The sequence below is a fragment of the Xylanivirga thermophila genome, from assembly GCF_004138105.1.
In the GTDB taxonomy this organism is placed as follows: Bacteria; Bacillota; Clostridia; order Caldicoprobacterales; family Xylanivirgaceae; genus Xylanivirga; species Xylanivirga thermophila.
Genome location: NZ_RXHQ01000013.1, coordinates 1 through 57,671, shown reverse-complemented (window position 1 = coordinate 57,671; position 57,671 = coordinate 1). Strand labels below are relative to the sequence as shown.

Here is a 57,671-nt window from a genome sequence, read left to right as displayed (position 1 = left end):
CTTAAAGGAAATATCACCTTCATAAATACATAAAAGGAGTTTGCACCTAAATCCTGTGCCGCCTCTATTACATTTTTATCTATTTTCATTACCACAGTATAGATGGGTAGCACCATAAAAGGTAGAAAATTATATACCATACCTAGCACGACTGCTTGATCATTGTAGAGTATATTTAAAGCAGGTAGACCTAAGAATTTTAAAAATATATTTATAAAGCCACGTTTTTCAAGTAGGGTCAACCAGGCATAGGTACGGAGTAAAAAGTTCATCCACATAGGTATTACAAAAAGTAGAACTAATATATTTTTCTTATCTATATCTTTACCAGCCAGTATCATTGCCATGGGATACCCTAAAATTAAGCATACTAATGTGCTTATGAGCGCTAATAGTATGGAATGCCAAAGTACATCTAGGTATATGGGATCCATAAAGCGCTTGAAATTTTCTAGTGTAAACTGTATTCCATTATCTGTAGGTATTGTTATGCTATAGAATACAACCAAAAAGAGTGGAACTACTATGAACAATACCATCCAAACTAGATACGGATAAGCAACCCACGTCTTTTTCATTGTGCCATCACCTTTTTCATAATATGGATATCATTTGGGAGTATCTTTAGGCCTACATTTGTACCAGTAGGTTCCATAAGGGTGCTATGAACTTTCCAAGTAAATTCATTGCTATCTACCATCATTTCATAGTGTACTCCCTTGAAGGTTACTGATTTTACAGTTCCAACAAGCATACCCTGATCTTGAGGCACTATCTTTATATCCTCAGGCCTTATTACTACATCAACTAGCTCATCATTGGCAAAGCCCTTATCTACACATTGAAAATTCCGTTCTGAGAAACTTACCAGATAATCCTTATGCATTATCCCGTCTATTATATTGCTCTCCCCAATGAAATTTGCTACGAAAGTATTCTTAGGTTCATTATATATATCTTCTGGAGTACCTATCTGTTGTATCAGCCCATCCTTCATTACTACTATGGTATCTGACATTGTGAGGGCTTCCTCCTGATCATGGGTAACATATATAAAGGTTATGCCCAGAGTTTGCTGCATGTTTTTTAACTCTATCTGCATATCCTTCCTTAGCTTCAAATCAAGTGCAGCAAGGGGTTCATCTAGCAGTAAAACTTCAGGTTCGTTTACCAATGCCCTTGCGATTGCTACCCTCTGTTGTTGACCACCGCTTAGGGAGTCTATGGACCTTTTCCCAAACCCATCAAGATTTACAAGTTGTAGCATTTTTCCAACCTTTTGACGTATGGACTTTTTATCCATATGCTTTATAGTAAGACCAAAGGCGACATTATCAAATACATTCATATGGGGAAAAAGCGCATACCTTTGAAACACAGTATTTACTTTTCTTTTGTAAGGTGGAACGGATATAATACTTTTACCTTCAAATAAAACATCCCCAGAACTAGGCTGTTCAAAACCACCTATTATTCGAAGCATTGTTGTTTTGCCACATCCGCTTGGTCCCAGAAGGGTTAAAAACTCATTCTGCCTGATGTATAGGTTTATATTTTTTAATGCTTCGGCTCCATTAAAATCCTTTGATACGTTTACTAGTTCTATAATGCTTGAAGCCATGTTTCATCTCCTCCCATATATTGAAATATTTAAAAGTTAGGCGGAGTAGATATCCACAATACGCGCGATATACTCTTGCCTGCATTTGTAATATAGTGCGTACTAGAGGGTTTGAAATAAAAACTTTCCCCTCTCTTCGCTTTTAGTTTTTGACTACCAAGGTATATATATATACTGCCAGAGATTACATACCCGAATTCTTCGCCTTCATGGGGCTCATCTATCTCTGAAGAACCACCAGGTTCTAGATTCAAAATGATAGGCTCCATATGATTTTTTTGGGAATTTGGTATAAGCCATACCACTTCATGGCCTAACTCATTGTTAGTCTTTACAAAGACATCATCTTTGCCAAAGACAATCTTCTCATCCTCCATATCATCGAAGAATTCCTTTAGGTTTGTTCCCAGACATTCTAATATATCAACCAAGGTAGCTATAGAAGGTGACGTTAAATCCCTTTCAACTTGGGATATAAAACCTTTGGAAAGCTCAGTTCTGTCGGCTAATTCCTTTTGTGTAAGGTTATTTTTAATTCTCAACCTTCTTATCTTTTCACCAATATTCATTATTTCACCCATTCATAAATGATGGTATTTTTTGTTTAGTGTACCTAAACAAAAAGTTCATTCTTAATAAACTCAATAAATTATATACATAAAAATATCTCGTTGTCAATTATAAAAATAAAATTTTTTTGGTTTTTATCATGCATATCTTATACGTTTCCATAAATCCGTTTAAAAATTCGTTCATTATGGTTAGAATGGTATTTTAAACAGATATAATGGTATGATGATTCCACATGCCCTTCAGTTTTTATAGTATTTATATCGTGTTAGTTGTTAGAAATTTGAGTTGCATTATATTTAAAAGGAGGATATAATACAATATAACATATGAACATATATTCATATGTGAAATTATAAAGCTTGAAGAAGGTGAAATAGTATGAATGGGAAAAAGATCGATAAGACCATAGAAGTATGTGGTGTAACGGTAATACATCAGGATGCGGTGAATAAGGTTAAAGCGGATATGATAGAGGATGATACCTTTTTAAGTTTATCAGAATTTTTTAAGGTGTTTGGTGATGATACAAGGCTTAAAATTATATACGCCCTTTCAAAATGTGAGATGTGCGTGTGTGATATTGCAGCCCTTCTTGGGATGAGCCAGTCAGCTGTTTCCCATCAACTAAAGGTTTTAAGACAATCCCGTTTAGTTAAATACCGTAGAAATGGTAAGGTGGTTTATTATTCTTTAGACGATGAACATATAAGTGAGATATTTAAGAAAGGATTGGAGCATATAAACGAATTATAGAGGTGATAACTATGGATAAAAGAAATAAAAAAGAAATTTATCTAAAAGGGCTCAGTTGCGCAAATTGTGCAGTAAAGATAGAAGACGGAACAAATGGCATACCAGGGGTCGGAGAAGCAAGTATGAATTTTTCAACAAGGACATTGATGGTGGAAATTGATGAAGGGCATCATCCAGATGAAGTTATAAAGGATATAAAGACCTTAGTAAGGGATATAGAGCCGGATGTCCAAGTAATAGAAAAGAATGACATTTTGGATGAAGAAGACGAAGAAGAGCATGGAGATGTCCATATATGGGCTCTGGTCATAAGCGCTATTTTATTTATCATAGGACTAATATTTGATTTTTCACAATGGACTTCATTTTTTATATTTTTTATAAGCTATGTATTGGTGGGATTTCCTGTCTTATCAAAGGCAGCTGTGAATATTACAAAGGGAAATTTCTTTGATGAAAGCTTTTTGATGGGAATTGCCACTATAGGTGCTTTTGCCATAGGGCAGTTCCCAGAGGGTGCAGCAGTTATGCTGTTTTATCAAGTCGGTGAACTTTTTGAGGATATTGCAGTGGATCACTCAAGAAAATCCATAAAATCTTTAATGAATATAAGACCGGATGAGGCTAATATATACCTAGATGGAGATATAAAGAGGGTGCCAGCTCAAAATGTAAAGATCGGAGAGACCATAGTAGTAAAACCGGGGGAACGGGTGCCATTAGACGGTATAGTATTAGAAGGTGTATCAATGGCTGATACATCGGCTTTAACAGGCGAACCAGTGCCAGTGGAGATAAAGGCGGGAGATGAAATACTAGCTGGATTTATAAATCAGAGTAGCGTGCTGAAGATCGAGGTAAATAAAGAGTTTGGAGAATCTACCGTATCCAAGGTATTGGATATGGTGCAAAATGCTGGTAGTAAAAAGGCAAAGACCGAGCGCTTTATGGCTCAATTTGCAAGGTATTATACACCTTCTGTAGTAGGTATTGCAGCTGTATTGGCTTTTATACTACCAATATTTGCGGGGAACTTTTCCAATTGGCTGTATAGGGCACTTATATTTCTTGTCATATCCTGTCCATGTGCTCTAGTAATATCCATTCCCCTTACTGTATTTGCAGGGATTGGTGCAGCTTCTAAGAAGGGGATACTCATAAAGGGTGGTAATTATCTAGAGGCCTTGGATAATGTGTCGGTGGTGGTTATGGATAAAACAGGAACTATTACCCGAGGGGTATTTGAAGTAACAGAGATACAACCGGAAGCAGGTATTACAAAAGAAGAGCTTTTATATTACGCAGCCTATGGAGAAGGCTATTCTACCCATCCCATAGCAGAGTCCTTATTAAAGGCTTATGGGCAAGGGATAGACAAGGAGATAATAAAGGGATATAAAGAGAGACCTGGTAATGGGATAGAGGCAATTGTAGGGGAATTTAGGGTGCTTGTAGGTAATAAAAGGCTTATGGATTCTTATGGCATCGAAGTGGAAGAAGTAAATAGACCGGGGACCATAGTGTATATTGCTGCTGATGAAAAATATGTAGGTTATATACTCATATCTGATATAGTAAAAGATGATGCAAAAGAGGCAATTTGTGATCTTAAATCCATAGGGGTCAAAGATATAATCATGCTTACTGGTGATAATGATATTGCAGCACGTAGTATAGCACAGGAAATAGGAATAACGCAAGTGTATGCAAAATTGTTGCCGCACCAAAAAGTTGAAAGGCTAGAATCTATAATAGCTGATAAAGAGGGTGAAGGTGCAGTAATATTTGTAGGAGATGGTATAAATGATGCCCCGGTGCTTGCCAGGGCAGATATAGGAGTAGCCATGGGTGGTTTAGGCTCTGATGCGGCCATAGAAGCGGCGGATGTAGTGCTTATGACCGATCAGATATCAAAACTGGTCCAGGCAATGAAGATATCCAGGCGTACCAAGCGTATAATGATTCAAAATATAATATTTGCATTGGGTGTTAAACTAATAGTGTTGGTGCTTGGTGCATTTGGCGTAGCCACTATGTGGGAGGCAGTATTTGCCGATGTAGGTGTAACTATAATAGCCATATTAAATGCCATGCGGGTAATGGTGAGACAGGGCTAAGAGTAGTGGATATCCCAAGGCATAGCAGGAAATAAGTTCTCCTAAGGCTACCCAACCCATGGTTATAAAGAGGGGTAGTCCATATAGATAATTAAGTACAAAGCCTATCACAATACCATTTATTATTATAGGCGGTATGGGTACCATCCATTTCTTTGGCATCTTATATGATAAAAATGCGGCAAGCAAAGTAGCTAGACTGCCAAATATGATGTCTATGATACCACCGCCACCATATATATTTGCTAAAATGCAGCCTATAAACAATCCTGGTATTGCAGCTGGAGTAAGGGCAGGTAGTACGGTGAGTGCCTCTGATATTCTAACCTGTACTTGACCATAGCTTATTGGCGCAAATGCTATGGTTACAGCTGCATATATGGCTGCTATGATAGCTGCTTGAGCAATATAACGTGCTGTTGTCTTCATCCTATGTTCCTCCCTTATATTTTTATGCAGTACTTTATATTAGATCATTTTATATTCTATGACAAAATATTCTTGATTACAAGTTGTATGTAAAATTAAGTTTTTATGCTATAATCAATTAGTATAGGGACTGAACAAAGTTTGTAGATAGATATACTAACTTTTGATTTATTTTTATTTTAATATTAAAGAAGGGGATATAGATATGGATTTTGATAAGGTAGTAAATCGTAGAGGTACTTATGCGATAAAATGGGATTATAACAAAGAGTTTTTTGGCAGGGAAGATGTATTACCAATGTGGGTGGCCGATATGGACTTTCTATCTCCAAAACCTGTGATAGATGCCTTAAAAAATAGAGTGGGACATGGAGTGTTTGGCTATACAGAACGGCCAGAGTCATATTATAAGGCTATAATAGACTGGGAGGAGAAGCGCCATGGACTCAAAATACAGCCTGAATGGATATTAAATAGTCCTGGGGTGGTTACAAGTTTGGCTTTTGCAGTAGATAGTTGTACTGATCCAGGGGATAGGGTGCTAATACAGACCCCTGTATATCCACCGTTTTATAATGTAGTAAAAAATAATGGGCGGGAGCTGGTTACAAACCCATTAAAAATGGTAGAAGGCCACTATGAAATGGATTTTGATGATTTGGAAGAAAAGTTTAGATCTGGTGTTAAGATGATGATACTATGCAGTCCCCATAATCCTGTAGGCAGAGTATGGACATATGAAGAACTAAAAACTCTGGTTGATATGTGCTCGCGATATGATGTCTTTTTGGTGTGCGATGAAATACATTCAGACATAGTATATAAGGGTTATAGGCATACTTCTGTATTATCTATATCTGATTGGGCAGCACAAAATACTATAACGTGTATAGCCCCTAGCAAGACATTTAATATAGCAGGTCTAACAACTTCGGTTGCAATTATACCAAATGAGGTTGCTAGGAAAAAATTTAAAGCAGGTATGGATAGATTTCACATAGAAAATAATCTTCTTGGTATAACTGCATTGGAGGCTGCCTATAGATATGGTGGAGAATGGCTAGATGAACTTATTATGTATCTGGGTGATAATCTTAGGCTCTTATCCGATTGCATAGATAGCGAAGTACCTGGGGTGAAGCTAGTAGTACCAGAGGGGACGTATCTGGCATGGTTGGATTTTAGGGCATTGGGTATGGACGATGATGAATTAAAATCCTTTATTATACATAAGGCTGGTTTGGGACTTAATGATGGTCCAAGCTTTGGTATAGATGGCAGTGGATTTCAGCGTTTAAACTTTGCCTGTCCTAGGAGTATTTTAGAGGAAGGATTATCACGCCTTAGTAAGGCAATTAAATGCCTGTGAGGTCAAAGGCGGGAGTATAATCGGATTTAGCCGATGATATATCCTGAATATATCCATTTTCCAATCCTATTTTACAGAAATAATCTATTATGGCATCATAATGTCTTTTGCTTATGGCATGGCTTAAAATTTTATGTTCCTTAGCTTTATAAACTGGCGTATACTGGGCCATTAGGCTTATGTATACGCTTTTTGGCAATGACATGGCAATCCAATCTAATACCTTTTTAGAATCGTCCATAAGCCCTGGTAGCAGCAGATGACGTATTATAAGGCCTTTCTTTATGATACCTTCATCATCCATAATGGGGCTTCCAACCTGTCTATACATCTCCAATATAGCCGAAGTTGCATGGTCAAAATAGTGGGAAGCGTTTGAAAATTCGATGCTGTATTTGTCATTATAATATTTTAAATCAGGTAGATATACATCTATTAATCCATCTAATTGCCTAATCGCATCTATATTTTCATAGGCATTTGAATTATATACAATAGGTATGGATAACCCTTTTTCTTTTGCCTTAATGATGGCATCTTTTATAGCATGTATAAATGGAGTAGGAGATACAAGGTTGATATTATGCGCTCCCATTTTCTGAAAATTCAAAAAAATATCCACTAGTTTTTCTATGGAAATATCTTTGCCAAAATATTCTTGACTTATGTCGTAATTTTGGCAGTATATGCATTTTAAATTACAATGGGAAAAAAATACTGCTCCCGATCCTCTAGTACCACTTATACATGGCTCTTCCCAATAATGTAGGGCTGCCCGTGCTAATTTTGGATAATAGGGTGCTTTGCATATGCCAAATTTACCTTCTATTCTGTTTGCGTTACAATTATGTGGGCATAGATTACAATTATCCATTATTATATCTCTATCCTTTCTGTATATTAATTTTTAATATTCTTTCGCCAATTTGCTAAGTACGCTTATGCTATACTCCTATGTGTTCTTCGGTTTTATACCATTTATATCGCTATTTATTGTGAAATAACACAAATCTATGTTATCATTTTTAAAAACTTCATATTTTACTATAAATATATTATAATATTTTACCTTTAGTCGGTTATAATATCAATTGAAAATTTAATATAAAGAAGGTGATTTTGATGACTAGTTTCAGATATTACGATTCTGGAGTATACTGTAATCCTTCTAGTATTGAAAAAGGGAAAAAAGTAAAGATCACATATGAAGGAATATTAGCAAAGGATGGTGCCGATAAGGTATATGCCCACGTTGGTTTCGGTTCTGATGACAAATGGTCTGGCAATAGTCTATATGAAATGGATAAGGTAAGGGATAACAAATTTGAAACCGAAATATTGGTAACTAATAAAGGTGATTTAAATATTGCATTTAAAGATTCTGCTGATCACTGGGATAATAACAATAGTAAAAATTATACCTTTAAATGTAATGGTAAATAAAGAGCTATGTTTTTGGGATGCCAGGGCGGCATCCCTTATTTAATTATTTTTAGACTAGATCCTATTTGTTTGGTCAATAATACTATAAATGACATCATCTTTGGAGAAAATAAGGAGGATATGGATATTTGAATATGGAGGCTTTAAATAGAGGGTTTGTAAGTGATTATCAGCTATATCTATTTAATGAAGGGACTAACTATTATGCCTACAGGATGTTCGGAGCACATATAAAAAAGGAAGAAGATATAAAAGGTGTACAGTTTACTGTATGGTGTCCTAATGTAAAAAGGTTAAGTGTAGTAGGGGATTTTAATAATTGGGACGGACAGGCAAATATCATGCAAAGTTTAGGCGATTCAGGGGTGTGGTCTACTTTTATACCTGACTTAGGAGAATATGTACTCTATAAATATGAAATAGAAACTTTTGATGGGAGAGTTTTTTTAAAAGCTGATCCATATGCCTTTTATAGCGAATTGAGGCCGGGCACTGCATCCATAGTATATGACATATATGATTATAGATGGCATGATGATGTATGGCAGATTCAAAAGAGAACTACACCGTTATATAATAAACCTATGCTCATATATGAGGTACATTTAGGCTCATGGAGGAGAAAAACCGGAGATAATATCATGGGATATAGGGAACTTGCAGATGAACTAATACCATATGTTCAGGAAATGGGATATACACATATACAAATAATGGGTATATCTGAATATCCTTTTGATGGCTCTTGGGGCTACCAAGTTACGGGCTATTATGCAGCTACCAGTAGATATGGAGCGCCACATGATCTTATGTATCTTATAGACCAGTGTCATAATGCTGGTATTGGAGTCATAATAGATTGGGTGCCAGCGCATTTTCCAAGGGATGCCCATGGATTGGCTCGATTCAATGGTAATCCATTATATGAATATACAGATTCTAGGAAAGGGGAACATCCCCATTGGGGTACGTTGGTATTTGACTATGCACGCAAGGAAGTACTCAGCTTCCTCATATCTAATGCCATATTTTGGCTGGATGTTTATCATATAGATGGTCTAAGGGTAGATGCAGTTGCGTCTATGCTCTATCTTGACTATGGAAAGCGTAGAGGTGAATGGTTGCCCAATAAATACGGGGGTAAGGAAAATCTTGAAGCTATATATTTTATGCGCAAGATGAATGAGATAGTATTTAGAGATTTTCCAAATACGCTCATGATTGCTGAAGAATCGACTGCCTGGCCTTTGGTTACTAGGCCGACATATGTGGGAGGATTAGGATATAACTATAAATGGAACATGGGATGGATGAATGATATATTGAAGTATATGTCGATGGATCCCATACATCGAAAATGGCATCATAATTTACTTACTTTTTCCATGACATATGCCTTTTCAGAAAACTTTATTTTACCCATATCACACGATGAGGTAGTACATGGTAAAGGCTCTCTTATTGAAAAGATGCCTGGGGATTATGTATCTAAATTTGCTAATTTAAGGGCTTTTTATGGATATATGATGGCGCATCCTGGTAAAAAACTTATCTTCATGGGAGGGGAATTTGGCCAATTTATAGAATGGAATTATAAAAAAAGTCTTGATTGGCATCTTTTAGATTATGATATGCATTACAGATTGAAGAATTATGTAAAGGAGCTGAACCATTTTTATCTAGAAAACAGGGCTTTTTGGGAGGTAGATTATGATTGGGAAGGATTTGAGTGGATAGATGCCAACAACTATAATCAAAGCATCTTATCTTTTATTCGATATTCACGTAATAGAAAGGATTTTGTTATAGTGGTATGCAATTTTACCCCCGTGACCTACGAGAATTATAGAATAGGCGTACCATATGATGGTAAATATATAGAGGTATTTAATAGTGATAATGAATGCTTTGGAGGCACGGGAATAAAGAACTTGGAGTTTATACAATATGAAAAGAAAAATTGGCATAATATGCCTTATTCAATAAATATATGTATTCCCCCATTGGCGACTATTTTTTTAAGAATGGCATCTATCTTTTTAGATAGGGAAGAACATAAAATTACAGATGCAAAAGGAGGCGAGTAGTTAAGGTGAATATATTATTTGTAGCATCAGAGGCAGCACCGTTTGCCAAGACAGGGGGCTTGGGGGAGGTGATAGGTTCACTACCTAAAGCCTTAAGGGAACAGGGAATAGATGCTAGGGTAATAATACCAAAATACAGATCAATACCACAGGAGCTAAGGAGTAATATATCATATAAAAAGCATATTTTTGTTAAGCTAGGTTGGAGACATCAATATTGCGGTTTGGAGGAAACTATATACCAGGGGGTACCTATATATTTCATTGATAATGAATATTATTTTGGCAGGGATATGATGTATGGATACGAAGACGATGAGCCGGAGAGATATACATTTTTCTGTCGCTCTGTTTTGGAAGTTATCCCCTATTTGGGGTTTATACCGGATATTATTCATTGTCATGATTGGCAAACGGGAATAATACCCGTATTGCTAGAGGCCCATTATAGGCATCTAAATCCCTATTGGGATATACGTACTGTATTTACTATACACAATCTTAGGTATCAAGGCATATTTTCCAAAAACGTGCTGACCGATCTTTTGGATCTAGGGTTTGAATATTTTTCTCCAGATAAACTTGAATTTTATGGTGATGTAAATTTCATGAAGGCTGGTCTTACCTACGCTAATTTAATAAGTACCGTTAGCCCTAGCTATGCAACGGAGATACAAACACCGTATTTTGGTATGAGATTAGATGGACTTTTAAGGGCAAGGCATGCACAACTGTTTGGTATTTTAAATGGTATTGATTCCGAAGCATATAATCCATCTATAGATCACTTGATATTTGAAAACTACGATTATAAAAATTTAAAGGGTAAGATGATAAATAAAAAGCAGCTACAAAAAACACTAAACTTACCTGTAAAACCTGATACACCAATAATAGCTGTGATATCAAGATTGGTATCGCAAAAGGGAATAGATCTTATAGCTTGTGTGTTAGAAGAGATACTATCATTAGACTTACAGCTTGTAGTATTGGGGAATGGTGAATGGCAGTATGAAAATCTCTTTAGGGATGCAGCAAACAGACATAAAGATAAGGTATCAGCAAATATATACTATGACAATACTATGGCTCATAGGATATATGCAGGTGCAGATATGTTTTTAATGCCATCCATGTTTGAACCCTGCGGTCTTTCGCAATTATTCAGTATGAGATATGGCACAATTCCAATTGTTAGAGAGACGGGAGGATTAAGGGATACTGTAATACCATATAATGAATTTACTCGAGAAGGAAATGGATTTAGTTTTACCAATTACAATGCACACGATATGTTATATACCATACGAAGGGCTCTAAATTTTTATTATGACAAGAAAGCATGGGATAAATTGGTAATAAAGGCTATGAATAGGGATTACAGCTGGAGTAGATCTGCAAAGAAATATATAGAATTGTATTCATTGCTGGTATAGCAGAGTTGGACTATAAGACTTAAAAAAGAATGGAAGTGACAAACATGGACAAGGATAGCATAAAGGAATCCATAAAATATGAATTGCTATATACATTTGCAAAAGATATTGGGCAGGCAACAACAGAGGAACTATATATGGCATTTGCATTAACGGTAAGAAATGAAATAATGAAAAAATGGGCAAATACTAAAAAAATAATGGAATCTGGAGAATATAAAACCCTATACTATCTTTCTATAGAATTTCTTACAGGCAAATTTTGGGGTAACAATATCATAAATATTGATGATATTGAAATATATAAACAGGTATGTAATGAGCTAGGTATACCGTTTTCTCAATTGGAAGAGTATGAAAATGAACCTGGTATTGGGAATGGTGGTTTAGGACGCTTGGCAGCAGCGTTTATGGAATCTCTTACTACATTGAATCTCCCTGCGTATGGATGTGGTATAAGATATGAATATGGACTGTTTAATCAAAAGATAATAAACGGATATCAGATAGAACATGCCGATAACTGGCTTTCCGATAGAAATGTTTGGGAGGTAGAATGTAAAGACGAGATAGTTGAAGTAAAATTTGGTGGAAATATCATTGAAACATGGGAAGATGGAAGACTTAAGATAGATTATAGAAATTATTATTCAATATATGCAATTCCATATGATATACCCGTAGTAGGTTATGATTCGGATATAGTAAATACATTGAGGCTATGGAGTGCAAAATCATATAATGATATCAATATGGACTGGTTTAACAGGGGGAACTATCTTAAAGCAAGCGAAGAAAAGGTACTAGCTGAATCTATTTCAAAGGTACTGTATCCGGAGGATAATAATCCAGATGGAAAAAGATTGAGGTTAAAACAGCAGTATTTCTTTGTATCGGCTACTATTCAAAACATTATAAAGAAGAGCAAAGGTAAATTTCCACTTTGGGCACTGTCAGATAATGTTGTTATACACATAAACGATACCCATCCTGCTTTGGCCATACCTGAACTTATGCGCATCCTTATGGATGAAGAGGGTATGGGATGGGATGAGGCATGGAATATAACGACTAAAACATGTGCATATACTAATCATACAATAATGGGTGAAGCCTTAGAAAAATGGCCTATAGATTTGTTCAAGGAAGTGCTGCCTAGGATATACATGATAATAAAAGAAATAAATGATAGGCAACTGCACAGATTAAACAGGGAAGGTACAAATGATTGGGAAAAAATAGATAAGATGACTATTATCGCATATGACCAAATTAGAATGGCAAATTTATGCCTTGAAGGATGTTATTCCATAAACGGTGTATCAAAACTCCATACGGATATACTAAAAAAAGAAGTATTCAGTGATTTTTACGCTATATTTCCCCATAAGTTCCATAGCGTTACAAATGGTATAACATACAGGAGATGGCTAATGCATGCAAATCCTGGACTATCAGATTTAATAACCGATGCGATAGGCACCAGATGGAAGTATGACTCTCATGAACTGGAGGGGTTACACAAATTTTCAGAAGATAGTGCATTTAGGGATAGCTTTTCAGATGTCAAGAGATATAATAAACAAAAATTGGCTAAATATATATCTGATAAGACTGGTATACATGTGGATCCTGAATCTATATTTGATGTTCAGATAAAAAGAATACATGAATATAAAAGACAATTTCTAAATGTGTTAAATATATTATATATGTATGATTTGTTATTAGAAAATCCTAGTAGGGATATTCATCCCAGGACTTTTATTTTTGCCGGTAAGGCTGCTCCAGGATATTATAGGGCAAAACTCATAATAAAGCTTATAAATTCCATTGCCAATAGGATCAATGGCGATATAAGATTAAATAATAAGTTAAAGGTAGTATTTTTGGAAAATTATAATGTGACGCTGGCAGAGAAGATTATACCAGCAGCAGAGATAAGTGAACAGATATCAACAGCAGGTATGGAAGCTTCAGGAACCGGTAATATGAAACTAATGTTAAATGGAGCATTGACATTAGGAACGCTCGATGGAGCCAATGTCGAGATAAAGGAAGCAGTTGGTGATCAAAATATATTTATCTTTGGACTAACTGCTGATCAGGTAGAAAATTACCACAAGTACGGGGGATATAATTCAAAGGCGATCTATGATAATGATGCTAATGTAAAAAAAGTTGTAAATCAACTTGTGAATGGATTTTTATCCCCTGAAAATAGTATGATGTTTAGGAGCCTATATAATTATCTGCTGTATGAAGAAGGCGGAATAACAGATAGGTATATGATTCTCAAAGATTTTGATAGCTATAGGCATGTTCATAGTATAGTTGATGATCAATATAAGATGCCTGATATATGGTGGAAAAAGGCAATATTGAATGTGGCGGGAGCAGGAAGATTTTCTAGTGACGAGAGCATAAAAAATTATAATAGTGATATATGGCATCTATCAAAAATGGGGGACTGATATTCTATGGTTTTATCCATAAAGAATAAACATATTCATAAGATGGATATGTTTATTCTTTATATATGTTTATTCTTTCCTGGCAGTTTCTGCTTCTTTTGCTATATAGGCTTGTATAACTTTTTCAAAAGATTTTTTATCTATTTCATTTTTATCATATTCCTTATCTTCATATATAAAATCCTGAAGTATTTTAGAATTTTGTTCTTTATCCATTAGCCATACCCAACCCTTTTTCTTATTTATTGTTTTACCTACACTAAGTTCTGCTGTAGGTATTTGAATTTGTTCTGGATTAAAATTGCCAATCTTATATACGGTATAGGCATAGCTTGCTATATCTCCTGCATTCATATCTGTCTTCATATATGGTAGAAACTTTGTTATTACCATTGGATATTTTATAACAGGTGTATCTTTTAACCTACCAATTACTATGGATATTACTTCCCTCTGTCTTTTTGATCTATCAATATCCCCATTTCCTACATGTCTTACTCTAGAATATGCAAGTGCCTGTAAGCCATTTAGATGCTGCATACCAGGCTGTTCTAACAGTTTAAAATCTTTCTTAAACTCTGGCATTTGTTTTATAGTTCCATAGATTACATCATTTATTGGGCTTATTTCATTTTCTTTTACTTCCACATCTATTCCACCCAATGAATCTACTAAATCTTTAAAACCAAAGAAATTTATAATTGCGTAGTGATCTATATCTATTTTAAAATTGTTCTCTACAGTTTTCATCAAAAGTTCTGGTCCACCATAAAAAAATGCATGATTTATTTTTTGTTCTCCATGTTCTGGTATGTCTACATAGCTGTCACGCATTATTGAAGTTAGCTTTAATTTTTTGTGGACACTGTCTACGGATAATATCATTATACTGTCGGAACGGGATTTTTCATCAAGTGTTCTAGCATCAGTTCCTATAAGAAGTATATTTCTTATCCCTTCTACCTGGGGATATTCTGGTTCTTTTTCTTCTACAACTTCCCCTTTTTCTTTCTCCTCTTCCTTTTTTTGTTCTTCTTCTATAGGTTCAGATTCTTTTTTTGCTTCTTCATCTATAGTGTTTATTGCTTCAGCTTCTTTTTGGCGTTTTTCTTTCTCCATAGTTAAGCCTACGTTTACCCCCCAAATACACAAAACCAGTACCAGTGTTATTAATATTATATTTAATATTTTATGTTGTCCTCTTTTGCTTCTACGTTTTGCCATGCGTCCTATCTCCCCTCGACAAGTTTTTTATCTCCCTTTAATTATATTATACTACTTCTGATGCAATGGTTACATAAACTTTACATTAAAGTTACGCAATTATATAAAAACCGATAAAACTCGATATTTTTTTCTGTAACTTGAATGTAACCAATCTTTATAATTTTGTTATTTAATTATACAAAAAAACTGTTATAATCATTACAGATAATATTATTATAGATGTAAGTTATATAAAAGAGCAAATTTCATTATTTTGTCACTTCTCATAATGGGGGATTAAAAGATATAATAGATGAAGTGATATTTATATATAATGGTTTTATTTTTAAGGGGGTAAATTTTTCATGTTGAGGATTGAGCAGGTACGTAGTAAAAGACGTTCTAAAATTCTAATAACATCTATTTCTATAATATTGATCTTTGCAGCAGCCGTAATGTTGCATATGGCGAATAACCATCAGGGTATAATGCGTAAAAATGATAAGGATACGTTGGCGTCGGCAGAAGATAATAAGCTAGTGGTTACTAGCGATAAAAAGGATGATTCGAGTGATAAAGATTCACAAAACAAACCTGAATCTAAAGATGAAGTAAAACCGGATAATAAAATTTCCGATGATAAAAAAGAAGGAGATAATTCAAAAAATAGTGGGGAAAAGGCCGAGCAGCCTGAAAATAATAGTCAGGATAAGGATACAAAAGTCGAGGAAGCTCCAATAGATTTAAGACAAGAAAACTTAAGGGGTGTTAAAAAATGGACAGAGGGAGATGGTAAGGTAGCCTATTTGACATTTGATGATGGTCCTAGTAAGAATACGCCTCAGATATTGGATATATTAAAGCAACAGGATGTTAAGGCAACTTTCTTTGTAATAGGAAATTTGGCAGAGCAAAAGCCTGATATTATAAAAAGGGAGGTAGCAGAAGGGCATGCAATAGGTAATCATACCTATTCCCACGACTACAAAAGTATATATCAAAATCCTGATGCACTACTTCAGGATATGCATAAGACTGAAGATGTATTAAAGTCAATACTTGGTTCAGAATATGAATGTAAACTTTTTAGATTTCCCGGTGGCTCGTTTGGAGAAAAGTTAAAGCCTTATAAGGATAAGTTGGACGAGTTAGGGTATAATTATGCTGACTGGAATGCTTTAAATGGAGACGCTGAAGGTCGTAATATACCTGTTGAAACGCTTATATCAAAGGTAAAGAAAACTACAAACAATAAAAATCGTGTTATAATTCTTATGCATGATGCAGGTGCAAAGAAAACCACTGTTCAGGCCTTACCAGCCATAATAGAATATTTAAAGGGACAGGGATACGAATTTAAGACTTTAAATGATTGATATATGGTATACTATAATTGGCTGATTTGTAGGCAATACAAGTGCGTTCATAGGAGTGTATATCATGATGGAAAAAAAGATACTTATAATAGAAGATGAAGATGCCATAAGGGGTTTTGTAAAGATTAATTTTGAGCGTAATAAATATATTGTTTTAGAAGCTGCTAGTGGTGAAGATGGCATAGAAGTGGTCAAGCAGGAAAAACCTGATGTAGTTATATTGGATATTATGTTACCAGGAATAGATGGATTTAAGGTATGTGAAATATTAAGACAAGGCTTTCCACATATAGGTATAATTATGCTTACTGCCAGAAATTTAGAAATGGATAGAATAATGGGTTTAGAATTTGGTGCAGACGACTATGTGGTAAAGCCCTTTAATCCAATGGAACTGGTGCTTAGGGTTGAAGCTCTTTTGAGAAGGATGGAAACAAAGACTGATAAGGTTAGAAATGCTATTATATATAGTGGCTCATTCAAACTGGATCCCTATTCACAGCGTGCTTATAAGGATGGTAATGAGCTTGATATAACGCCTAAAGAGTATTTATTGCTTAAGCTTTTCATGGAAAATCCGGGGAGGGCTTTTACTAGGGATGAGCTTTTGGATCTAGTATGGGGCTATAATTTTATAGGGGATTCAAAGATTATAGATGTCAATATACGAAGGCTACGGACCAAGATTGAAGATTCTCCGTCAAGGCCGGTTTATATAGAAACTATTTGGGGGACTGGTTACAGATGGAAAAAAATGTAGTGCATATGGGATGGTCTATATGAAGAGTATAAAGAAAAGGTTAATAGCAAATTTTGTATGTATCATACTTATAAGTGTTATAATATTGGAATTATTGCTTATCTATTTAGTTAAGCAATATTATTATGCAAACGCAGAAGAGGTTTTATCGAATCAGATAAGGCTATCTTCTGATTTTTATACAAGGTATTTTTCCAACACACCCCTTTCTGATAATATATTGGACAATGTAGATGTTTTTTGGAAGCAAACTAGTGCTGAGGTGCAAATAATAGATACATCTGGGCAGATGATTATGGATTCAATAGGATTTATGCCGGAAGGCCGTATGGAAACAAGTGATATAAAAAAGGCCCTATCTGGCTCAAAAGGAGTATGGATTGGAAACGTGCCATATGACAGTGTAAAGGTAATGGCAGTATCCTATCCGCTGATATCGGAGAGAAGAATTGTAGGTGCCATAAGGTTTGTAACATCATTGCGGGAGGTGCATAAGGAGATACAAATTGCTGTCATGGCGTTTGTAATCATAGGTATTATAGTAGCTATAATATCTATAATTGTCAGTATGTTTTTGGCAAACAGTATAGCAGAACCATTAAAAGAAGTTACCTATGCGGCTCACAAAATGGCATCGGGAGATTTTGAAGTTAGGAGTCAAAAGGTATTTGATGATGAAGTAGGGCAATTGTCGGATACACTAAACTATATGGCTGATGAAATTGTAAAAAAGGATAATCTAAAAAATGAATTTTTATCCTCTGTGTCCCATGAGCTTAGAACACCCCTTACATCTATAAAGGGATGGGCCATGACTTTAAATTCAGGTCAGCAACCCATAGATGAAAAACTTTTGGGAGAAGGACTTAAAATAATAGAAAATGAAAGTGACAGATTGACTAGTATGGTTGAGGAATTGTTGGATTTTTCCAGACTTGCTTCACGTAAAATGACTTTAAAAAAGAAGATTTCAGAAATAACAATTGTAATAGAATATATAAAAAATCATATGACTCCATTGGCTGCAAGAAACAATATAGATTTTATAGTAGAGTATCCAGACAACCTGCCGCTTGTAGAAATTGATGAGGATAGAATAAAACAGGTATTTATAAACGTATTGGATAATGCATTTAAGTTTACTCAGCAAGGTGGACAGGTGATATTTAAAGCAGAATATGACAATGGATATATCGATATATCCATTAGTGATAATGGGTGCGGCATAAGTCCAGATGATCTACCAAGGGTGAAAGAAAAATTTTTTAAGGGTAAGAACAGCAAATCAAAAAACGGTATAGGGCTATCAATATGTAATGAGATAATAAATCTTCACAAAGGCAGTTTGAAGATACAGAGTGAATTAGAAAAGGGCACAACGGTATTTATCAAACTCCCTGTAAAAGATCAGAAATCTTGAGGTGCTTTTTATATGAAAAAGAGATATTTGCATTTACTGTTTTGTACTGTGATAATAATTTCTATATTATTTATGCAGGGGTGCAATGTTGACCCAAATTTAAAAGGAGAGAAGATAGTAGCTCCTGAAAATAATATTACACCATTAAAAGGAGTATGGTCTATAAATCAATGTGTAGAGGCGGAGAATATTGCAGATACATCATGTAACCGGCAGATGCTTGATAAAAAAGTCATATTTGATAAGCATATAGTTATGCTTGCAAATGAAAAATGTAATAATCCCAAATACAAGATAAAGCGAGTAGATACCAAAGAATATTTTTTGTATCATTATAGGCTAAAAGCGGAACAACTTGGTGTGGATGCAGAGTATATTGATGTGATATCCGTTAGCAGTGATGATAAGCCTTTTTATGATTTTATAAGAATAGATCAAAACAAAACAATTGTATACATTAATGGTATATTCTATTATATGGATAAAGTTTCAGATGATACGGAAGAATTTATGCGTACTTTTGAGAATAATAAAGAAAAAGAGTATATAGATAATGATGCTCTTGAAAAGGAGCCAGATCTATTACGATCAGGAGTGCTTTTAGGATTATACGATGAGGCTAAGGAGCAATATCGTACAATTTGGATATCATCGCGAAATAGGATATTGAAGCCGGTATTGGAAGTATCAAATCTTTTTGTGCCTAGAAAAACGGGGTTTTGGCGAATAGGTGTAGAAACTAAAAAAAATGATGAGTCTTTTCAAGATGAGCTGTTTGCATATCCGGTAGATGGAGGCAGCAAGCAGATAAGCAATCTTATAATTGAGTCTCAGATTAATATGCCGGAACAAGACAGTCAAACAGGTAATATTAAACAGCATATAAGATTTGTAGGTAATGATTACATGGCTATTGAATATATTGAAGAATTTAAAGATGAAAAAGATCATTCTGCTATGCAGCTTAAGGTAATACCTATAGATAATATACGAACTAATAAAGGTATAAGGATATCGGATATTGCAGGAGAACCGGGAAAAAAGGCGCTTATGAATTCAGCAGAATCGTTGCGCCTATCCCAGTCTAAAGAGATAATATCTAGGTTAGAACCGATGGCAGACGAACGCAATTTCACAGTTGTTCGAAGAAATGGCCATTGGATATTAAGGGGAAGACTGAATTATAAAGTACCTAAGGATCTAAATGATTATTTAGAGTTTAATATAAATACCATACCTCCGGATAAGTTGATAAACTATGATGAATTGCATGTGGGGTGGAATTATATAAAATCTGTATTGCCTGAAGCTGTTGATGCCTATACTTCTCCAAACAAAGAACTTCTTATAGCCATAGGCCAAAATAATATATATGTATATACTATAAAAGATAATATAATAGATAATAAACCGTTAAAAAAAATTCCAATAGGGGATGGAGAATCGGTGGTAATGGCTCAATGGGCTACAGGTCAATATATCAATAAATGGGAACAGAGTTTGAGTTATTTAAGCCCCAGGGTAATAAAAAATTGATATTTGAGCTATGATTGACACATAAAATATCCTTTGATACAATGCTTGATGTTAATATTTTTATTCAATGAATTGCGGGGGTAAAGATGACTAAAAAGAATATATTGATTGCACAATCAGGAGGCCCTACAGCTGTTATAAATTCAAGTGTGGTAGGGGCTTTTTACAGATCTTTGGAAAGTAATAAAATAGACAGGATATACGGAGCAGCAAATGGCATACTAGGGGTTTTGAAGGAAGAGATTATAGATCTTACCAATCAAAATAGGAAGATAATAGATGGTATGGTCTATACTCCCTCTTCTGCATTAGGCTCATGCCGTTATAGATTAAATACTGATATTGGGCATGGAGACTACAAACGTATTTTTGAAGTACTAGAAGCCCATAATATAGGCTATTTTTTGTATAATGGCGGGAACGATTCTATGGATACTGCATCAAAATTAGATTATTATGCTAAAAAAATGGGTATAGATATAAAGATAATGGGTATTCCAAAGACGGTAGACAATGATTTAAAAGGTACTGATCATTCGCCGGGGTATGGAAGCGCAGCTAAGTATTTAAATATAGCTGCAATTGAGTCGGCTTTTGACTGTAACACCTATACGGCTGATACAGTGGTAATAATGGAAGTGATGGGTAGGCATGCAGGTTGGCTTGCTGCTAGTACTGCATTGTCGGTATACGAAGGAAAGCCCGTGCCAGACCTTATATATTTGCCTGAGGTGCCGTTTGATATGGAAAGATTTTTGTCTGATGTGGACAGGCTACATAGAAAGCAGCATATAGTATTTGCAGTAGTATCTGAAGGCATAAAGGATGAAAAGGGTCAATTAATAGGTGCACAGGAAGATAATATAGATAAGTTCGGCCATAAGCAGCTAGGTGGCGTTTCATTAATATTACAGCGGATAGTGGAAGATAATATAACGAGACGTGTAAAAGTAATAAATCCTAGTATATTACAGAGATGCGCCATGCATTGTGTATCCAAAACCGATTTAGATGAGGCATACTGGATGGGGTATATGGCAACAGATTATGCGATAAATGAATATTCCGGATATATGGCAGGCATAAAAAGGATAAGCAATAAACCATATCAATGGCAGCCAATAATGGTACCTTTGGGAGATGTAGCCAATGCAGAACAATTGTTTCCTACTAAGTGGGTGATACCAGAAGGAAATTTTGTAACTAATGATGCCATTGAGTATATGCAGCCCCTTATTGATGGTGAAGTGCCTATTCCTACTAAAAAAGGATTGCCCCAATATACCGTTATAGAGAAGACATTTATTGATAAAAAGTTACCCAAATGGGATGGCGTAGTTAGGTAATTTATAAAACTAGTTACGAAATGGAAGGAGCATAGTTATATGTATGATCTAATAGTCCTTGGTGGAGGACCTGCAGGTTATATTGCTGCCGAGCGGGCAGGAGATGGAGGGTTAAGTGTGGCCCTTATAGAAAAACAGTTTCTTGGGGGTGTATGTTTAAATGAAGGCTGTATACCGTCCAAGACCCTTTTAAATTCTGCAAAGATCTACGATTATGCAAAATTTAGTGAAAAGTATGGGGTTACTACAAAAGATGCTATATTAGATCATGGTGCCGTAATATCAAGGAAGAATAAAGTCGTAAAAATGCTTACAGCAGGGGTAAAGGCTGCCCTAAAAAAGAGCAATGTTGATATTATAGATGGCATAGGCATGATAATGGAGAAATCAGAGGATGGCTATATAATAAGTGTTGGAGATACAGAGTATAAAGGGAAAAAACTGCTCATTGCGACAGGCTCATCTCCCGCCATTCCCCCAATACCTGGCATAGAAGAGGGGTTAAAGTCGGGATTTGTATTGACAAATAGGGAAATACTCAATCTCAAGGCTATTCCAAAATCACTTGTAATAATAGGCGGCGGCGTTGTCGGAATTGAGATGGCTTCGTATTTTAATTCTGCAGGCAGCAAGGTTACAGTAATTGAGATGCTTGATCATATAGGTGGAGAAATAGACAGGGATATAAGCAATATATTGTTTAGAAATTATAAGAAGAAGGGTATAGATTTTAAATTAGGATCTAAGCTTTTAGAACTTAAGGGTAATACACTATTATATGACCAAGATGGTAAAACTTCCGAAATGACTGCTGATGAGGTATTGATAAGCGTAGGGCGTAGGCCTGTTACTGAAGGCCTTGGACTTAAAAATATAGGCATAGAACTAGAACGGGGGGCCATAAAAACGGATGATAGGGGCAGGACAAATGTTTTAGGTGTATATGCGGCAGGGGATGTAAATGGTAAATATATGCTGGCCCATGCAGCCTATAGGGAGGCAGAGGTATCGGTAAACGATATGCTTGGGATAGAAGACAGGTTAGATTATAGTGTCATACCATCGGTTATATATACTAGTCCGGAGGTGGCGGGAGTAGGATATACCGAGGCGGGAGCAAAGAGTGCAGGTATAGATTATGATATGGTTAACATCCCTATGCAGTATAGCGGAAGATATATGGCCGAGAACGAACGTGGGGATGGGATATGTAAGGTATTAGTAGACAAAAGCACTAAAAAACTTATAGGTGTTCATATGATAGGGAGTTATACGTCTGAGATCATATATGGGGCAGGTATCATGATACAAAATGGCATGAATATAGATGATATCAAAAAAACAGTATTTCCCCATCCTACCGTATCAGAAATTATTCGTGAGGCAATATTCCAGTTATAGATATAAAAGATATGCAGCAGAAAAGCTTTTGATAAAAGCTATTTTGCGGCATATCTTTATATAATTTACTCTAGAAAAACAAATTTAGTATTTCATCTAGCGTTATATTAGCAAAAAAATCTTGTATATTAAAAGAAACGAGTACGCTTTTTATATCTATAAAGCTATGTTTTACTCCCGCCAAAGCAGCTTCCAGTTCTTTTATATCTTTTTTTCCAAAAAAATCTCCATAAATTTTTATATCCTGTATTATACCCTTTTCTACATTTAGATGTATTTCTATGCTACCACCTTTAAATCTGCCGTGCTTCCTAAAATTATACTTTGGAGAGTGTCCGAAGTTCCATTCCCATGTGCCATATTTTTCATTCACAAGTCCTTCTATATTGCTAATATCTTCATGGGATAGATTATATGGAGTGGCATCATAATTAGCCAAGATATGCTCCAGTATCATATCTTTAAATTCCTGTATATCCATAGGATCTTTAATATGTTCAGATATATTGGTCACTCTGCTGGATACTGATTTTACTCCCTTATCTTTAAATTTTGAAGGTTCTACCTTAAGGGCACTTGATAATTTAGATACATTTGTTTTAAATAGGAGTGTACCATGATGTAGTATCTTGTCCTTATATATATACTGGGCATTTCCAGAGAATTTTCTGCCATCGATTGTTAAATCATTGCGTCCAGATAATTGTGCATCTATGGAGAGATTTTTTAATACCTCTATTATGGGTTTGGTAAATTTACCGAAGTTTACAAAACTATCTTTGCTATTATCCGATATAAATGTAAAATTTAAATTACCCAGATCATGAAATACCGCACCTCCCCCTGAAAGTCTGCGTACTACAGGTATATTATGCTCTTTTACGTATTCAAGATTGATTTGGGCAAGGGTATTTTGGTTTTTGCCAACTATTATGGCAGGTTCATTAATCCATAGCATAAAGGCATCGGTGTTTACTTTTTTAAGTATATATTCTTCAAAAGCTAAATTAAAATAGGGGTTTGTACTTTTGTTGTCTATTACTAACATCTAAATTCTCCTTTATATACCTCGTTCAGCCATTAAAATTTCAATTTCTTGTTCATTAATTCCTACCATGGCTTCTCCGAGGTCTTCAGATAATTCAGCAATCAGCTTTGGATTATTATAATTCTTGACGGTTTCTACAATTGCTTTAGCACGTTTTTGGGGGTTACCTGATTTAAAAATGCCGGAGCCAACGAATACCCCTTCAGCTCCCAGCTGCATTACTAGGGCAGCATCGGCTGGAGTTGCTACTCCACCAGCGGCAAAATTTACTACCGGTAATTTACCATTAGCATGTACATAGTTTGCTAATTCATACGGAACCTGTAGTTCCTTAGCTGCCTCAAAGAGTTCATCTTCTCTCATACTTTGAAGTTTCCTAATTTGCTGCATAATCAGTCTCAGATGACGCACTGCCTGTATAATATCTCCGGTACCTGCTTCTCCCTTTGTGCGAATCATTGAAGCCCCTTCATTGATTCTTCTTAGGGCTTCTCCTAAATTTCTTGCTCCACATACAAAAGGAACATCAAATTTTGTTTTATCAATATGGAACGTATCGTCTGCCGGTGATAGTACTTCACTTTCATCTATAAAATCTATTCCTATAGCTTGAAGAATCTGTGCTTCTACAAAATGGCCAATACGAACCTTTGCCATTACAGGTATTGATACTGCCCGTTGGATCTCCTTAATAATTTTAGGATCGCTCATCCGTGATACTCCACCAGCCCTTCGGATATCGGCCGGAACCCTTTCTAAGGCCATAACGGCACATGCTCCCGCCTCTTCCGCAATCTTTGCCTGCTCAGGAGTTGTAACATCCATTATAACTCCGCCTTTTAACTTTTGAGCTAAATCCTTATCCGGTTTATATTGATTATTCAAATTACTCCACTCCTTTAAACTATAATATAAATTAAAATGTCCATCTCTTATTTAATTCATGTACTTATATGTACATTTTAATCAATCTGTCAACTTGACATTTTCAAATGTTTATTCTATTATGGTACAAATCTGATATGGTTACAAGTACCAGAAACACTAGATTTAATGGTACCAGTTTAGAAGGAGGGCCTATATATGGATGTTTTAACCTATTCGTTGGATTATGAAAGTAAAGTACCGCTTTATCATCAGCTTTATTCCTTTATTAAGGCGGATATACAATCGGGGAGTATGCCATTTAGTACGAAGCTTCCTTCAAAACGCAAACTCTCATCTTATTTAAGAATAAGTCAAAATACAGTACAGTCAGCCTATAACCAATTAATAGAGGAAGGTTATATAATTTCTAAGGAACGTAAGGGTTATTATGTCAATAAAATAGATCATCTGCAAAATATATACATGCAGCCAGACACCAGCGAAGATTATAATAAAAGGAGCAAAATGGAGGCCAAATTTGATTTTTCCTACCACGGTGTAGACAAGACTACATTTCCCTATGCTGTTTGGCGTAAATTGATGAAAGAGACTATAAATGAGTGCGATCCTGAGTTATTGCAGCTTGGGGATTCATTAGGATATTATCGGCTAAGGACGGTTATAGCTCAGTATCTTCATCAGTCTAGAGGAGTTAATTGTAATGAAAATCAGATAATAATCAGTTCCGGTACAGAAGTACTTTATCAAACTCTAATACAGCTATTTGATGAAGATACTATATTCGGAATTGAAAATCCAGGATATGAAAAATTGAATCAATTATTCATTAGTAATCGTGCAAATTTTAAATCAATCAATATTGACCGTAACGGTATGATACCGGAAGAGGTATATAAGAGCAATGCCAATATTTTATGCATTACCCCTTCTCATCAGTTTCCATCTGGGGAGATTATGCCTATCAATCGGCGTCTTCAAATATTAAACTGGGCGAACAAAGAGGGCGGGAGATATCTTATAGAAGATGATTATGATAGTGAGTTTAAATATAGTACAAGGCCTATTCCTTCATTGCAGAGTTTGGATAACAATGAGAAAGTTATATATATGGGATCATTTTCAAAATCCCTTTCACCCACAATTAGGATAAGTTATATGGTCTTGCCCCCGCATTTGATGAGGCGATATAACAAAAATCTTTCCTATATTTTATGCCCTGTCCCAATCTTTGAGCAAAAGGTTCTTTACCGTTTTATCCAGGATGGATATTTTGAAAGACATCTAAATAAGATGAGAAATATTTATAAGAAGAAGCGAGAAGTACTAGTAAAAGCTATAACAGAATTAAACTGTGGTATTCAAATACTTGGTGCTGATGCTGGGTTGCACCTTTTAATTAGAATACCGAATAACATGTCAGAAGAACAATTAATTCATTCTGCATTACGGCAGGGAGTGAGGGTTTATGGAATATCAGGCTACTATTTTGATAAGGAAAATATCGGAGTAATACCTACTATTATGCTTGGATATGCTGAAATATCGGAGGAGGAGATTGTAAAGGCTGTAAAATTACTTCATAAAGCATGGTTTGAATGAGATGGTAGCACCACTAGGAAATATCCTTAGAATCGCTAATAAAAGATAAAAAAGTTCAGGTTATCTGATATCATATTATTGTAAATTTAATTATTCAATAACTTAGATGAGTATGGTATAATATTTATAAAAACAGGCGACTTTTATGGCAAATACGATGTTAAAATTTCTAAAAAAATATAAAAATAAAATAATATCTATTATGAAAAAAGAAAAGGATTTGTCTGGAAATATTGAATATATTGATTTTGCTAGTAATAAAAAATTATTGGTCGATACATATAGAGTAAATAAATCCTATAAGGATTAAAGGGTATTGGTTTGTGCATATTTTATAAGACTGAGCTAAATACATAGATATTTTTAAATCGATATTAATTGGGCTTTGTTGTTGTATCCACAAACATCGTAAAGTATTAGAGTAGAATAATTATATTAAAATGGATGAGCGATGATACATATATGTATAATTATGATATCATGAGGTATAATGCACGCAATTGTCATAAAGAATTATATCAAAATCCCTGATAAAAGATTAAATATGTGATATATAATTGACATATATTGTTAACATAATTTATTATACTATATTATACTTATTTTAATAATATAAAAGTGAGTTGATGGAATGTATGAATAGGAGTAAACTTCGTTTTTATAAGGTGTTTACTAAATTTATAAAATATTATCTTCTGATACTTATTATTCCTGTGATTTTTTTTACTAAAACATATCTTAATACGTCTACTTTGATAAAGAATAATTGTATAGAAAAGAATATTTCAGGTCTTAATAAGGTAATAGATAATATTGATGAACAAATAAAATATGTAAATCAAATAGTAAAAAGATTGCAATGTAATCCCAAGATTAGAAAGTTTATGTATGTGAATAATCCTTTTGAGGGTTCAAATACATATAAGCTTTTAGTTACGAAGAAGGAATTATATGATTATACCATGATAAATAATTTTATATTTGATTATTATATATTCTTTAAAAATAGTAATATAGTTTTATCGCCAACTCACATCTATAAAATAGATAGCTTCTATAAAAATTACTTTTGTTTTAATGATATGCCATACTATAAATGGTATGATACACTTTTTGATCAATACAGTTATCAATATTTTCTGCCTCAGAATATCGTTAATATAAATAATAAAAAATACAATGTAGTTACTTATTTGCAGTCTTTGGGTTATCCTACAGATCCTGATGCTGTTATAGCAGTTCTTATAAAAAATGAGCAAATGCAAAGTGTGCTAAAAAATTTGGATATAGATAATGGGGGATGGGCTTATATAACTGATAATGAAGGTCGGGTACTAAGTTATGTATCATCAAATGATGGTCACATAGATATAATAGAAGATATAGACTTTGCTAATGAATATGGATCATTTGAGAAGGATATAAATGGAGAAAAGATGATAATAACATATGAAAAGTCATCATTTAACGCTTGGCGTTATGTACTTGTACAACCATATAATACAGTAATGGCACAGTTAATGTATATAGAAAAAGTTAGCCTTATTCATATGATAATAGCTATTATAATAGGACTGGTTTGTGCATCAGTTATGGCTTATATGACAAGTAAACCGGTAGTAAGTATAGTTAATACAATAAATAGCAAATCGAAAAACGATCAATATATGAACCAAGATGCGTTTAACTACATATCAGACGCTGTGTCTACTTTAATAAATGATAAGGATAAGTTAGAAGATGCTATAGGGATACAAAATGATTTTATAACTAATACTTTTTTTGAAAGACTGTTAAGAGGAGGTTTTGGATGGGAACCAGAGATAGATACATTAATGGAACATATAGGTATACAGATTGGCAACGGGTATTATTGTGTTGCGGTTATATTAATTTGCGGATATGGTATAAGTGAGATAAAAGATAGAGAGATACTAAAAGAATTAAATTTTAAGATGATAATTGTTAATGAAGTTTTTGGGAAAATACTACAAGATGGTTGTTATATATATAATATAAAAGAAAATATGATTGCGTCTATATTTTCATCTAATATTGATGATGAGGCTGTGATAAAAGACATGGTTTCCAACTCTATTGAAAAAGGAGTATCCATGCTGGCTGATACCTATAAAATAGAAACTAAAGTATCAATAGGTAATATATATAATAATAAGTTGGATATTTATCGATCCTTTTCTGAGGCCATGCAGGGTATATATTTTGCTGTAGAAAAAAGATGTAATTATATAGTATATAGCAAGGATATTCCTGGTGATGACAGCTATTATTATCCAAAAGAAATAAGTAATAAGTTAATAAATTCCACAAAATCAGGAAATCAAGAGGAGGTGGAAAAGACTCTGCTAGATATTTACAAACAAAACAGGATAAAGAGATGGATACCCAATGATATGTTGAAATTGCTTGCTATGGAGATGTATGTAACATTACTTAATATAAAAAAGGATCTTAGTATAAATTATAAAATGATTTCGAATGATATTATTAATATGTTAAATGATATAGAATGTGTAGAAACATTTGAGACATTTTATCAATATTTAATAGATGAATATATTTCTATTTGTGAAATAGTAAATGAATCTAAAAAGAGCTATAATACTCAATTAATAAACTCTATAATTAATTTTATTAAAGTTAACTATTATAATAATGATTTGAGTCTTATTATGGTTGCAGATAATTTTAATCTATCGGAAGTATATCTTTCACAATTTTTTAAGGAGCAAACTTCATATAATTTTTCGGTGTATGTTGAAAATATAAGAATGAACCATGCAAGAGCGCTGTTGAAAAATGAAAATATTTCTGTAAGTGATGTGGCCAAAAAAGTTGGATACAATTCAAGTAGTGCTTTTAAGAGAATGCATGGTATAACTCCTAGAGAATATAGATTTATGAAACCAAAAGGTTGATATTTCTTAATAAATATTAACCTTTTTTAATATCTTAACTAATGTCAAGATTAAAAAGGAATGTTTATTTACAAAATATCTTTATTGGTTTTATACTGAAACTAAGCAGAACTATTTTATTACACAATAACATCAAAATTGTTTTACCTTTATAGATATAATAAATGCAAGGAGGGAGTTTTTTTGGTGGCTAAAACAGTTCAATCAATTAATAGAAGATCTAGAAAAGGAGGATTAGATGTTAAACGATTTAGGAAAAATTGGCAGCTTTATATAATGTTTTTATTACCGCTTATATACATCATTATATTTAAATATTATCCTATGTATGGAGCGCAAATAGCTTTTCGTGATTATAATATAGCTAAGGATATTGAGGATAGCCAATGGGTAGGCTTTAAGCATTTTAAGAGATTTTTTAGGTCGTATGAATTTAAACGTCTTATAAAAAACACACTTGGAATAAGTCTGTATAGCCTATCGGCTAGTTTCCCTTTTCCAATCATATTAGCCCTTTGTCTTCATTATGCAAATAATGAAAAATTCAAAAAAACTGTTCAAATGGTCACTTATGCACCATATTTTATATCATCAGTTGTAATGGTAAGTATGATACTTCAATTTTTAGCACCGAGAACAGGTATAATAAATAACATTCGTGTGCTTCTTGGTAAATCTAGGGTTGATTTTATGGGTAAACCTGAACTTTTTAAAACTATATATGTATGGTCTGGCATATGGCAAGGGACCGGATACAGTGCAATAATTTACATTGCATCATTAACTAATATAGACCAAGTATTACATGAAGCTGCTATAATAGATGGTGCATCTAAATGGCAAAGAATGTGGTATATAGATCTTCGTGGTATACTTCCTACTGCAGTTACTATTCTCATATTAAACTGTGGTCAAATATTAAATGTTGGATTTGAGAAGATACTTCTTATGCAGAATTCTCTTAATCTAAGGACTTCAGAGGTAATTGACACATATGTATATAAAGTTGGGCTAGCATCAAATACAGTAAATTTTGCATATCCAACAGCAATTGGATTATTTAAGTCGATAGTTGGGCTTTTTCTAATAGTAATAGTAAATGAGATCGCAAAGAAAGTTGGTGAGAATAGTTTATGGTAAGGCAAAATGATAAAAACGTTATAAAGCAGACTGCCAGTGATAGAATCTTTACATTTATAAATATTCTGGTACTCTTCATATCATTTATAATAGTAATATATCCTCTTATTTATGTGTTAAGCTCTTCTTTTAGTTCATCTCATGCAGTGGTCTCAGGTAAGGTATGGTTATTACCTATAGAGCCAAATTTAGAGAGTTATAAGGTAGTTTTCAAACATAAATCTATAATGACTGGATTTTATAATTCTTTTTTCTATATGATAGTGGGAACATTGATAAACGTTATTATGACCATTATGGCAGCATATCCATTATCTCGAAAAGATTTCTATGGGAAAAATATCTTTACTTTTTTATTTGTTTTTACTATGCTATTTAGCGGTGGATTAATTCCTACTTATTTACTTATTAGAGATTTGGGTATGTTGGATACTCGTTGGGCACTGCTTATACCGGAGGCGTTGAGTGTATGGAATGTAATAATAACAAGAACTTTTTTTCAATCAACTATACCAGATGAATTACTAGAGGCTTCTCAATTAGATGGATGTAGTGATTTTAGATTCTTAATGAGTATAGTAATTCCATTATCGGGGGCTATTATAGCAGTAAATGCACTTTTTTATGCAGTATGGCATTGGAACTCATATTTTTCTGCTCTTATATATCTGCAATCGCCAAAGCGTTTTCCACTACAGATTATACTCAGAAATATATTAATACAAAATGAAATAGATGAATCTAAATTATCAATGTATGACATAAGAGATGCCATGAACCGAGAGGCTTTAAAAGTACGTTTGAAGTATTCTCTTATAGTCGTTGCCAGTATGCCCATGCTTATTATATATCCTTTTGTACAAAGGTATTTCGTGCAAGGTATTATGATAGGCTCTATAAAAGGCTAGATAAAATGTTCCTATGTTATGCATAGGATAAAAAAAGAAGGAGGTTTTTTTATGAAAAGGCTTATTTGTTTTGCGTTGGCTATTGTATTGATATTAAGTCTGGTTATAACAGGATGTGGCAATAAAGAAGATAGCCAGGCAAATAAAGACAGTTCAAAATCAGCTGATAGTCAAGGAGGAAATGCTAACGAATCAAAGAAAAATGAAATTGGTGGGGAAAAGGTAAAAGTTACAAAACCAGGTACTTTCCCTATAGTTGAGGAATCAACTACTCTAAATATAATGGTAACTGATAACGTAAGTGTAGAAGATTTTGCTACAAATGAATTTACAAAATGGTATGAAGAAAAAACCAAAGTGCATATTGATTGGAGCATTCTTCCTGCAAATGGTGCAGATGAGAAATTAAATCTTGTATTAGCAGGGCAGGATTACCCGGATGTATTTATGGATTGCCCCATAGATACTACACAGGTTATGAATTATGGAAAACAAGGTATATTTATCCCGTTAAATGATTATATTGAGAAATATGGTGTAGAGGTAAAAAAATTATTTAATGATATGGAATATGTAAAGAATTTGCTTACATTTCCCGATGGGAAAATATATTCCATGCCATATGTAAATCAATGTTATCATTGTAGCATGGCTCAAAAAATGTGGATTTACAAGCCATGGCTAGAAAAATTGAATTTAGATATGCCTACTACTACAGATGATTTTTATGAAGTACTAAAGGTATTTCACGACAAGGACCCAAATGGGAATGGCAAAAAAGATGAAGTGCCTTTGGCAGGTGCAAATAATGGATGGTTTTCTGAAATAGATGGATTTTTGATGTGCCCATTTGTATATAATGATGGAAGAAATAGAATGATCATAAAAGATGGTAATTTAGATGTAACATTTAATAAGCCTGGATGGAAAGAAGGACTAAAATACATGCATAAGCTGTATAAAGAAGGGTTAATGGCACCTGAAAGTTTCACCCAGGATGCCGATCAATTAAAGCAGATGGGTGAAAACCCGGATACAGTTGTGCTTGGAACAGCGCCTGGTGGACATACGGGAGTGTTTACTCAATTTTATGGAGAAAGTGGGAGATGGTTAGAGTATGAGGCAATACCTCCATTAAAAGGTCCAAATGGCTATAGCTCATGCTATTATAATCCATTTGGTGTAGGCGTTACTTCATTTATAGTAACTAAAAAATGCGAGATACCCGAAGTAGCAGTTAGGTGGGCAGATGGAATGTATGATCGAGAAACTACTCTTCGTTCAGTCTTTGGAAGATTAGACGAAGAATGGGGTTGGGCAGGGGATGAGGAAATTGGAATAAATGGCAAGAAAGCTATATATAAAACTCTTAAACCTTGGACAGAAGGTGTTCAGAATGTATGTTGGATGCAATCAGGTCCTAGTCTTCGTACAAATGAGTTAAGATTAGGAGAGGTAGCAAATCCTGATGAACCACTAGAAACAATACTATATAAAGAAACGAATGAAAAATATGATCCACATAAGCCTAATATAAATTCAATCGTACCACCTCTTGCTTTTACTGAAGAGCAGGCAAATGAAATTGCCGATTTTAAGAAAACAATAAATGACTATGTAAATGAAATGCTTGCTAGATTTGTTACAGGTGATGCAGATATCGATAAGGATTGGGATTCATATCTAAAAGAATTGGAGAATATGAATCTTAAAAGATATATTGACTTGTCCCAGGAAGCTTATGATGCTAAATATAAAAAATAATTATATTCTAATCAATGTATTTCTTTTTTTACCTTTCTTATTCCAGTATCTTTGATAGAATTGGTTTGGATAGTGTTTTTGATGGAAAAGGATTTTGTGATAGTGCCCTGTGGATTCTATGATGATGAACGGCCTTGAAACAAAGTCCTTTTCTACTCTTTTAATAGTTCAACGGTTCTTTTAAAGTTAGCATTGGAATTATGCCAATTTTCACGGGAGCAATTACTTAATGGTGAAATAATGGACATCTCAATAAAGAATTTATCCACACAGCAATAAGTTTAAAATCTCTAGAGATACCTTTCTATGTAAGCAAAAACATTGCATGTTACATAAGTAATCAGCTAAAATATGTAGACTTATGGTAAGGATCTTATAAGGGAGTATCTTGATGCCTTCAGGGAGGAAGGATTGAAAGTGGGAATTTATTATTCACTTTTAGATTGGTATCACGATGATTATCCTTCATATGGGGATAAACATCATTCTATTCGGGACAATGTAGAGAATAAGGATGAAACTAGAGATTTTTCAAGATATATAGAGTGTATGCATGATCAGATTAGAGAATTACTTACAAACTATGGGAAAATAGATGTGGTGTGGTTTGATTTTTCATATGATGATATGAGTGGTGAAACATGGGGGAGCACCGAGTTAGTGGAGATGTGTTATGAGCTGCAACCTGATATTATAATAGGCAATAGATTGGGTGGTAATATAAAAGCATCTTAGCCGGAGATATATGCTGGAAATTTTGCATCTCCTGAACAGATAATACCGCCGTGTGGTATATGTAATGAAAAAGGTCAGCCTATTTCTTGGGAGGCATGTATAACATTAAACAATCATTGGGGCTATTGTTCAAAATATAAGGATTATAAATCAGCTAAACAGATTGTAATGGCATTGGTGAATGTGTAAGCAAAAATGCAATCTTCTTTTGAACGTAGGGCCTAATGCAAAAGGCATAATTCCTGAAGAATCGGTGGAGATACTTAAAAAAGTGGGAAAATGGATGAGTAAAAATGGTGATAGCATATATGGTTGTGGTAGGGCTTATCTTCCAAAGCCTGAGAGGTTAGCATAAGATAAATTGCCTGTTAAATTATACATTTGGTAATAAGATGAAGTTATAAAGTAAAGTGAGAGGAGAAAATTATATGCCAAATCTATGTTTTAACAGCAAGAAATTCATAATATCATTTAGTTTGTGTATTATTGTCATTATTATAATTTTATCAATTTATATACATACAAATAATAAATCCATTCAAACAGTAGATGTAACCTATTTTTATAATAATCCTTGTGAAGCATGTGATGAAGAAGGTAAATTTATAACGGTTTTTAATGAGGCATTAGGTTCGGATAAGGACAGGATAAAGCCAAACTTAAGGATGTACAACACATTTAAAAAAGATAATCATATTTATATTAATAGATATTTTGATGCCTATGAGGTACCAAAAAATAAGAGAAATACCCCTATAGTCTTTATAGGAAAAACTTATATTTCAGGCCAAACTGCTATTTATGAGCGCCTAAGAGATGCTACTTTAGATCAACGGGGCAATAAGAATCTTGAGATAGGTAGTGAAATTTCATCTAAAGAGAAACAGGGATATAATATAATAAAAGATCATAATAGCCCTACTTTAATATATTTTTATACATCCTCCTGTTCATCATGCTGTAATGTAAGAAGCTTATTAAAAGGTTTGCCGTCGAATGTAGTTATAAAACAATATGATATATCGACAGATAATAATGTAGATATGGCAAAAGAATATTTTGAATTATATAAGGTGCCTAAAAAACGTCAGATGGTTCCCATTGTATTTATAGATGATACATATCTTGCTGGATTTAAAGATATACGAGATAATATATATGATCTTCTACCTAGTTCTTTCAATACCCTGGAGATATGTCAGAATAATGATGAGTTAATGCATAAAGGTGATACAAAGGATTATAGTCTTTGGAGCGCCTTTGCTACTGGATTGCTAAATGGAATTAATCCATGCTCACTATCCATGCTGTTATTCTTTTTATCCATATTAATAAATGCTGACCAAAATGTGATGCAATTAGGAATCTTATATTGTACTGGTAAGTTTATAATGTATCTTTTTTTGGGTATATGTCTTTATGAAGCGTTGTCATATATAGACATTTCTACAGTTGAAAAAGTAGTTAAAATATTGATGATAACAATCATTTTTATTATGGCTGGAGGCAATATAATGGATTATGTTGCAGCAAAACATCAAAAATATGATAAAATAAAGATGCAATTGCCTAAGCATTTTAGGAAATGGAATCATAATCTATTAAAAAAAGTAATGAGCCCAAAAAACACTAAAATGCTAGGAATCATAGCATTTACCATGGGTGCATTGATTTCTATAGGTGAGTTTTTATGTACTGGACAAATATATCTTGCATCTATAGTCTATATGATAAATGGAGCTCAAGGGATCATTAATATAAAAATTTTATGCTGTTTTATAGTTTATTGTATAGCTTTTGTTGCACCGCTTTTGCTGTTAACATATGCAATATATAAAGGTAAAGAGATATTTGAAGTATCAGAGTTTGTAAGAGCTAAACTACCTGCAATAAAATTAGTAAATGCTATCTTTTTTATATTATTCGGGATATGGATAATATTATAATTTTGGTAGGAGGGATACATATGTTTTCTATGCAATTTACATTCTTTGATAAAAATGGCGAAAAGTTGATGGATAAAAAGTTTACATCGTTGCCTTTAAAAGAAGAGTTCATCATTCAAAAAAGTATAGAGTGGTTCGATGATCCAGAGCCATGTATGATACATCGTTCAGCTGTAATGAATAAAATATATACTCGTATAGGAGAGTATATAAAAGAACAAAAAGTGAATGAACTATTATGGAACGATTTACCTGAATCTATTAGAAGCGCATTTGATATAAATGGTCAAGTGTATAAGGTTATAGTTAAATGCTGTTGAAATATTGATATATTTTTTGTTATGTAGGATGTTTTTTTATCTATAATATTGGTGTATATTTAAAACCACAAACATCTTGACTCTTAGAATTATGCAAAAATATATCCTGTTGTATAATATTCATTAGTAATATATAATAAAAGCACTACAGGATAGCTAATGCTTGGGGAGATGACTATGGGGATTAAATTTATACATATGGGAGATGTACATCTAGATACGCCTTTTCAGAGTACTGATGAAGAAATGCGTATTATGCTAAAAAGATCTTTGTATGATACCTTTCAGATTGTGATTAATATGGCAATACAAAGGGATGTAGATGCCATATTGATAGCAGGGGATCTTTTTGATAGTGAGAATCTAAGCTTTTTTAGTCAAAAATTTCTCCTATCCATGTTTAAATTATTAAAAGATAGGAATATACAGGTATATTATACTCCTGGCAATCATGATCCAATAGGCTATAATATATTGAATATACCATGGCCTGATAATGTACATATATTTAGTTCAGCAGAACCTACTACACTTCCTGTTAAAGATAAATATGGAAACAATATAGCTTTTATAACTGGTGTGGGACATGAAAATGCAACTGAAGGTAGAAATTTGGCAGCGGTATTTCCAGATGCTAAGGAATGTTTGCCAAACATAGCCCTTCTTCATTGTATGGTGTTAGATGGTGGGAACCCGGGACTGCATGATAGATATGCCCCATGCACATTATCTGATATAGAGAATAAGGGGTATGTGTATTGGGCGTTAGGTCATATACATAAAAGGCGGGAGATATGCAAAAGTCCTGTTGTGGTATATCCTGGAAATATTATGGGACGTAATCCCAAGGAAGAGGGCTTAAAAGGGGTGTACTATGTTGAGATAGAAAATGGCCTAGTGAACACCAAGTTCTATCCAGTAGCACCTGTATGCTGGCTTACGATAGAAGTAGATGGTTTGGAGGATATAGGAAATCTTTATGAGTTGGAAAATAGATTAAAACAGCTTGTTGAAAATAGGATAAATAGCATAAATGCTCATAATATAAAATTTGTAATACGTATAATATTAAAAGGTCCGTGCCCACTTTATCATCAGCTTCTAAACAAAGAGGATATTATGGCCATAGAGGACAGTTTGCGTATTTCTTTAGGAGCCCTATTTATAGAGATATTAGTTAGTCAGATAACTATTCCCATAGACATAGATGATTATAAGGGGAAGCCCCATATATTAGGGACTGTCCTTGATATGATAGACAATATAAAAGAAGATGATGAGCTGCTTTTAAAAATGAAGCCGGAGATATTAGCTGGTTATGGACAAGCAGATGAACAAGAAAGTGAAACAGACTATTTAAAGAAACTTCTAGATGGTTTGGATTATGAAGCCTGTGTACGTCTTATTGGAGAGATAAAAAATGAAGATTGATTATATATATGCTAAACGATTTGGGTGTTTTAAGAATTGGGAAAGCCCAGAACTAGAAAAAGGGTTGATAATAATATATGGCAAGAACGAATCGGGAAAGAGCACTCTTTTTAATATGATATCCACCATCCTTTATGGATATCACCCTGCTTCAAGGGAATTAAATCCTCATGTTCCATGGGAAGCTGATGAGGCTGAGTGCAGCTGCAGATTAACTTTAGATGATGGGCAGCACATAGAAGTAACAAGAAAATTGAGGTATAGACCTGAAGGGACAATGATTAGATCTAATAAGATAATCAATCTAGGAAATGGGCCTGTTCCATATATTGCATCATTACCATGGGAAATATTTGATGAGATCTATGCCCTAACCATAGAGGATCTTTGCTTTCCGGACGGTAGGCTATGGGAAAAAATACAGGATCAGTTATTAGGGGGACAGTATGCATCGTTTTTAAAACCTGTAAGCCAGGTAGTAAAGGAGATTGACAATGAGGCAAATAGCCTGTGGCGTGATGATAATAGGGGCAAGCCTCAAACAAAGTTAGTTGCTAAAAGACTTTTAGAACTTGAACATCGGCTAAAGGATGCATATAAAAATGAGCAGGAACTGCGTAAGATAGAGCGGGATTTAAATGAAAAAAATGATTATCTAAACAACCTCGTTTTGGAAAAAGGGCAGCTGCTTGATCGTATGGATTGGTATAATACAGTATATCCTATAAAAAAGACATATAAGCGTATAGAAGAGTTGTTTAGGGAGGCGGGAGAGGGTGCGCCTTTTGATGATCTGCCTAGCGACATAGAAAAAACTTTGGATGTGCTTTATAAACGAAGGGCTGAGCTTAAAGAGGAGTATAGTCGTCTTAATATAAGATGTAATCAGATAGAAAATGTATTGAGTAGGATAACAGATAGGGATAGATTAATATATGAAAAGAAAGATGCTATAAGTGCCATATCAAAGTCTTATGAGCAAGCTGAGATGGACAATATAGGTTATATACAGATGGAACAAAAATTACATAGATTGAGTGATAATTTAAATGAAGAGTCTAGCCAGATTTTATCTGGGGGATGGAGAGCAGATTTTTCAGATAAAATACAAAATATTGATATGGCTGCCTTACGTTCTAATATATATGCCTATAAAAAATTAGATAATGATTATAAAGAGGCGTTGAGCATACTGCATTCATTTGATTCCAAAGTTTTGGGCGGGAGATTTACTTCTTCACTTATATATGTATCCTCTTCTTTTTTGATAATGGGTGTTTTAGGCATTGCATTTTTAGGGAATAGTCCAATGGGATTTGCCTCAGCTTTTTTAGGAGTATTAGGTTTAGGAGGTATTGGTTATTGGTGTGTACAAAAGGGTGGAGTCAGTAAAGCTGTTAAAAAGACAGATGATATACAAAAACAAATATCATATATTCAAGAAAAAAAATCTAATATAATAGAAACCATACGGATTATACTCAAAAATATTCCAATACATGAAGATAGAATAAATTTTCCTGATGAGACTCTTATTTTGGATATGAACAAATTAAAAGATATAACAACGAATATAAGTGATGTTTTGATGGAACTCGATCAAATCAGCAGCAGAATTTTAAAAAGGGAGAGTTATGTGGCAGAAATACTGGACTATTGCAAGATTGAAAACACAGGAGATGTGCTAAAAAATATTACTATTTTAGAAAATGCCCTCGATAAATCGCAGCAAAAGCTTATACAGGAACATGAGCTTTTGTCTGAGATGGGAGATAAAAAAAGGGCGATTAGTGATGTGAACAGTTCGTTACTAAACATAAATAATCAAATTGACGACATAATAAAAAGGCTGGAATTTTTCGAAGGGCAGGATATGAGAGAAAAAATAAGGAATATAAAAAACAAGAGACAATGCTATTATATGGCCTGTAATATGGAACAAGAATTAAGACAACGGTATCCAGATTTAGATGAAATTATATCGGATAAAGAAAATAGTTTTTTAGATTGTGAAAAAGAGGGTATAGATAATGGGAAAATGCAAGCAAGACTGAGCCAACTTGAGGATAGAATAAATGTTGTTACTGGAGAAATGGGGGCATTAAAGAAAGAATTGGAATACAGACAAAGTGCAGATACTATAGATAATATAAAAGGGGAAATGGAAGCACTAAAAATTAAAAGAAATGATATAGCTATTGCACGGGATAAACTGATTTTGATTAAAAATATCATTCTAGAATCGGATAAATGCTTTCGAGAAACACATCAGCCTGATGTGCTAAAGAGAGCGGCCAGGTATTTAAACATTATCACGGCTGGAAAATATAATAAAGTTTTTGCCATGCAATATGACAAACCAGGAATTGGAATAATGGGGGATCATTTAGCTCATCCTTTACCAGTAGATGAACACTTAAGTACAGGTACTCAGGAACAGTTGTATCTATCACTCAGATTGGCTCTTATGGAGCATATGGATGTGCAGAATAATATATTACCTCTCTTTATGGATGAAGTGTTGGTCAATTGGGATGGTACTCGTATAAAAAACGGAATAGATATATTGGCTGAATTATCCAAAAAGAGGCAGATATTCCTATTTAGCTGTCATGACTGGTTAGTAGATATGGTTAAATCGCATATGCATGCTCAGATAGTTGAATTGAACTAAAATATAAAAAAGTTAAACGGATATGTATTAGGCATATAAGGCAAATAATACAACAAAAGTTTGAATTAATAATGGGCAATACTATAGTAGAGTAAACTATCTAAACGCCGATGCATATAATGTAGCAACATTTGGAAAAGACAGACGATGGAAGGGAGTGGTAAAATGCAATGTTTTTCCATCGGGATTGAAGAACAGAACATAAATGATATAGTGTTTGAGATGATACAAAAACAAAATCTCGATGATATAAAAATAGAAAAGAATGAGCAGCCTGCTATGGCTTTTATAGACTGTTATCCTGTGTGTCATCTGTCGAATCATGATCTTTGTGTACGTCTATCTAATGCAGTAGTTGACGCTATAATCGATGATATACAATGGCAAATAGCAGAAAGAATAGTTGAAAAAGAATATTTCTATTTTGATAGAAATGACCGAAATCGAATTTTAGAAGATACAAAAAGTAAATGGACACCATCAGGTGCGCATTGGAAAGGGATAATCTGGGGGCGGGTATATGATCATTTAAGTCATAATACAAATTTAATAATCGATGGTTTTATAAGGTTTAGATTAAAAGATTTCCTAAAGGAATTGGAGAACACCATTGACAGGGCTGTAGATGATTTGCTCATAGAAAAGGAATATAATGAATTTATAAAGTTGTTAAGATATTTTGTGGAAATTCAGGAACCAAAGGTAGAAGAGGTCCATGTACTCTTGGGAGGAGATAAAAAGTACACATTGTTGGATTCGGGATATAGGGAGATAAACAATGATATACTGGAAGATATGGCAAAGGAGATATCCGATAAGGATATAAGCTATGATGATCTGCTTATAAGTTCCCTTATAACAATAGCGCCAAATAAGATTGTCATCCATGACTCCAATAAAATAAAAAATACTGAACTGTTAAACACCATAAACAATGTTTTCTCGGGCAAGGTAGAAATGAAAAATTGATTTAAAGTATAAAAAGCTATTGGCATTTTATAAACTGCTAATAGCTTTTTTTTACGGATAAAATGGTGTACAATAGATAAGAAATGCAAAAAAAACGCAAGATGGAGGAATAGAAGTGGCTGCAGTAATAAGAATAGTTATAATGTCGGTAGTTGCCGCACTAATAGGTTGGGTTACAAATCTTTTAGCTATAAAGATGATATTTAGACCTTTAAATCCCGTAAAAATTCCAGTGCTTGGGATTGAATTTCAAGGCCTTATTCCAAAAAGAAAAAAAGATATAGCAGTTAGCATAGGGCGCACTGTAGAAGAACAATTGATATCAATAGATGATGTATTGGATACTTTTACTACTCGGGAAAATAAAGACCGTATATTACATGAGCTTAAAGAAAAAGTTATAAAAGTAGTAGATGAAAAGATGCCAAGATTTGTGCCTGGATTTATAAAAGGAAATATAATTAACTATATTGAAGATATGATAGATGGGCAAGGAGAACAGTTTATGGAGTCTTTTATAGAAGATTCAATAAATAAGGCTGCTAAAAGTATTAGTGTGGCACAGATGGTAGAAGATAAGATAAACAGCTTTGATTTGCTTACACTGGAGAACATGGTAATAGGCATTGCCAATAAAGAACTCAAACATATAGAGGTGTTAGGAGGGGTTTTGGGATTTTTCATAGGTCTTGTGCAGGGCCTAATATTACAGGTCATACCATTTAAGTAAAGAATAAGGAGAGCAATATAATGGATTTTTCAGATATACCTATTATATACGAGGATAACCATCTGTTGGTTGTTGAAAAATTAGTAAATGTGCCTAGTCAGGCAGATGCATCTCATGATATGGATATGCTAACAATGTTAAAAGAATATATAAAGGTTAAATACCAAAAACCAGGCAACGTATACCTGGGTCTAGTACACAGATTGGATCGGCCTGTAGGAGGGGTTATGGTATTTGCCAAAACATCAAAGGCGGCTTCTAGATTATCTAAACAAATTCAGGATGGTCAGTTTAAAAAGGTTTATTTAGCTATAGTACATGGTGTGCCATCAAAAACCCATGCATCCCTTAGGCATTATTTGATCAAAGATACCAAGCGTAACATGGTAAAAGCAGTAGAGAAAGGTACTAATGGGGCAAAGCTGGCAGTATTGGATTATGAGGTGATAGGCTATCAGAGTAATTTTAGTCTAATAAGAATCAATCTTCATACTGGACGTCCTCATCAAATAAGGGTGCAGATGGCTCAAATAGGGTATCCTTTGTATGGAGATCAAAAATATGGACTTGATGTCAATAAGCCAGGACAGCAGATAGCTTTATGGTCTCAAAGTCTTTTCATTAGCCATCCTACATTAAAAAAGAATATGAAATTTAATAGTACCCCTCCATCGGTTTATCCATGGAATTTGTTTTCCTATAGATAATGTAAAGAAATATATAATAAAAAAACCCGCAAATATTTGCGGGTTTTTTTATTATACGGAATATTTTGTGTCTAATCGAATGATATAATATCCCTATAAGAATAAATACATCTTATGTATAGGTTACACCAATAGAATAATATAGAAAAATATTTAAATTTCAATACATCCTATGTGCAGGTTTATACTACAATAATAACGTAAATTTTTTATAAAATCAACAAAAAGCACTTTACAAAATTGGAATGAGGTGCTAATATAATATTAAAGACTTGTTAATATAGAAAAATGTTTAATGAAGTAAGGAGGTGAAAGGATTGCAATATTTTGAATTAGTGGTTTCTGTTATTCTCAAAAAAGATATCCCATTTGCATCTAGCTATGAATTTATCTCTAATCTAATTTCTAGGGCTATGTTTGATGATCCAAGATTTAAGGAGTTGCATAAGGAAAATACATTTAAGTTTTATACGTTTTGTTCATTCTATCCGCTAGAAAAAAGCAAAGTTTACCAAAAAGGAAGGGTTTATATTACTAATATCCGTTCATTGTCAGCTGATTTCATATTATCGCTGAAAAGATTGTTGTCTTATACATCATACCCAATAAAAATTGTATCTATAGAGATGAAAATGCATGAGTATCATCCCATTTCAGAGCTTATTACATTAACTCCCGCCATTGCCACAGTGTCTGATAAGTGCTGGACAAAGGATGATGGTATAATCCTTCTACGAGATAGGGTACATGTTAATGCCTTAAAAAAATATCGTACCTATTTCGGCGAAATGGTTGAACCAGAAGATAATTTTATAGAATATATAAGACAGACCAATCAAAAGCCAATAAAGATACCATATAAGAACACATCACTAGTTGGGAACAAACTGGTTTTAGGAGTAAAACCTGATGAAGTCAGTCAAAAACTTGCTTTTACAGCATTAGGGACAGGTATACTAGAGAAAAACTCCTTAGGAATGGGCTATTGCTATGCAAAATAGGAGGTGAAACAAAAAGATGATTTATGACCTATTAGATACTTATAGGCAAAACGGGCAAGGGGATTCTATGGTTCTTGATAACTATATTCCGAAAGAGGGATTGTACTTTAGATTATATAACGATGGTAGGGATGTCGACGAATTGCTGATTAATAAAGATACACCAGCGACTGGAGAATTTTATAAATGGTTTAAGACAGTAGATTTTTATAGTAGGCTTGTAGATATGAATAAGCCTGTAGATCCTAAAAAGAAAATCCATAGTAATAACATGTATTCTGTATTCTTTAAAAAGTACGGGGGTAAATACGATTCTTTTATATCAAAAGAAGAAGAACTATCTCCAAAATTTAAGGAAAATGTAATACGATATTTTGATGCCCTCGAAAACCCCAAAAAAGAGAATGAAAAATTATTGTCGGCTTATGAAATACCTGATATTGATGTGGAGATTCTCCATAGAAATAGGGATTATATATTATCGATAGCTGATTGGATAGCAGATAGGGTATTATCATATGATATTAAATCTGATATCTACATTAAATTGTTTTTTGATGTAGATGTTTCAGAATATAGGCGGGAGAGCATGCGCTATCTGATCCCTAAGATATTTAATAATAACAAGCACAATATTGAAGCAGATGGTGTTGTATACGGTCTATCGAATAACAATATGGGGTTGAATGAAAAAAAACCATATTTGGAGCATAAGACAACAAATTATAAAGTACCGTTCAGGATTAGTATAGATAATGCGTTAGAGAGTAAAAATCTATTTGAATGGTTAGAAAATCAGAATGACAATGGTAAATCAGTTCTTTCAGGATATATAGATATTGCTGCAGAAGATCAATTTACCCTTTCTAAAGACATAAAGGATGAAATGAACTCCCATTATGTACATTTGGAAAAAGGGATGGAAACAAAAATAGATGATTATGACTTTTTACCAGGTATAACCGATAAAATACAACCTTTCAGACTAGAAAACTATTTAAGATTAGAAGAATTCAATACTGAGATTATTACCAGCAGGGGAAAATTAGAAACAAAAGTGGACGAATGGTTTTATAATAAGAATCTTGTAAAGAACTATTACATTGATAAAGTGCCAAAGGTAAAACCAGAATTCACAGCAAGACAGGTAGATCTATTTGTAATATCAAAGGATGCCATGCTTAATTTCTTCAGGAAATGTGATAGTACTTCTCTATGCCAATGTATAGACAGAATATCGTTAGAAACTATAAAAGAATTGCTGATAATAAATACATATGTATTTATAGAAAAAAGCAATGCAGCAAAGGCAATGAATTTAAGGTTATCTATGCTTAAATATTTTAAAATAGGAGGTAAGGAGAATATGGGCGATATGATAAAACCTTTAAGTGAGATCTTAAAGGGAAAGGTTATCGATGGACAATTAAGTGAAAATCAGGTATGTGATGATGATATGGAATTTTATTTTGCTGCAGGACAACTTACACGGTATCTTATCTCGTTGAGCGAGGCCCAAAAGATGAATTATAGTATACTCGATCCTATCTTAAATGCAAAAAATGCAGAAAAGATTAAAATGGAAATTCTTGGGCTAATAAAAAGATATAGTCATGCAATCGATGAAAAATCTGGCAGGGTAAATTCACTTATATCAATGGTGATGGGTTATGTACCAGAAGTTCCATCAGTAGTAATATATGATGCCTTTATAGCAGGTTTTGCATCAAAAAATATCATCTATTATAAGGAGGATGTGCAAAAATGAAAATGAACAATAGGGTTTATGGTGTTGTTGGCATAAAGAGTATAATGTCCAATTGGAATGCTGATTTTACTGGAAGACCTAAAACTATATCCACCGGTGATATCTTTGGGAGTGATAAAGCATTTAAGTATCCTATAAAGCGAATGTGGCAGGCTGAAGGTGAGAAAGTTTTATATATTAAATCATATAAGATAGATCAAAAAGGGAAAAAAGATGATAAAGAAAAGCTTCAGCCAAGGGATTTAAATGAACGATATGAGCAAATCTTTGGGACAAAGTTAAACAATGACACTTCGTCGAAAGAAGTACTTAGTAATCTATTTTCAGCTATTGATGTTATGAACTTTGGTGCTACTTTTGCAGAAAAGAAGCAAAATATTAGTATAACTGGTGCAGTACAAGTGGGACAGGGTTTTAATAAGTATAAGGATAGTAATATAGAGACGCAAGATATACTCTCTCCATTTAGAAATTCAAGTGATAAAAAAGAAGATTCTACAGCCTCCTCATTAGGAACTAAAACCGTGACAGATGAAGCCCATTATTTCTATCCGTTTTCGGTTAATCCACAAAACTATAATGATTATATGGAATTAGGTATTGATGGGTTTGAAGGCTATACAAAGGAAGCATATGAAAAATTTAAAAAAGGCTGTCTAATCGCAGCTACTGCCTTCAACACAAATAGTAAGGCAGGCTGCGAAAATGAATTTGCTATTTTTATCGTTTGTAAAGAGCATAGCGAACTTTATTTAGCTAATATAGATAGATATATAGATTTTAGGAAAGAGGATGGCAAGAATAAAATAAGCCTCTATAAGCTAAACCAGCTTTTGGATAGCAAGATGGATCAAATAGAATCAATAGAGATGTATTATAATGAACTGGATCTTGAAGTAGATATATGTGGATTGCCCTGTACTATAAATAACTTGTATTGATGGTGATAATAATGAAGGTTAATGGAATAAAATTTACTCTTTCGGGACGTTTGGGTTTTTTTAAAAAACCTGATGTTAATGTAAAAACCTATTTTACCTATAATAATATTCATAAGGTAGCGTTACTAGGTTTATTAGGTGCTGTATTGGGGCTTAAGGGGTACAGAAACAGCGAAATGTTTGGGATAAAAAAAGAAGAATATCCAGAATTTTATCAGAAATTATCTTCCCTAAAGATATCCATAGTACCTAATTCAGAACGGGGATATTTTACGAAAAAAGTACAGTATTTCAATAATAGTGTAGGATATGCTTCAGGAGAAGAAGGCGGAAATCTTATGGTCTTTGAACAATGGTTAGAAAATCCTAGTTGGGATATATACCTTTTAAATGATGGAGGAGTTGCTAAAGAGATATGGGACAAGCTTTGTGATTATCTGTTAAATGATAAAAGTGTATATATACCTTATTTGGGAAAGAATGATTTTCATGCAAATATTTCCAATGTGCAGATAGTAGAACTTATACCCTGTACTTCAAACTTTATTAATTCTCTATTGGTGGGAGAATTAGAGTATTTAGATGATGATAAGACAATAAATAATGATCCTCCCTTTGTTTTTACAGAATATGCCCCCATTGCTATGGAGAAGGGATATAATTTTTATAAATTTGGACGCACAATATTTACAAACTGTAAGGTCAACGTTTTATTGAAAGATGTGTATCAAAATGATGATATGTTTTTAAATTTTTATTAATTTATGTAGGAGAGCGATTTACCGCATAGCTGCCTATGCAATAAACCGTTCTCCTGTAACCTATATAAGGAGGTAAACAATGTATAAGTTATTAGATATGAATAACATAATGGATGATCATACTATATGGGCTCACACTAGCAATAATAAGGCCAGTGAGACTTTAGGTGAACATAGCAGATTATGTTTGGATTACTATAACAAATACAGTAAAGCAAAGGGTATAGACAGTATAGTATTGAATACTATATCTGCATGCGGCTGTAATGATGAAGAAACCAAATTTATTTATGATATGTTTGTGAATGCAATTTATCTTCATGATATAGGCAAAATTAATCCATATTTTCAAAATAGGAGACTAAAAAATCCGAAATATAAAAAAGCGGATTATGATGGAAATTCTAATCATGCATTGCCTTCAGCTTATATATATTTGTGTGAATATATGCCACTTATTGAAGGAGAAAACAAGAAGAAATTTTCGTTTTTTTTATTTTCCTTTGGGTATTGTATATCCAAACATCATGGATATTTAAAAAATACTGATGGCTTTTGCGATGATATTACATATTGTATGGTTGAAGAGTATTACGATAAAAAGTTAGATCTTAATACTAATAGTATTATGACTACCGATAAAAGATATGCTAAATTAAAAAAATATATACCTAATGAAATTGCTTTTTATACGCTTTGCAAACTTTTGTTTGCTTTAATAACTGCATGTGATTATTGTGCTACTGCAGAGTATAAAGGTGGTACAAACCTCGATATAAGTATTATAGAAAATATTGATAAGCTTCTAAACAACTATCAGAACGGAGATATATATAAAGGTATTATGCAATATAAAGAAAATAAAGACTTTTTTAAGTCTACTCCAATAAATGCATTAAGGAGTGATATGTTCTTTGAAGCATATAATAATCTTAAAGAAAATCCTAATGGAAATATATATTACTTGGAAGCACCTACTGGCTCAGGAAAGACCAATATTTCTATCAATCTTATGTTGAATATAATAAAAGATAATCCGGAAATAAACAATGCTTTTTATATATTCCCTTTTAATACTCTAGTGGAGCAGACTGCCAATACATTAATGAAATATTTTAAAAAAGATGAGGATTTTGTAATCGTCAATTCGGTAACTCCAATAGCTATAAAAAAAGATAATGATCTAGAAGAAATCGATTATGAATATTCATATTTGGAACGTATTCTAAACAATTATTCTATTGTTGTTACTTCACATATAAACTTTTTTAATGCCCTTTTTGGGTGTGGAAAGGAACAGGTTTTTCCATTATTAAAGCTGTGTAATAGTGTAGTTATTATAGATGAGATACAGAGTTACAAGAATAGTATATGGAGGCATATTATAATCTTTTTAAATACATATGCCAAATTACTAAATATAAAGATAATAATAATGTCTGCAACACTGCCTAAACTAGATAGAATGCTAGATGACGGAAAAGGGAATTTTATTGACTTGATTTATGACAAAAAAAAATATTATCAAAATCCTTTGTTTAAAGATAGGGTGCAAATCGATCTGTCATTGTTACAATATAAAAAGATTGACTTGGAATATTTAGCAGATAAAGTACTTCAATTTAAGGATAAAAAAGTGTTGGTCGAATTCATTAGTAAAAAAACAGCTAGAGAATTTTATGATCTCTTAAATTTACAAGCGGATGTATCTGATTTACGTATTGTAGAACTTACTGGCGATGATAATGCCAAAATTAGAAGGAAAATGCTTGATGAAATAAAAAATTCAAACAACATCATTGTAGTTGCGACTCAGGTTATTGAGGCGGGAGTGGACATAGATATGGATATTGGTTTTAAGGATATTTCTACTCCTGATGCAGAAGAACAATTTTTAGGTAGAATAAATCGTTCATGTATAAAAACAGGAAGTGTGGCATATTTTTTCAACTATGATGATGCATTTAAAATATATAGGGGTGATATTCGCATAAATTATTCTATAACAGATGAAGGAATAGCAAAAATGCTTCAGGACAAAGATTTTGAAGGTATTTATTCAAGAGTACTATCTGATTTAAAGGATGAAACCGATCAATTAAATGGGAAAAACATAAAAAAATTGTTTGAAAGTTGTTTAAAATTAAGATTTGATGAAATCGCAAAAAAGATGCGTCTTATCGAAGGAAGCAAACAAATATTTATTGCATATGAGATGAAAACAGATGAGGGAGTCATTAATGGTAGAGACATATGGAATAGGTATAAAGAGCTTTGCCAAACTAAAGAGATGGGATATGCTGAAAAGAAGGTGAATATATCCTTAATGCATGAAGAGATGTCTTATTTTACATATACTATTTATGGTATGGAAAATATGGAGCTAAGATGTGATGATGAATTTGGTGGTTATTATTATATAGAAGATGGGGAACAGTTTATAAAGAATGGAAAATTCGATAGGGATGCCTTCTCAAAAAGTACAAGGGGGATATTTTGGTAATGTTAACAGGAACCATCGTTAATTATTATTTTCATTGTAAACGTCAATGTTGGTTGTTCTACAATCGTATAAACTTAGAGGATAATTCTGAGGATGTGAGAATAGGAAGAGTTTTACATGAACTGAAAGAAGATAAGCGGTCTGAACTGTCTATAGATAATATAAAATTAGATAAAATTACTTCAAAATACGTTGTAGAGATAAAAAAATCCGATGCTGATCTGAATGCCGCCATGGCTCAACTTCAATTTTATTTAATGATCCTTGATGAAAAAGGTATCATTAGAAAAGGCAGATTGGAGTGTATTGAAAAAAATAAGCAAAATAAAAAAGTGCATTATTTTGAATTAGACGAAGAAATGAAAAAACAATTAGACCTTAAGTATCAAGAAATAGAAATATTTTTAAAGACACAAGTTCCACCTCAGGCTTATTTTATGCCTAAATGCAAAAAGTGCGCCTATTATGAGTATTGTTTTATCTAAGCATAGGGGGTATTAGATTGAAAGAAGAAACTAGATATATATTCTCAAAAGGTGATCTTAGCCGAAAGGATTTTTCTATAAAATTTAAAAATGAAAAAGGAAATCTATATTTACCGATCAAAGATACCAAAGAACTTTATTGCTTTAATGATATAACACTTAGTACAAAATTTCTCGAAATGTTATCGAAGGCGGGAGTAACTGTTCATTTTTTTGGTTATTATGAAAATTATATTGGAACTTTTTATCCCAAAGATTATTTACTTAGTGGTAGGCTGACAGTTGAGCAGGCTATGGCTTATTCAGAAAGGCGCATGGATATTGCAAAGGGAATAGTAAATGGTATATCTAATAATATATATTTTGTGCTTTATCATTACTATAGGCATGGAAAAACTGAGTTAAAACCTCTTTTAGATTGGCTTAAAAAAGATGTACCTCTGCTTATAGATAAAGTTGATGATATAAAAACCCTGTTGAGTATTGAAGGTTCTATTTGGGGACAATTTTATAGTACGTTTAAAATTATTCTTCCTGAGAATTTTGCAATGGATAAGCGTGTAAAAAGACCCCCTGACAATCCTATAAATGCTCTTATTTCATTTGGAAATTCACTGCTTTATACAAAAACTGTTACTCAACTTTATCATACACATCTCAATCAAACAATTTCGTTTTTACACGAACCATCAGAAAGACGATTTTCATTAAGCTTAGATTTATCGGAAGTATTTAAACCAATAATTGTATTTAAGACAATATTTGATTGTGTCAATAATAGAAAAATCACTGTAGAAAAACATTTCGATAAAAGTCTTAATTATGCACTGCTTAATGATGATGGTAGGAAGATATTTATTAGCGAATTTGAAGACAGAATTAATCAAACTTTTGAGCATCCTATACTTAAACGTAGGATAACATACAAACAAGCTATTCGCCTTGATGCCTATAAATTAATTAAATATATTATGGAGGGCAAAGAATTTATTCCCTTTAGTATGGAGAGAAAAGCATGAGAAAAGTCAAAAATTATAATTATAATTATGCAATTTTGTTTTATGATGTTGGTGAGAAGAGGGTACAGAAAGTATTTAAAATCTGTAAGAAATATTTCAAACATCACCAAAAATCTGTTTTTAGAGGGCATATAACTCCAGCTAATCTAATAGCACTAAAGTTAGAATTGAAAAATATTATAGATGAGGATTATGATTTTATAACAATTATAGAGATGGTAAGTGAATCTGCTTTTAACGAAGAAACTTTAGGCAATGGTGGAAAAGATAGTGAAGATATATTTATTTGACTTTTTCCAAGTATTAAGTTAAAATGGTGTTTATAAATTGGCGGGAATCAGCATGGTTAAAGGGAAATGTGTAATAAATTTATTAACCTACTTTTTAGAAGGCTTCGGTTGGAAAAAGAAACGTCAAATCTGCTTAAAAGCAGGAATACGGCGTATTTGATATTTACTAAATCTTTATTTTTTAATAGTGTAACCTATACATAGGATGTATTGAAATAAAAACATAGGAAAACCTCCTTAATCACACAAACAGTGTAACCTATACATAGGATGTATTGAAATAGGGTAATGCTAAGTTATCGAGTATTTTAAAGGCTAGTGTAACCTATACATAGGATGTATTGAAATTTGTTTCAGGATTCTTATACCCACATGCACTACACAGTGTAACCTATACATAGGATGTATTGAAATTGTTATTTCCTGAACAACGTTTTCCAAGTTTCGCGTGTGTAACCTATACATAGGATGTATTGAAATATATAATTCTTTACAAGCGTTCTAAAAGCCTTTAAAGTGTAACCTATACATAGGATGTATTGAAATTGGAATCCTATTACAGGATGTACTCCAGTATCAGAAGTGTAACCTATACATAGGATGTATTGAAATGAGATTATTCTATCGCTGAAGAATGCATCCCTGCTGGTGTAACCTATACATAGGATGTATTGAAATGAGGTTGAAAAGAAGATGAAAAAGAATAGGAAAAGAGGTGTAACCTATACATAGGATGTATTGAAATCCAAAGTTATAAAAGCACCCATTTTAATACCTCCAGTGTAACCTATACATAGGATGTATTGAAATTTATACTTGCTATTGGCACTGCTTTAAATGCATTGGGTGTAACCTATACATAGGATGTATTGAAATTCGATGACAACTAAGGTCTGCCCTTCTACGCCCAAAGTGTAACCTATACATAGGATGTATTGAAATGAAAAAATTTGGATATATTTCTCTTGGCAGAGTGAGTGTAACCTATACATAGGATGTATTGAAATCCAAGTACCTAGTAAAATAAACTATGATAAATTGGCGTGTAACCTATACATAGGATGTATTGAAATCCAAGCATCACATTCTAGCTGTAATAAATCACAAAAAGTGTAACCTATACATAGGATGTATTGAAATTTGATAATTTGTATTGTAATTTGCTTTTAGTTGACAGTGTAACCTATACATAGGATGTATTGAAATTAAAAAAAGTTTATTAAAAACAAAAAAGAATGAATAGTGTAACCTATACATAGGATGTATTGAAATAGTCTTTTTTTAAACTTTTTTAAAATCTTTTTTTTGGTGTAACCTATACATAGGATGTATTGAAATTTATATATCTCTTTTCCATCTTTAATTGTTTGTTGAGTGTAACCTATACATAGGATGTATTGAAATATCAGCTCCAATATCAGAATATGTAAAGGGACAAAAGTGTAACCTATACATAGGATGTATTGAAATATTTTTCCTGAGCTCTTTTTATAAGCAGACACGAAGTGTAACCTATACATAGGATGTATTGAAATATAAGTTTTTTATCTCTTTTTCCCATTTTTTATTGTGTGTAACCTATACATAGGATGTATTGAAATACGCAACCAACAAACCACTATGTCGCTTCAAGCACTGTGTAACCTATACATAGGATGTATTGAAATTGGATGCAGAACAAATAAAGCAGAAGTTGCAGAGTAAGTGTAACCTATACATAGGATGTATTGAAATAAATCTATTCTGCCTTGAACTGCAAAAACAAAATATGTGTAACCTATACATAGGATGTATTGAAATGTTTTTTAGTATTCATCATACTATTGATTTTTCTCGTGTAACCTATACATAGGATGTATTGAAATCTCTGATTTTGAAATAAAGACACTAGCCCCAGATGGCGTGTAACCTATACATAGGATGTATTGAAATTCCATGAGATTTGGGCGCATTTTCTGCCACAATATGTGTAACCTATACATAGGATGTATTGAAATTCGCCATTTGTAATGAGGGCAGAAAAGACAATAAAAGTGTAACCTATACATAGGATGTATTGAAATATTCACTGTATACGCTTCCTGCTGATATTGCCATTCGTGTAACCTATACATAGGATGTATTGAAATTAGTAATTTTTGATACCTACGTTTTCTAAATACCAAGTGTAACCTATACATAGGATGTATTGAAATATGGTTTCATTAGCTGCTTGATTATCCTCTAATTGGTGTAACCTATACATAGGATGTATTGAAATTGGTTCTGGTGTAGTGTGCTGTGTATTACCTGCTGGTGTAACCTATACATAGGATGTATTGAAATTCGTATGGAGAACGGGCGACACTTCGCCTCTGACCTGTGTAACCTATACATAGGATGTATTGAAATTATGCTTACAAATTAGAGGATGAAAACTAATAAAAGGTGTAACCTATACATAGGATGTATTGAAATTAGTCGGAGACGTCGAAGGGCTAGACAGTTTTGAAAGTGTAACCTATACATAGGATGTATTGAAATATATTAGCAAGGGACATAGCAGAAATTCACAACAAAGTGTAACCTATACATAGGATGTATTGAAATTTCTCTGATATGCCTTCTGCATCTCCGGCAAATAGTGTAACCTATACATAGGATGTATTGAAATCGGGCTAGATTGGCGCTATAATACTCTGCCATACCCGGTGTAACCTATACATAGGATGTATTGAAATGTATATAATTTTACTATTTGTATATTATTGCGTGTGGTGTAACCTATACATAGGATGTATTGAAATTTGGGTTGGAGTATTGTAGTCCGTACCCTTACGTTTGTGTAACCTATACATAGGATGTATTGAAATCAGTTAGCAAAACCCTTATCTATATTATAGTTTCACAGTGTAACCTATACATAGGATGTATTGAAATATAAAAGAAAACAGCATAAATGGCGCTGTCAAAAACAGTGTAACCTATACATAGGATGTATTGAAATGGACATAGAAGATATGGACATAGGTGGTGGCTATGTGTGTAACCTATACATAGGATGTATTGAAATACATTGCGATCAAACCGTCGGTAACCTTGCTTTCTGTGTGTAACCTATACATAGGATGTATTGAAATTCTTCCCGTACTTTTCCCAAATGTTGCAATTTACTATGTGTAACCTATACATAGGATGTATTGAAATACGTCAATTATCAAGAAAAAAGATAGGCAGTAACAGGTGTAACCTATACATAGGATGTATTGAAATAATATGTAGTGAATGTGGATATAAAAATTCTGATGTGTGTAACCTATACATAGGATGTATTGAAATTGCGTAAGCAAATATCAGATTTACAACAAGATTTAGTGTAACCTATACATAGGATGTATTGAAATTCCTAATGGGTTATGTACAATGATACCGTGTATACCGTGTAACCTATACATAGGATGTATTGAAATTTGGGGCAAGTACGGACTGAATTATATAAAATTCAAAGTGTAACCTATACATAGGATGTATTGAAATCCTTGTTCGCAACATTATTAATTATAACCATATTAGGTGTAACCTATACATAGGATGTATTGAAATGCTTTTTACCGTGGGCGTGGCAGAGAATACGGGGAAGTGTAACCTATACATAGGATGTATTGAAATCTCTATTGGAAAGAGTTCCCCCTCACCGGTCCCTGGGTGTAACCTATACATAGGATGTATTGAAATCCAGATTGAGGAGTGTAAGGGGGTAAAGAATTGATTGTGTAACCTATACATAGGATGTATTGAAATCCTTTTACGCCTTTGATTATATAATCGCCTACGTTGTGTAACCTATACATAGGATGTATTGAAATGAGAACGGGGACAGAAATCCGTCCCCGACCCTGCTTGTGTAACCTATACATAGGATGTATTGAAATATATATCACCCCCATTCATATTTCACAGTTAGCAAAGTGTAACCTATACATAGGATGTATTGAAATTTATAGATCATAAAGCACTTCTATTCCTGCCAACTTGTGTAACCTATACATAGGATGTATTGAAATACCTTCTCAAAGGCCTCTTGGAATGTGTCTATATCGTGTAACCTATACATAGGATGTATTGAAATTTTTCATAGCTATAATAGGCATAGAATATAATCTCCGTGTAACCTATACATAGGATGTATTGAAATTGGTATGGCCCGCCTCCACCAGTAAAGGTCACAATGTGTAACCTATACATAGGATGTATTGAAATAGAAGTTCTTCTGCTTGCTTTTTACCTCTAGGTCCGGTGTAACCTATACATAGGATGTATTGAAATTTTATTTTTTCTCTGCCCCTCTTCTGCGCCAGTTACGTGTAACCTATACATAGGATGTATTGAAATAACATTGAACCAAATACAGACAAATAAAAATCAGTAGTGTAACCTATACATAGGATGTATTGAAATTCTAATGTACCCTCTTGGTAAACTAAAGAATTAGCAAGTGTAACCTATACATAGGATGTATTGAAATCAGCAAAACCTCCTCGTATGTTGGTTTAACAAATCCGTGTAACCTATACATAGGATGTATTGAAATTGTATTTTTCTATATCTCTACCCAGTTTCCGCAAAGTGTAACCTATACATAGGATGTATTGAAATGGCAAGTAATGTGTTTATTTAGTGGAGTATTGTACTGTGTAACCTATACATAGGATGTATTGAAATTCTATATAAACACATCCATACTGGCCACCTAGAGCCGTGTAACCTATACATAGGATGTATTGAAATTTCCTACGGGATACAAATACAATCTTCCACCTTTTGTGTAACCTATACATAGGATGTATTGAAATTTTCTACAGTAGATAATACTTCTATATGTGTTGATAGTGTAACCTATACATAGGATGTATTGAAATCTGCGTCTAAGAACTCTTTTTTGTCATGGTGTCCTTGTGTAACCTATACATAGGATGTATTGAAATAAATTCCACCATAAGCAGTTAACCTCCTACAGGCCAGTGTAACCTATACATAGGATGTATTGAAATCTTTATAAAACTTTTAAAAATATACGGTATTTGGTTGTGTAACCTATACATAGGATGTATTGAAATTGATGAATATTACAACCCAGATACACCAGATAAATCGGTGTAACCTATACATAGGATGTATTGAAATCAGGTGATAAAGGAGACAAAGGAGATACTGGACCTAAGTGTAACCTATACATAGGATGTATTGAAATATTACAAATTTATCTAATGCCCAATCCGCATCTTCCGTGTAACCTATACATAGGATGTATTGAAATTTGGTTTATTGTGTTGCCATATACTCCAATTTTCTTGTGTAACCTATACATAGGATGTATTGAAATCAAAACCACTATACAAGCTACTGAATGAGGCTTATCGTGTAACCTATACATAGGATGTATTGAAATAGGGTATTAGTGGAGTGGTAGACGGTCTATCAAAAAGTGTAACCTATACATAGGATGTATTGAAATACGGCTACATTCTCATAAACGACGACGATTATATTTGTGTAACCTATACATAGGATGTATTGAAATGGCACTATAATAGCCACCAGTGATGGTAAAACGATAGTGTAACCTATACATAGGATGTATTGAAATAGCCAAGTCAAATACTGATTAAATAATGTTGTAGTAGTGTAACCTATACATAGGATGTATTGAAATAACTTCAGTAGCAACTTGGATATTCCCAGAAATGAAGTGTAACCTATACATAGGATGTATTGAAAT

Annotated in this window: 41 protein-coding genes, 1 pseudogene and 1 CRISPR repeat array (1 of these 43 running past the window's edge); of the genes and pseudogenes, 34 read left to right on the top strand and 8 right to left on the bottom strand. The window is 33.3% G+C overall.

The window, feature by feature from the left end; genetic code table 11:
- The 3 genes in view from EJN67_RS07625 to EJN67_RS07615 are tightly spaced (at most 29 nt apart) and all read right to left on the bottom strand, a layout consistent with a single transcriptional unit that may run on beyond the window.
- A protein-coding gene (locus tag EJN67_RS07625; RefSeq protein WP_129723750.1) for an ABC transporter permease crosses the window boundary here: on the bottom strand, positions 1 to 578 show its 5' portion. It extends 247 nt beyond the left edge of the window; only the first 578 of its 825 coding nucleotides appear in the window; it begins with the start codon at positions 576 to 578; the stop codon falls past the left edge of the window.
- Positions 575 to 1,621, bottom strand: a complete 1,047-nt coding sequence (gene potA / locus EJN67_RS07620; protein WP_129723749.1) for a spermidine/putrescine ABC transporter ATP-binding protein — start codon at positions 1,619 to 1,621, stop codon at positions 575 to 577. Before potA ends, EJN67_RS07625 begins: the two co-directional genes overlap by 4 nt.
- 29 nt (positions 1,622 to 1,650) lie before the next feature.
- Positions 1,651 to 2,190: a helix-turn-helix domain-containing protein gene (locus EJN67_RS07615; protein WP_129723748.1), complete on the bottom strand. Its 540-nt coding sequence runs from the start codon at positions 2,188 to 2,190 to the stop codon at positions 1,651 to 1,653.
- A 382-nt stretch (positions 2,191 to 2,572) separates the two neighbouring features.
- Between EJN67_RS07615 and EJN67_RS07610 the strand changes: the two genes are divergently transcribed.
- Together EJN67_RS07610 and EJN67_RS07605 are read left to right on the top strand one after the other, a co-directional pair.
- Positions 2,573 to 2,947, top strand: a complete 375-nt coding sequence (locus EJN67_RS07610; protein ID WP_129723747.1) for an ArsR/SmtB family transcription factor — start codon at positions 2,573 to 2,575, stop codon at positions 2,945 to 2,947.
- 11 nt (positions 2,948 to 2,958) lie between these two features.
- Positions 2,959 to 5,064: a heavy metal translocating P-type ATPase gene (locus EJN67_RS07605; RefSeq protein WP_129723746.1), complete on the top strand. Its 2,106-nt coding sequence runs from the start codon at positions 2,959 to 2,961 to the stop codon at positions 5,062 to 5,064.
- Here the strand turns inward: EJN67_RS07605 and EJN67_RS07600 are convergent.
- A complete protein-coding gene (locus tag EJN67_RS07600) occupies positions 5,029 to 5,493 on the bottom strand; it encodes a QueT transporter family protein (protein WP_129723745.1) in 465 nt (154 codons plus the stop codon). The genes EJN67_RS07605 and EJN67_RS07600 overlap by 36 nt on opposite strands.
- A gap of 205 nt (positions 5,494 to 5,698) precedes the next feature.
- Here EJN67_RS07600 and EJN67_RS07595 point away from each other — a divergent pair, with 205 nt between their 5' ends.
- Positions 5,699 to 6,862 (top strand): MalY/PatB family protein, encoded by a 1,164-nt coding sequence (locus EJN67_RS07595; RefSeq protein ID WP_341538799.1) that lies wholly within the window; start codon positions 5,699 to 5,701, stop codon positions 6,860 to 6,862.
- Here EJN67_RS07595 and EJN67_RS07590 read toward each other — a convergent pair.
- A complete protein-coding gene (locus EJN67_RS07590; RefSeq protein WP_129723744.1) occupies positions 6,849 to 7,736 on the bottom strand; it encodes a radical SAM protein in 888 nt (295 codons plus the stop codon). The genes EJN67_RS07595 and EJN67_RS07590 overlap by 14 nt on opposite strands.
- 248 nt (positions 7,737 to 7,984) lie before the next feature.
- Here EJN67_RS07590 and EJN67_RS07585 point away from each other — a divergent pair, with 248 nt between their 5' ends.
- The 4 genes from EJN67_RS07585 to EJN67_RS07570 all read left to right on the top strand — a co-directional run bounded on the left by EJN67_RS07585 (position 7,985) and on the right by EJN67_RS07570 (position 14,302).
- Entirely contained in the window at positions 7,985 to 8,305 is a 321-nt protein-coding gene (locus tag EJN67_RS07585; RefSeq protein WP_129723743.1) for a carbohydrate-binding protein, read from the top strand.
- A 134-nt stretch (positions 8,306 to 8,439) separates the two neighbouring features.
- The gene (glgB, locus tag EJN67_RS07580) at positions 8,440 to 10,392 is read left to right on the top strand and encodes a 1,4-alpha-glucan branching protein GlgB (RefSeq protein ID WP_129723777.1); all 1,953 of its coding nucleotides are present in this window, start codon (positions 8,440 to 8,442) and stop codon (positions 10,390 to 10,392) included.
- 5 nt (positions 10,393 to 10,397) lie between these two features.
- Positions 10,398 to 11,828 carry a glycogen synthase GlgA gene (gene glgA, locus EJN67_RS07575; RefSeq protein WP_129723742.1) on the top strand — a complete coding sequence of 477 codons (1,431 nt, stop codon included), beginning with the start codon at positions 10,398 to 10,400 and terminating at the stop codon, positions 11,826 to 11,828.
- Positions 11,829 to 11,872: 44 nt separating this feature from the next.
- Positions 11,873 to 14,302, top strand: a complete 2,430-nt coding sequence (locus tag EJN67_RS07570; protein WP_243641254.1) for a glycogen/starch/alpha-glucan phosphorylase — start codon at positions 11,873 to 11,875, stop codon at positions 14,300 to 14,302.
- Positions 14,303 to 14,371: 69 nt separating this feature from the next.
- On the opposite strand, the gene EJN67_RS07565 is transcribed toward EJN67_RS07570, so the two are convergent.
- On the bottom strand, positions 14,372 to 15,526 hold the full coding sequence (locus EJN67_RS07565; protein WP_129723740.1) for an LCP family protein: 1,155 nt from the start codon (positions 15,524 to 15,526) through the stop codon (positions 14,372 to 14,374).
- 347 nt (positions 15,527 to 15,873) lie between these two features.
- On the opposite strand from EJN67_RS07565, the gene EJN67_RS07560 reads away from it, so the two are divergent.
- The 6 genes from EJN67_RS07560 to lpdA all read left to right on the top strand — a co-directional run bounded on the left by EJN67_RS07560 (position 15,874) and on the right by lpdA (position 23,347).
- The gene (locus EJN67_RS07560) at positions 15,874 to 16,884 is read left to right on the top strand and encodes a polysaccharide deacetylase family protein (RefSeq protein WP_243641253.1); all 1,011 of its coding nucleotides are present in this window, start codon (positions 15,874 to 15,876) and stop codon (positions 16,882 to 16,884) included.
- 67 nt (positions 16,885 to 16,951) lie between these two features.
- Positions 16,952 to 17,644, top strand: coding sequence for a response regulator transcription factor (locus tag EJN67_RS07555; protein WP_129723775.1), 693 nt, complete (start codon positions 16,952 to 16,954; stop codon positions 17,642 to 17,644).
- A gap of 19 nt (positions 17,645 to 17,663) precedes the next feature.
- Positions 17,664 to 19,064, top strand: a complete 1,401-nt coding sequence (locus tag EJN67_RS07550; RefSeq protein ID WP_129723739.1) for a HAMP domain-containing sensor histidine kinase — start codon at positions 17,664 to 17,666, stop codon at positions 19,062 to 19,064.
- 12 nt (positions 19,065 to 19,076) lie between these two features.
- Entirely contained in the window at positions 19,077 to 20,600 is a 1,524-nt protein-coding gene (locus EJN67_RS07545; protein WP_129723738.1) for a hypothetical protein, read from the top strand.
- 86 nt (positions 20,601 to 20,686) lie between these two features.
- Entirely contained in the window at positions 20,687 to 21,946 is a 1,260-nt protein-coding gene (locus tag EJN67_RS07540; RefSeq protein WP_129723737.1) for a 6-phosphofructokinase, read from the top strand.
- Between the two features lie 39 nt (positions 21,947 to 21,985).
- Positions 21,986 to 23,347, top strand: coding sequence for a dihydrolipoyl dehydrogenase (gene lpdA, locus EJN67_RS07535; RefSeq protein WP_129723736.1), 1,362 nt, complete (start codon positions 21,986 to 21,988; stop codon positions 23,345 to 23,347).
- A gap of 70 nt (positions 23,348 to 23,417) precedes the next feature.
- Here lpdA and EJN67_RS07530 read toward each other — a convergent pair whose 3' ends face one another.
- Positions 23,418 to 24,395, bottom strand: coding sequence for a lipoate--protein ligase (locus EJN67_RS07530; RefSeq protein WP_129723735.1), 978 nt, complete (start codon positions 24,393 to 24,395; stop codon positions 23,418 to 23,420).
- A 12-nt stretch (positions 24,396 to 24,407) separates the two neighbouring features.
- Complete coding sequence (pdxS, locus tag EJN67_RS07525; RefSeq protein ID WP_129723734.1) at positions 24,408 to 25,280, bottom strand: pyridoxal 5'-phosphate synthase lyase subunit PdxS; 873 nt, start codon at positions 25,278 to 25,280, stop codon at positions 24,408 to 24,410.
- Positions 25,281 to 25,478: 198 nt separating this feature from the next.
- Between pdxS and pdxR the strand changes: the two genes are divergently transcribed.
- The 21 genes and pseudogenes from pdxR (at position 25,479) to cas2 (ending at position 51,913) form a co-directional block, all read left to right on the top strand.
- A complete protein-coding gene (pdxR, locus tag EJN67_RS07520) occupies positions 25,479 to 26,882 on the top strand; it encodes a MocR-like pyridoxine biosynthesis transcription factor PdxR (protein ID WP_129723733.1) in 1,404 nt (467 codons plus the stop codon).
- A 635-nt stretch (positions 26,883 to 27,517) separates the two neighbouring features.
- Positions 27,518 to 29,821 (top strand): AraC family transcriptional regulator, encoded by a 2,304-nt coding sequence (locus EJN67_RS07515; protein ID WP_165000795.1) that lies wholly within the window; start codon positions 27,518 to 27,520, stop codon positions 29,819 to 29,821.
- Positions 29,822 to 30,007: 186 nt separating this feature from the next.
- Positions 30,008 to 30,961, top strand: coding sequence for an ABC transporter permease (locus tag EJN67_RS07510; RefSeq protein ID WP_243641256.1), 954 nt, complete (start codon positions 30,008 to 30,010; stop codon positions 30,959 to 30,961).
- Entirely contained in the window at positions 30,955 to 31,869 is a 915-nt protein-coding gene (locus tag EJN67_RS07505) for a carbohydrate ABC transporter permease (protein ID WP_129723731.1), read from the top strand. The genes EJN67_RS07510 and EJN67_RS07505 overlap by 7 nt, the downstream gene beginning before the upstream one ends.
- Before the next feature lie 51 nt (positions 31,870 to 31,920).
- On the top strand, positions 31,921 to 33,633 hold the full coding sequence (locus EJN67_RS07500; RefSeq protein WP_129723730.1) for an ABC transporter substrate-binding protein: 1,713 nt from the start codon (positions 31,921 to 31,923) through the stop codon (positions 33,631 to 33,633).
- Positions 33,634 to 33,996: 363 nt separating this feature from the next.
- Positions 33,997 to 34,711, top strand: a pseudogene (locus EJN67_RS14230) (alpha-L-fucosidase); the annotation flags it as partial.
- A gap of 85 nt (positions 34,712 to 34,796) precedes the next feature.
- A complete protein-coding gene (locus tag EJN67_RS07490) occupies positions 34,797 to 36,314 on the top strand; it encodes a cytochrome c biogenesis protein (protein WP_129723729.1) in 1,518 nt (505 codons plus the stop codon).
- A 20-nt stretch (positions 36,315 to 36,334) separates the two neighbouring features.
- The gene (locus tag EJN67_RS07485) at positions 36,335 to 36,634 is read left to right on the top strand and encodes a hypothetical protein (RefSeq protein WP_129723728.1); all 300 of its coding nucleotides are present in this window, start codon (positions 36,335 to 36,337) and stop codon (positions 36,632 to 36,634) included.
- A gap of 177 nt (positions 36,635 to 36,811) precedes the next feature.
- Positions 36,812 to 38,065, top strand: a complete 1,254-nt coding sequence (locus EJN67_RS07480) for a metallophosphoesterase family protein (RefSeq protein ID WP_165000794.1) — start codon at positions 36,812 to 36,814, stop codon at positions 38,063 to 38,065.
- The gene (locus tag EJN67_RS07475; RefSeq protein ID WP_129723726.1) at positions 38,055 to 40,739 is read left to right on the top strand and encodes an ATP-binding protein; all 2,685 of its coding nucleotides are present in this window, start codon (positions 38,055 to 38,057) and stop codon (positions 40,737 to 40,739) included. Before EJN67_RS07480 ends, EJN67_RS07475 begins: the two co-directional genes overlap by 11 nt.
- Positions 40,740 to 40,904: 165 nt before the next feature.
- The gene (gene ytxC / locus EJN67_RS07470; RefSeq protein WP_165000793.1) at positions 40,905 to 41,708 is read left to right on the top strand and encodes a putative sporulation protein YtxC; all 804 of its coding nucleotides are present in this window, start codon (positions 40,905 to 40,907) and stop codon (positions 41,706 to 41,708) included.
- A gap of 115 nt (positions 41,709 to 41,823) precedes the next feature.
- The gene (locus EJN67_RS07465; RefSeq protein ID WP_129723724.1) at positions 41,824 to 42,438 is read left to right on the top strand and encodes a DUF445 domain-containing protein; all 615 of its coding nucleotides are present in this window, start codon (positions 41,824 to 41,826) and stop codon (positions 42,436 to 42,438) included.
- Positions 42,439 to 42,458: 20 nt separating this feature from the next.
- Entirely contained in the window at positions 42,459 to 43,145 is a 687-nt protein-coding gene (locus EJN67_RS07460) for an RluA family pseudouridine synthase (protein ID WP_129723723.1), read from the top strand.
- Between the two features lie 317 nt (positions 43,146 to 43,462).
- On the top strand, positions 43,463 to 44,146 hold the full coding sequence (cas6, locus tag EJN67_RS07455; protein ID WP_129723722.1) for a CRISPR-associated endoribonuclease Cas6: 684 nt from the start codon (positions 43,463 to 43,465) through the stop codon (positions 44,144 to 44,146).
- 16 nt (positions 44,147 to 44,162) lie between these two features.
- Positions 44,163 to 45,914 carry a hypothetical protein gene (locus tag EJN67_RS07450; protein WP_129723721.1) on the top strand — a complete coding sequence of 584 codons (1,752 nt, stop codon included), beginning with the start codon at positions 44,163 to 44,165 and terminating at the stop codon, positions 45,912 to 45,914.
- Positions 45,911 to 46,855, top strand: a complete 945-nt coding sequence (locus tag EJN67_RS07445; RefSeq protein WP_129723720.1) for a type I CRISPR-associated protein Cas7 — start codon at positions 45,911 to 45,913, stop codon at positions 46,853 to 46,855. The genes EJN67_RS07450 and EJN67_RS07445 overlap by 4 nt, the downstream gene beginning before the upstream one ends.
- 11 nt (positions 46,856 to 46,866) lie before the next feature.
- A complete protein-coding gene (gene cas5b, locus EJN67_RS07440) occupies positions 46,867 to 47,616 on the top strand; it encodes a type I-B CRISPR-associated protein Cas5b (RefSeq protein ID WP_129723719.1) in 750 nt (249 codons plus the stop codon).
- Positions 47,617 to 47,695: 79 nt separating this feature from the next.
- The gene (cas3, locus tag EJN67_RS07435; protein WP_129723718.1) at positions 47,696 to 50,119 is read left to right on the top strand and encodes a CRISPR-associated helicase Cas3'; all 2,424 of its coding nucleotides are present in this window, start codon (positions 47,696 to 47,698) and stop codon (positions 50,117 to 50,119) included.
- Positions 50,119 to 50,604 carry a CRISPR-associated protein Cas4 gene (locus EJN67_RS07430; protein ID WP_129723717.1) on the top strand — a complete coding sequence of 162 codons (486 nt, stop codon included), beginning with the start codon at positions 50,119 to 50,121 and terminating at the stop codon, positions 50,602 to 50,604. The genes cas3 and EJN67_RS07430 overlap by 1 nt, the downstream gene beginning before the upstream one ends.
- Positions 50,605 to 50,621: 17 nt before the next feature.
- Positions 50,622 to 51,623 carry a type I-B CRISPR-associated endonuclease Cas1b gene (gene cas1b / locus EJN67_RS07425; protein WP_129723716.1) on the top strand — a complete coding sequence of 334 codons (1,002 nt, stop codon included), beginning with the start codon at positions 50,622 to 50,624 and terminating at the stop codon, positions 51,621 to 51,623.
- Positions 51,620 to 51,913, top strand: a complete 294-nt coding sequence (gene cas2 / locus EJN67_RS07420) for a CRISPR-associated endonuclease Cas2 (protein ID WP_129723715.1) — start codon at positions 51,620 to 51,622, stop codon at positions 51,911 to 51,913. The genes cas1b and cas2 overlap by 4 nt, the downstream gene beginning before the upstream one ends.
- Before the next feature lie 187 nt (positions 51,914 to 52,100).
- Positions 52,101 to 57,671: direct repeats of the CRISPR family, unit length 30 nt; unit sequence GTGTAACCTATACATAGGATGTATTGAAAT.

Bases quoted from the DNA above. Each gene is read 5' to 3' on its own strand.
- potA (WP_129723749.1), bottom strand. From the start codon at position 1,621: ATGGCTTCAAGCATTATAGAACTAGTAAACGTATCAAAGGATTTTAAT.
- EJN67_RS07615 (WP_129723748.1), bottom strand. From the start codon at position 2,190: ATGAATATTGGTGAAAAGATAAGAAGGTTGAGAATTAAAAATAACCTT.
- EJN67_RS07610 (WP_129723747.1), top strand. From the start codon at position 2,573: ATGAATGGGAAAAAGATCGATAAGACCATAGAAGTATGTGGTGTAACG.
- EJN67_RS07605 (WP_129723746.1), top strand. From the start codon at position 2,959: ATGGATAAAAGAAATAAAAAAGAAATTTATCTAAAAGGGCTCAGTTGC.
- EJN67_RS07600 (WP_129723745.1), bottom strand. From the start codon at position 5,493: ATGAAGACAACAGCACGTTATATTGCTCAAGCAGCTATCATAGCAGCC.
- EJN67_RS07595 (WP_341538799.1), top strand. From the start codon at position 5,699: ATGGATTTTGATAAGGTAGTAAATCGTAGAGGTACTTATGCGATAAAA.
- EJN67_RS07590 (WP_129723744.1), bottom strand. From the start codon at position 7,736: ATGGATAATTGTAATCTATGCCCACATAATTGTAACGCAAACAGAATA.
- EJN67_RS07585 (WP_129723743.1), top strand. From the start codon at position 7,985: ATGACTAGTTTCAGATATTACGATTCTGGAGTATACTGTAATCCTTCT.
- glgB (WP_129723777.1), top strand. From the start codon at position 8,440: ATGGAGGCTTTAAATAGAGGGTTTGTAAGTGATTATCAGCTATATCTA.
- EJN67_RS07570 (WP_243641254.1), top strand. From the start codon at position 11,873: ATGGACAAGGATAGCATAAAGGAATCCATAAAATATGAATTGCTATAT.
- EJN67_RS07565 (WP_129723740.1), bottom strand. From the start codon at position 15,526: ATGGCAAAACGTAGAAGCAAAAGAGGACAACATAAAATATTAAATATA.
- EJN67_RS07560 (WP_243641253.1), top strand. From the start codon at position 15,874: ATGTTGAGGATTGAGCAGGTACGTAGTAAAAGACGTTCTAAAATTCTA.
- EJN67_RS07555 (WP_129723775.1), top strand. From the start codon at position 16,952: ATGGAAAAAAAGATACTTATAATAGAAGATGAAGATGCCATAAGGGGT.
- EJN67_RS07550 (WP_129723739.1), top strand. From the start codon at position 17,664: ATGAAGAGTATAAAGAAAAGGTTAATAGCAAATTTTGTATGTATCATA.
- EJN67_RS07545 (WP_129723738.1), top strand. From the start codon at position 19,077: ATGAAAAAGAGATATTTGCATTTACTGTTTTGTACTGTGATAATAATT.
- EJN67_RS07540 (WP_129723737.1), top strand. From the start codon at position 20,687: ATGACTAAAAAGAATATATTGATTGCACAATCAGGAGGCCCTACAGCT.
- lpdA (WP_129723736.1), top strand. From the start codon at position 21,986: ATGTATGATCTAATAGTCCTTGGTGGAGGACCTGCAGGTTATATTGCT.
- EJN67_RS07530 (WP_129723735.1), bottom strand. From the start codon at position 24,395: ATGTTAGTAATAGACAACAAAAGTACAAACCCCTATTTTAATTTAGCT.
- pdxR (WP_129723733.1), top strand. From the start codon at position 25,479: ATGGATGTTTTAACCTATTCGTTGGATTATGAAAGTAAAGTACCGCTT.
- EJN67_RS07515 (WP_165000795.1), top strand. From the start codon at position 27,518: ATGAATAGGAGTAAACTTCGTTTTTATAAGGTGTTTACTAAATTTATA.
- EJN67_RS07505 (WP_129723731.1), top strand. From the start codon at position 30,955: ATGGTAAGGCAAAATGATAAAAACGTTATAAAGCAGACTGCCAGTGAT.
- EJN67_RS07500 (WP_129723730.1), top strand. From the start codon at position 31,921: ATGAAAAGGCTTATTTGTTTTGCGTTGGCTATTGTATTGATATTAAGT.
- EJN67_RS07490 (WP_129723729.1), top strand. From the start codon at position 34,797: ATGCCAAATCTATGTTTTAACAGCAAGAAATTCATAATATCATTTAGT.
- EJN67_RS07485 (WP_129723728.1), top strand. From the start codon at position 36,335: ATGTTTTCTATGCAATTTACATTCTTTGATAAAAATGGCGAAAAGTTG.
- EJN67_RS07480 (WP_165000794.1), top strand. From the start codon at position 36,812: ATGGGGATTAAATTTATACATATGGGAGATGTACATCTAGATACGCCT.
- EJN67_RS07475 (WP_129723726.1), top strand. From the start codon at position 38,055: ATGAAGATTGATTATATATATGCTAAACGATTTGGGTGTTTTAAGAAT.
- ytxC (WP_165000793.1), top strand. From the start codon at position 40,905: ATGCAATGTTTTTCCATCGGGATTGAAGAACAGAACATAAATGATATA.
- EJN67_RS07460 (WP_129723723.1), top strand. From the start codon at position 42,459: ATGGATTTTTCAGATATACCTATTATATACGAGGATAACCATCTGTTG.
- EJN67_RS07450 (WP_129723721.1), top strand. From the start codon at position 44,163: ATGATTTATGACCTATTAGATACTTATAGGCAAAACGGGCAAGGGGAT.
- EJN67_RS07445 (WP_129723720.1), top strand. From the start codon at position 45,911: ATGAAAATGAACAATAGGGTTTATGGTGTTGTTGGCATAAAGAGTATA.
- cas5b (WP_129723719.1), top strand. From the start codon at position 46,867: ATGAAGGTTAATGGAATAAAATTTACTCTTTCGGGACGTTTGGGTTTT.
- cas3 (WP_129723718.1), top strand. From the start codon at position 47,696: ATGTATAAGTTATTAGATATGAATAACATAATGGATGATCATACTATA.
- EJN67_RS07430 (WP_129723717.1), top strand. From the start codon at position 50,119: ATGTTAACAGGAACCATCGTTAATTATTATTTTCATTGTAAACGTCAA.
- cas2 (WP_129723715.1), top strand. From the start codon at position 51,620: ATGAGAAAAGTCAAAAATTATAATTATAATTATGCAATTTTGTTTTAT.